Annotated in this window: 48 protein-coding genes, 1 tRNA gene and 1 pseudogene (1 of these 50 only partly in view); 14 read left to right on the top strand and 36 right to left on the bottom strand. The window is 72.0% G+C overall.

Going from position 1 to position 57129, the window contains the following annotated elements; genetic code table 11:
• Both BU197_RS27740 and BU197_RS27735 read left to right on the top strand, forming a co-directional pair.
• Nucleotides 1-247: the 3' portion of a serine/threonine-protein kinase gene (locus BU197_RS27740; RefSeq protein ID WP_188271061.1), read on the top strand. It extends 1874 nt beyond the left edge of the window; only the last 247 of its 2121 coding nucleotides appear in the window; the start codon falls outside the window, past its left edge; it ends in the stop codon at nucleotides 245-247.
• A gap of 231 nt (nucleotides 248-478) precedes the next feature.
• Nucleotides 479-1525 carry a hypothetical protein gene (locus tag BU197_RS27735; protein ID WP_188271060.1) on the top strand — a complete coding sequence of 349 codons (1047 nt, stop codon included), beginning with the start codon at nucleotides 479-481 and terminating at the stop codon, nucleotides 1523-1525.
• A 74-nt stretch (nucleotides 1526-1599) separates the two neighbouring features.
• Here the strand turns inward: BU197_RS27735 and BU197_RS27730 are convergent, their stop codons facing one another.
• Nucleotides 1600-2454, bottom strand: coding sequence for an NAD-dependent epimerase/dehydratase family protein (locus tag BU197_RS27730; RefSeq protein ID WP_188271059.1), 855 nt, complete (start codon nucleotides 2452-2454; stop codon nucleotides 1600-1602).
• A 224-nt stretch (nucleotides 2455-2678) separates the two neighbouring features.
• Here BU197_RS27730 and BU197_RS27725 point away from each other — a divergent pair, with 224 nt between their 5' ends.
• Complete coding sequence (locus tag BU197_RS27725) at nucleotides 2679-4118, top strand: PLP-dependent aminotransferase family protein (RefSeq protein WP_223183908.1); 1440 nt, start codon at nucleotides 2679-2681, stop codon at nucleotides 4116-4118.
• Between the two features lie 323 nt (nucleotides 4119-4441).
• Nucleotides 4442-5218 (top strand): carbon-nitrogen hydrolase family protein, encoded by a 777-nt coding sequence (locus BU197_RS27720; protein ID WP_188271058.1) that lies wholly within the window; start codon nucleotides 4442-4444, stop codon nucleotides 5216-5218.
• On the opposite strand, the gene BU197_RS27715 is transcribed toward BU197_RS27720, so the two are convergent.
• The 4 genes from BU197_RS27715 to BU197_RS27700 form a co-directional block, all read right to left on the bottom strand.
• Nucleotides 5142-6827 (bottom strand): carbamoyltransferase, encoded by a 1686-nt coding sequence (locus tag BU197_RS27715; protein WP_188271057.1) that lies wholly within the window; start codon nucleotides 6825-6827, stop codon nucleotides 5142-5144. The genes BU197_RS27720 and BU197_RS27715 overlap by 77 nt on opposite strands.
• 157 nt (nucleotides 6828-6984) lie before the next feature.
• Nucleotides 6985-7461 carry a hypothetical protein gene (locus tag BU197_RS27710; protein ID WP_188271056.1) on the bottom strand — a complete coding sequence of 159 codons (477 nt, stop codon included), beginning with the start codon at nucleotides 7459-7461 and terminating at the stop codon, nucleotides 6985-6987.
• Nucleotides 7462-7661: 200 nt separating this feature from the next.
• Entirely contained in the window at nucleotides 7662-7961 is a 300-nt protein-coding gene (locus BU197_RS27705; RefSeq protein WP_188271055.1) for a DUF6342 family protein, read from the bottom strand.
• Between the two features lie 270 nt (nucleotides 7962-8231).
• Complete coding sequence (locus BU197_RS27700) at nucleotides 8232-9515, bottom strand: adenylosuccinate synthase (protein WP_188271054.1); 1284 nt, start codon at nucleotides 9513-9515, stop codon at nucleotides 8232-8234.
• A 143-nt stretch (nucleotides 9516-9658) separates the two neighbouring features.
• Here BU197_RS27700 and BU197_RS27695 point away from each other — a divergent pair, with 143 nt between their 5' ends.
• Nucleotides 9659-10462, top strand: a complete 804-nt coding sequence (locus BU197_RS27695; protein WP_317452321.1) for a diacylglycerol kinase — start codon at nucleotides 9659-9661, stop codon at nucleotides 10460-10462.
• A gap of 76 nt (nucleotides 10463-10538) precedes the next feature.
• On the opposite strand, the gene BU197_RS27690 is transcribed toward BU197_RS27695, so the two are convergent.
• Nucleotides 10539-10967: a GbsR/MarR family transcriptional regulator gene (locus tag BU197_RS27690; RefSeq protein WP_223183924.1), complete on the bottom strand. Its 429-nt coding sequence runs from the start codon at nucleotides 10965-10967 to the stop codon at nucleotides 10539-10541.
• 339 nt (nucleotides 10968-11306) lie between these two features.
• On the opposite strand from BU197_RS27690, the gene BU197_RS27685 reads away from it, so the two are divergent.
• Both BU197_RS27685 and BU197_RS27680 read left to right on the top strand, forming a co-directional pair.
• Complete coding sequence (locus BU197_RS27685) at nucleotides 11307-12206, top strand: ABC transporter ATP-binding protein (RefSeq protein WP_188271052.1); 900 nt, start codon at nucleotides 11307-11309, stop codon at nucleotides 12204-12206.
• Nucleotides 12203-13825, top strand: coding sequence for an ABC transporter permease (locus BU197_RS27680; RefSeq protein ID WP_188271051.1), 1623 nt, complete (start codon nucleotides 12203-12205; stop codon nucleotides 13823-13825). The genes BU197_RS27685 and BU197_RS27680 overlap by 4 nt, the downstream gene beginning before the upstream one ends.
• Before the next feature lie 631 nt (nucleotides 13826-14456).
• Here the strand turns inward: BU197_RS27680 and BU197_RS27675 are convergent.
• From BU197_RS27675 to BU197_RS27590, 18 genes are all read right to left on the bottom strand, one after another.
• Nucleotides 14457-19295 (bottom strand): caspase, EACC1-associated type, encoded by a 4839-nt coding sequence (locus BU197_RS27675; RefSeq protein ID WP_188271050.1) that lies wholly within the window; start codon nucleotides 19293-19295, stop codon nucleotides 14457-14459.
• A 3-nt stretch (nucleotides 19296-19298) separates the two neighbouring features.
• The gene (locus BU197_RS27670) at nucleotides 19299-19670 is read right to left on the bottom strand and encodes an effector-associated constant component EACC1 (RefSeq protein WP_188271049.1); all 372 of its coding nucleotides are present in this window, start codon (nucleotides 19668-19670) and stop codon (nucleotides 19299-19301) included.
• A gap of 120 nt (nucleotides 19671-19790) precedes the next feature.
• Nucleotides 19791-21011: a cytochrome P450 gene (locus BU197_RS27665; protein ID WP_188271048.1), complete on the bottom strand. Its 1221-nt coding sequence runs from the start codon at nucleotides 21009-21011 to the stop codon at nucleotides 19791-19793.
• A 142-nt stretch (nucleotides 21012-21153) separates the two neighbouring features.
• Complete coding sequence (locus tag BU197_RS27660; RefSeq protein WP_188271047.1) at nucleotides 21154-21813, bottom strand: response regulator; 660 nt, start codon at nucleotides 21811-21813, stop codon at nucleotides 21154-21156.
• Complete coding sequence (locus BU197_RS27655) at nucleotides 21810-23132, bottom strand: sensor histidine kinase (protein WP_188271046.1); 1323 nt, start codon at nucleotides 23130-23132, stop codon at nucleotides 21810-21812. Before BU197_RS27655 ends, BU197_RS27660 begins: the two co-directional genes overlap by 4 nt.
• Nucleotides 23133-23274: 142 nt before the next feature.
• On the bottom strand, nucleotides 23275-24144 hold the full coding sequence (locus tag BU197_RS27650; protein WP_188271045.1) for an alpha/beta hydrolase: 870 nt from the start codon (nucleotides 24142-24144) through the stop codon (nucleotides 23275-23277).
• Between the two features lie 101 nt (nucleotides 24145-24245).
• The gene (gene kynU / locus BU197_RS27645) at nucleotides 24246-25520 is read right to left on the bottom strand and encodes a kynureninase (RefSeq protein ID WP_188271044.1); all 1275 of its coding nucleotides are present in this window, start codon (nucleotides 25518-25520) and stop codon (nucleotides 24246-24248) included.
• The gene (locus BU197_RS27640) at nucleotides 25513-26361 is read right to left on the bottom strand and encodes a tryptophan 2,3-dioxygenase family protein (RefSeq protein WP_188271122.1); all 849 of its coding nucleotides are present in this window, start codon (nucleotides 26359-26361) and stop codon (nucleotides 25513-25515) included. The genes kynU and BU197_RS27640 overlap by 8 nt, the downstream gene beginning before the upstream one ends.
• Before the next feature lie 215 nt (nucleotides 26362-26576).
• Entirely contained in the window at nucleotides 26577-27461 is an 885-nt protein-coding gene (locus tag BU197_RS27635; protein ID WP_317452322.1) for a DUF3152 domain-containing protein, read from the bottom strand.
• 192 nt (nucleotides 27462-27653) lie between these two features.
• Nucleotides 27654-28067 carry a DUF3151 domain-containing protein gene (locus BU197_RS27630; protein WP_188271043.1) on the bottom strand — a complete coding sequence of 138 codons (414 nt, stop codon included), beginning with the start codon at nucleotides 28065-28067 and terminating at the stop codon, nucleotides 27654-27656.
• A gap of 189 nt (nucleotides 28068-28256) precedes the next feature.
• Nucleotides 28257-29720, bottom strand: coding sequence for an MFS transporter (locus BU197_RS27625; RefSeq protein WP_188271042.1), 1464 nt, complete (start codon nucleotides 29718-29720; stop codon nucleotides 28257-28259).
• Nucleotides 29721-30193: 473 nt separating this feature from the next.
• Entirely contained in the window at nucleotides 30194-31354 is a 1161-nt protein-coding gene (locus BU197_RS27620; RefSeq protein WP_188271041.1) for a MalY/PatB family protein, read from the bottom strand.
• Nucleotides 31355-31458: 104 nt separating this feature from the next.
• Nucleotides 31459-32481 (bottom strand): class II fructose-bisphosphate aldolase, encoded by a 1023-nt coding sequence (gene fbaA, locus BU197_RS27615; protein ID WP_188271040.1) that lies wholly within the window; start codon nucleotides 32479-32481, stop codon nucleotides 31459-31461.
• A 254-nt stretch (nucleotides 32482-32735) separates the two neighbouring features.
• On the bottom strand, nucleotides 32736-33275 hold the full coding sequence (gene pyrE / locus BU197_RS27610) for an orotate phosphoribosyltransferase (protein WP_188271039.1): 540 nt from the start codon (nucleotides 33273-33275) through the stop codon (nucleotides 32736-32738).
• A gap of 23 nt (nucleotides 33276-33298) precedes the next feature.
• Complete coding sequence (locus BU197_RS27605; RefSeq protein WP_188271120.1) at nucleotides 33299-34084, bottom strand: aldose 1-epimerase; 786 nt, start codon at nucleotides 34082-34084, stop codon at nucleotides 33299-33301.
• Between the two features lie 136 nt (nucleotides 34085-34220).
• Nucleotides 34221-35369 carry an SRPBCC domain-containing protein gene (locus BU197_RS27600; RefSeq protein ID WP_188271038.1) on the bottom strand — a complete coding sequence of 383 codons (1149 nt, stop codon included), beginning with the start codon at nucleotides 35367-35369 and terminating at the stop codon, nucleotides 34221-34223.
• Between the two features lie 103 nt (nucleotides 35370-35472).
• On the bottom strand, nucleotides 35473-37272 hold the full coding sequence (locus tag BU197_RS27595) for a spermidine synthase (protein ID WP_223184140.1): 1800 nt from the start codon (nucleotides 37270-37272) through the stop codon (nucleotides 35473-35475).
• A 74-nt stretch (nucleotides 37273-37346) separates the two neighbouring features.
• Nucleotides 37347-37865 carry a DUF2617 family protein gene (locus BU197_RS27590; protein WP_188271037.1) on the bottom strand — a complete coding sequence of 173 codons (519 nt, stop codon included), beginning with the start codon at nucleotides 37863-37865 and terminating at the stop codon, nucleotides 37347-37349.
• A gap of 667 nt (nucleotides 37866-38532) precedes the next feature.
• On the opposite strand from BU197_RS27590, the gene BU197_RS27585 reads away from it, so the two are divergent.
• A complete protein-coding gene (locus BU197_RS27585) occupies nucleotides 38533-39714 on the top strand; it encodes a pyridoxal phosphate-dependent aminotransferase (RefSeq protein WP_411158542.1) in 1182 nt (393 codons plus the stop codon).
• A 208-nt stretch (nucleotides 39715-39922) separates the two neighbouring features.
• On the opposite strand, the gene BU197_RS27580 is transcribed toward BU197_RS27585, so the two are convergent.
• From BU197_RS27580 to clpB, 3 genes are all read right to left on the bottom strand, one after another.
• Entirely contained in the window at nucleotides 39923-40276 is a 354-nt protein-coding gene (locus BU197_RS27580; RefSeq protein WP_188271035.1) for a prevent-host-death family protein, read from the bottom strand.
• A 160-nt stretch (nucleotides 40277-40436) separates the two neighbouring features.
• Nucleotides 40437-40973: a YbjN domain-containing protein gene (locus BU197_RS27575; protein ID WP_188271034.1), complete on the bottom strand. Its 537-nt coding sequence runs from the start codon at nucleotides 40971-40973 to the stop codon at nucleotides 40437-40439.
• 175 nt (nucleotides 40974-41148) lie between these two features.
• Nucleotides 41149-43755, bottom strand: coding sequence for an ATP-dependent chaperone ClpB (gene clpB, locus BU197_RS27570; protein ID WP_188271033.1), 2607 nt, complete (start codon nucleotides 43753-43755; stop codon nucleotides 41149-41151).
• A 152-nt stretch (nucleotides 43756-43907) separates the two neighbouring features.
• Between clpB and BU197_RS27565 the strand changes: the two genes are divergently transcribed.
• Entirely contained in the window at nucleotides 43908-44312 is a 405-nt protein-coding gene (locus BU197_RS27565) for a pyridoxamine 5'-phosphate oxidase family protein (protein ID WP_188271032.1), read from the top strand.
• Between the two features lie 248 nt (nucleotides 44313-44560).
• Here the strand turns inward: BU197_RS27565 and BU197_RS27560 are convergent, their stop codons facing one another.
• Complete coding sequence (locus tag BU197_RS27560; RefSeq protein WP_188271031.1) at nucleotides 44561-44881, bottom strand: (2Fe-2S)-binding protein; 321 nt, start codon at nucleotides 44879-44881, stop codon at nucleotides 44561-44563.
• Nucleotides 44878-45141 carry a hypothetical protein gene (locus BU197_RS27555; protein ID WP_188271030.1) on the bottom strand — a complete coding sequence of 88 codons (264 nt, stop codon included), beginning with the start codon at nucleotides 45139-45141 and terminating at the stop codon, nucleotides 44878-44880. Before BU197_RS27555 ends, BU197_RS27560 begins: the two co-directional genes overlap by 4 nt.
• A 107-nt stretch (nucleotides 45142-45248) precedes the next feature.
• Here BU197_RS27555 and BU197_RS27550 point away from each other — a divergent pair, with 107 nt between their 5' ends.
• Nucleotides 45249-46256 (top strand): helix-turn-helix transcriptional regulator, encoded by a 1008-nt coding sequence (locus BU197_RS27550; protein WP_188271029.1) that lies wholly within the window; start codon nucleotides 45249-45251, stop codon nucleotides 46254-46256.
• Nucleotides 46257-46348: 92 nt separating this feature from the next.
• Here the strand turns inward: BU197_RS27550 and BU197_RS27545 are convergent, their stop codons facing one another.
• From BU197_RS27545 to dnaK, 4 genes are all read right to left on the bottom strand, one after another.
• Nucleotides 46349-46792, bottom strand: a complete 444-nt coding sequence (locus BU197_RS27545) for a heat shock protein transcriptional repressor HspR (RefSeq protein WP_188271028.1) — start codon at nucleotides 46790-46792, stop codon at nucleotides 46349-46351.
• Between the two features lie 4 nt (nucleotides 46793-46796).
• A complete protein-coding gene (gene dnaJ, locus BU197_RS27540; protein WP_188271027.1) occupies nucleotides 46797-47969 on the bottom strand; it encodes a molecular chaperone DnaJ in 1173 nt (390 codons plus the stop codon).
• 90 nt (nucleotides 47970-48059) lie between these two features.
• Nucleotides 48060-48704: a nucleotide exchange factor GrpE gene (gene grpE, locus BU197_RS27535; protein ID WP_188271026.1), complete on the bottom strand. Its 645-nt coding sequence runs from the start codon at nucleotides 48702-48704 to the stop codon at nucleotides 48060-48062.
• Nucleotides 48704-50545 (bottom strand): molecular chaperone DnaK, encoded by a 1842-nt coding sequence (gene dnaK / locus BU197_RS27530; protein WP_188271025.1) that lies wholly within the window; start codon nucleotides 50543-50545, stop codon nucleotides 48704-48706. The genes grpE and dnaK overlap by 1 nt, the downstream gene beginning before the upstream one ends.
• Before the next feature lie 394 nt (nucleotides 50546-50939).
• On the opposite strand from dnaK, the gene BU197_RS27525 reads away from it, so the two are divergent.
• The 3 genes from BU197_RS27525 (at nucleotide 50940) to BU197_RS27515 (ending at nucleotide 55108) form a co-directional block, all read left to right on the top strand.
• The gene (locus BU197_RS27525) at nucleotides 50940-51428 is read left to right on the top strand and encodes a sugar transferase (RefSeq protein WP_188271024.1); all 489 of its coding nucleotides are present in this window, start codon (nucleotides 50940-50942) and stop codon (nucleotides 51426-51428) included.
• Nucleotides 51429-51535: 107 nt separating this feature from the next.
• A complete protein-coding gene (locus BU197_RS27520) occupies nucleotides 51536-53797 on the top strand; it encodes a (Fe-S)-binding protein (protein ID WP_188271023.1) in 2262 nt (753 codons plus the stop codon).
• Nucleotides 53798-54004: 207 nt separating this feature from the next.
• Nucleotides 54005-55108, top strand: coding sequence for a YIP1 family protein (locus BU197_RS27515; protein ID WP_188271022.1), 1104 nt, complete (start codon nucleotides 54005-54007; stop codon nucleotides 55106-55108).
• A gap of 109 nt (nucleotides 55109-55217) precedes the next feature.
• On the opposite strand, the gene BU197_RS27510 is transcribed toward BU197_RS27515, so the two are convergent.
• Together BU197_RS27510 and dcd are read right to left on the bottom strand one after the other, a co-directional pair.
• Nucleotides 55218-55715 carry a phosphoribosyltransferase gene (locus tag BU197_RS27510; RefSeq protein ID WP_188271021.1) on the bottom strand — a complete coding sequence of 166 codons (498 nt, stop codon included), beginning with the start codon at nucleotides 55713-55715 and terminating at the stop codon, nucleotides 55218-55220.
• Between the two features lie 13 nt (nucleotides 55716-55728).
• A complete protein-coding gene (gene dcd, locus BU197_RS27505; RefSeq protein ID WP_188271020.1) occupies nucleotides 55729-56304 on the bottom strand; it encodes a dCTP deaminase in 576 nt (191 codons plus the stop codon).
• Nucleotides 56305-56710: 406 nt separating this feature from the next.
• Between dcd and BU197_RS27500 the strand changes: the two genes are divergently transcribed.
• A tRNA-Gly gene (locus tag BU197_RS27500) sits at nucleotides 56711-56781 on the top strand.
• 206 nt (nucleotides 56782-56987) lie between these two features.
• Here the strand turns inward: BU197_RS27500 and BU197_RS27495 are convergent.
• Nucleotides 56988-57129 (bottom strand): annotated as a pseudogene (locus tag BU197_RS27495) (IS5/IS1182 family transposase); the annotation flags it as partial.

The following is a 57129-nucleotide window of genomic DNA, read 5'->3' as shown; positions in this document are numbered from 1 at the left end:
CCCGCGCACCGACAGCCAGGGCGACTACCTGACGGAGGACGTCGACTGCGCCTCCACCGCCGTCGTCGCGGGCGCGGGCACCCTGATCGTCATCGGCCCGGAAACCCGAGACCCGGCCCACTGGGACCCCGACTGCGCCGAGAACGGCTCCAGCAACCTCCGCCTGGTCCGCTGGAAGGGCGAGGAACGACTCCAGATCTACGGGATGACCGCGGACGGGGAGCCTTCGGAGTTCGTACGGGACTAGGCCGCCCTTTTCCGACAACTCGCCCCTGTGGAAGCTTCGTTGGGGCTCCCGCCCGACCGCCCGGACGGGAGCGAAGGACCGTGCGCGACGGCATGGGGCCGGGCTGCTCGACCCGTCACCCGAAAGGGTGGTTCGGGTCAACTGCCGTGCTTTGGCGGAAAATTCGAGAGCAGCATTCGTCGGGAGTTTCCGACGTTCGCAGTGGCTTTCGGGTCACACGGAAGGATTCATATGCCGGGTAGGACCCGTCTCGTCCTCGCAGGACTGCTCGCGGCAGGTGCCATGGTGCCGGGGATGCCATCGGCGGCGGCGGAGAGCACCCCGGCGGTGAAAGTCGTCGTCTCCGACTGGTCGCAGGGCGGATGGATCGCGAAGGCGACCTGCCCGAGCGGCTACGGCCTGGTCGGCGGCGGCCAGGACGCCCGCCTCGACACCAACGCCTTCGGCGCGCTCAGCGACGGCATCGAGGCCAACGCCCCCGACCCCAACAGCACGAACACCTGGATGACCCAGGCCAAGAGCGGATCCGTGCGCTCCTTCGCCCTGTGCGCCAAGGACGCGCCCGTACCCGTGGTCGTCGCCTCCGACTGGCCCCAGGACCACTGGATCGCCACGGCGACCTGTCCTGCGGGCACGCACCTGATCGGTGGTGGCGAGGACGCCCGCCTGGAGACCATGGTCTCCGGAGACGTCGACGACGACATCGAGCTGAACGCCCCCGATGCGAACACTCCCGACACCTGGTCCGCCCAGGCCAAGAAGGGCCAGGCGCGCGCCCTGGCCCTGTGCGCGACCGGAGCCCCCGCACTGAAGGTCGTCGTCTCCGACTGGTCGCAGAGGGGGTGGATCGCGAAGGCGACCTGCCCGAGCGGCTACGGCCTGGTCGGCGGCGGCCAGGACGCCCGCCTCGACACCAACGCCTTCGGCGCGCTCAGCGACGGCATCGAGGCGAACGCCCCCGACCCCAACAGCACGAACACCTGGATGACCCAGGCCCACAGCGGAGCGGTGCGCTCCTTCGCCCTGTGCGCCCCGAGCGCGCCCGTACCCGTGGTCGTCGCCTCCGACTGGTCCACGGACGGCCGGCAAGTCCGCGCGAGCTGCCCCCAGGGCACACAGCTCGCCGGTGGCGGCCAGGACGCCCGCCTGCGTACCGACAGCTTCGGCAGCGTCGACGACGACGTCGAACTCAACACCCCCGACCCCCAGAACCCGAACACCTGGACGGTCCGCGCGCACAGCGGCCAGAGCCGCGCCCTGGTCATGTGCACCCCCTGACCCTCTCGTGACCTTCGGCCCCGCCCCCGGCACGGTCCCGGAGGTGGGGCCGTGCCGTAGGCCCGTCCCTGGTCTCAGGCACCCCTCGCGCCGAAGCAGTCGCGCCAGGTTCCCTCGGTGGGCCGCCAGTCGTACGTCGTACGGGCGAGCGTGTCGTCCGCGCCGCGCGCCCAGCCGGGGCGCCCGCGTGTGGGCCGGGGGGCGGGGGTGTCGGACTTCGCCGCCAGGAGCGGGATCCACGCGTGTGCCGGGGCGGGCTCGCCGTCCACGATGTTGACGGTGCCGGTCGGCCAGTCGAGGGCGGCGAGCGCGGCCCGTGCCGCGTCCGCGACGTGCAGGAAGGACGTCACCGTGTCGTCCGCCGGAAGCGCCAGGTCCATGAGTTGCCGCGCGACCGGGCCGTTCGGCTCGTACCAGGTGCCGGGCCCGTGCAGGGTGCCGTAGCGGAGGATCACATGCTCCGGCAGTTCGGCCACCGCCTGCTCCAGGGCGTGGACACCGGCGATGGTGGTGGCCCTCGGTTCGCCCGCGCCGAGGTCCAAGGGGGTCGACTCGGCTGCCGGGGTGTCGCCGGGCTCGTACGCCCAGCTGATCGACTGGGCGACGATCCGGCGGACGCCCGCACGGTGCGCGGCGTCCACGAGGTTCCGGGTGCCTTCGCGCCGGATCCGCGCGTTGTCTGCGATGCTCCCGCCCGCGAGCGCGGTCAGCTGGTGGACGATCGCCTCCGGCGCCGCCGCGCCGACGGCGTCCGCGAGGGCGTCCCGGTCGAAGACGTCCACCTGGACCGCCTCGGCACCCTGGTCACGCAGCCAGGCAGCACCCCGGGGGTCACGGGACGCGCCGGTCACCTGATGTCCGGCCTCCTGGAGCAGGGGCAGCAGCAGACGTCCGATGGCACCGGTGGCACCGGCCAGGAAGATACGCATGGGGTCCTTCGTCCTTCGGGTTGTTCTCGGGTGGGTGCGGGAGTAGGTGGATGGGGTGGGTGAGGCGGACGGGGTGGGCACACCAGCCCCCGCGCCGGCCTTCGCACCAGCTTCCGCGTCGGCCCCCGCACCGGCCCCCGCACCCACCCCCACCCCCCTCGTCGATCACTCATCCACTCACGCTACGAGGCCAATGGCCCACGCCCGTGGGCCAAACTGGGGCCATGGGACTGGACCAATCCATGCGTGCGGCGCACGGGCTCGATCTCCTCGTCGACATCGGCCCGCCCGGTCGGCGCGGCTCGCGGCGGCAGGCCGTCGAGGACGCGCTGCGCGCCGCCGTCCAGCAGGGCCGTCTGCCGCCCGGCACCCGTCTGCCCGCCAGCCGGGAACTCGCCGCCGATCTCGGTCTCGCCCGCGGCACGGTCAGCCAGGCCTACGAGCAGCTGATCGCCGAAGGCTGGCTCACCGCCCGTACCCGGGCCGGGACCAGGGTCGCGGGCGCCGCCGCGCCGACCGGGCCTTCCGGGGACCCGTACGGGCAGGCCGCCGTCCGGCCCCCGGCGGCCCGGCACGACCTCGGTCCCGGCCGCCCCGACCTGTCCGCCTTTCCCCGCCAGGAGTGGGCCCGCGCCCTGCGCCGCGCCGTTCTGGAGGCCCCCGTCGAGGCCCTCGGCTACGGCGATCCGCGCGGACGCCCCGAGCTGCGCTCCGCCCTCGCCGGATACCTCGGCCGGGTCCGGGGCGTCCGGGTCGACCCCGCCCACCTGGTGATCTGCTCGGGCTTCACCCAGGCCTTCCATCTGCTGACCCGCGTACTCGCCGGGACCGGAGCCGCGAGGATCGGCATGGAGAACCCCGCCATGCCGGAACACGTCGAGATCGCCCGTACCGCCGGTCTCACCGTCCTCGACCTGCCGGTGGACCAGGACGGGCCGCTCGTGGCACCGGCCGAGACCGGCGGCGCCCACGTCGTGCTCTGCACTCCCGCCCATCAGTTCCCGCTCGGCGTCAGCATGTCCCCGGAGCGCCGCGCCCGGCTCCTCGCCTGGGCCGACGCCCAGGACGGGTGGATCGTCGAGGACGACTACGACGGCGAGTTCCGCTACGACCGCAGGCCGGTCGCCGCGCTCCAGGCCCGCCGTCCCGACCGCGTCGCCTACGTCGGCAGCACCAGCAAGTCGCTCGGCCCCTCCGTCCGGCTCGGCTGGATCGCCTGCCCGCCCCGGCTGCTCGAACCGCTGGTCGAGGCGAAGCGCCTCGCCGACCGGCAGACCCCGACACTCGAACAGCTCGCCCTGGCCGACCTGCTGACCACCGGCGCCTTCGACCGGTATCTGCGCGCCCGCCGCCGCTCGTACCGCCAACGCCGGGACACGCTCGTCGCCGCCGTCGCCGAGCGCCTCCCCGAGGCCCGTGTCACCGGCATCGCGGCCGGACTCCACGTCCTCCTCGAACCGCCGCCGCACCGCACCGACCAGCGGAAGACCGCCGCCGCGCTACGGCGGCACGGCATCGCGCTCACCACGCTCGACCGCTATCTGCGCGGCGAGGAGCGCCCCGACCCCGCCCCCCTCGTCGTCGGCTACGCGACCCCCGCCGCCCACGCCTACCCGGCGGCCGTCGACGCGCTGCTGACCGCCCTGACCGAGGCGGTGCGGTGACCGACCGGACGGCACCCCGCCCGTCGAGCCACCGGACGACACCGCGCCCGTCGAGCCACCGGGCGATGCCGCGTCCGTCGAGCCACCGGACGGTGACACGTCCATCGGGCCACCGGCCAGTGACACGTCCGTCGGGCCCCGGACGGCGACCGCGACCGCGCGGAGTGAGTCCACACCCCCGTCCGTACGGCGACCGCACCCGCACCCGCACCCCCGGGCAGCGCCCGCACCCTGTCCGAAACCCGCTGTCGTCGATCACCGCGCCTCGGGGCCGGACCTGTACGCTTGACTGAATTGTCCGCCGATCACCCGAGACCTTCTGAATGCTCCTTTCTGTCGGATTGCTCCAGTACGCACCCCAGGACCGCTCCGCCCCCGAGAACATCCGGTTCATCCGGTCCGCCGTCGGGGGCGTCACCGATGCGATCATCACGCTGCCGGAGTTCTTCCTCGGCAGCTACCGGGATCTTCCCCTCGTCTTCCCCGCTCCGGACGACCTCCGGCGCCTCCTCGGGCCCCTGGCCGAGGTCTCCGCCACGCAGCGGCTCCGGTTCGTCGGCAGCCTCCCCGTCGACCTCGGAGGGCGGAAGGTCAACCGCGCCCTGGTGATCACCGACGGCGAGATACTCGCCGCACACGACAAGGTCCGGCTCTTCGGTCCCGAGCGGGACCTCTTCCAGCCGGGTCGGCGCCCGCACCGGGTGGTCGACATCGGCGGACTTTCGAGCACCGTGCAGATCTGCATGGACATCGCCGACCCGCTGCCGGTCCGCGAAGCCGCCCGCGCGGGGGTGAACCTGGTGCTGAGCCCGTCGACCGTCTCCGTCGACTACCTCCGGGTCATCCACCGGGCCAGGGCCCTGGAGAACCAGGTGGTCAGCGTCTTCTGCAACCGGCACGGAGTCGATCAGGACGGCACGGTCTACCTGGGGCGCAGCGGGATCTTCTTCCCCGACGGCACGGACCTGTCCGTCGGCACCGACACCGACGAGCTGGTCCTGAGCACGGTCACGAGGGAGCAGCTCACGGCGTGGTCCCTGCTCCAGCGGGACCTGGTGCGGGACCACGTCGACACGAGGGAGCTGGCCCGGGTCGTCTGACCAGCAGATGATCGCCCAGGACGAGCGCGTCGAGCCGCATGGCGAGGAAGGCGCGGCAGGCGTCGGCAGGGGTCTCGACCAGGGGTTCCTCCCGCCGGTTGAACGAGGTGTTCAGGAGGACGGGGACGCCCGCCCGCTCGTCGAACCGGCGCAGCAGCCGCTCGCACCGCTCGTCCTGGTCCGCGCGGACGGTCTGCACCCGGGCGCTGCCGTCGACATGGGTCACGGCGGGAATCAGCCATCGTTTCTCCGGCCGTACGGTGACCGCGAGGGCCATGAAGGGACTGGGTCCGGCCGGTTCGAAGAACTCCCCGGCGCGCTCCTCGATCACCATCGGCGCCAGTGGCCGGAACCACTCGCGGTCCTTCACCCGGGTGTTGACGTACGCGCGCATGGCGGGGCGGCGGGGGTCGGCCAGGATGCTGCGGTGGCCGAGCGCCCGGGGGCCCAGCTCCGAGCGGCCCTGCCACCAGCCGATCACCTGCCCTTCGGCGAGCCGTCCCGCCGTCTCCGGCAGCAGCTCCGCCTCGTCCATCCGGGTGTGCTCGACGGACTCCCCGAGGCTCCGGATGGCCGCCTCGACCGCGCTTTCCGGGTACGGAGGGCCGTAGTAGGCGGTGCGCATCACGGCGTCCGCAGGCAGTCCCCGGCGGCGCGCCTCGTGCAGGAGCTTGCCGATGGCCTGTCCGTCGTCGCCGGGCGCGGGCACGATGAACACCTCGGCGAAGGGGCCGTCCCTGACGATCCGCCCGTTGGCGACGCAGTTCAGCGCCACCCCGCCCGCCAGACAGAGCCGGGGGCTGCCGGTGAGCCGGTGGGCGCGCCCGGCGAGACCGAGCAGGATCTCCTCCAGGATGACCTGGCCGGCGTACGCGATGTCCATGTCGTCCCGGTCGAAGCGGCCGACTTCCGGCGGGCGGGCGCGGGCGGCGACGAACTCGTCCCAGAGGACCTGGTCGTGCGGTGGGGGCGGGGGCCAGCCGAAGTCCCGGCGTCCGATGGTGTTGGCGAGGACGACCGAGGTGAACCGGGGGTCGACCCGGTAGCCGCCGTCCTCCTCGGTGCCCGCGTGGCGGCGGAGCAGGTCGAGGAAGCGGGAGGGGCGCCCGTAGGAGGCGAGGGCCATGGTCTTGCCCTCGTCGTGCAGTCCGCCCATTCCGGCGAGGGCGCCGACCGCCGTGTAGAAGTGCCCGACCGATTCGGCGGCGAAGATCCCGGAGGGGGCGGCCCTTTCCTCCACCAGGGTCAGTCCTTCGGGGGTGCCGTGCCAGAGGGAGGTGGTGACGAGCCGGTCGCCCCGGTATCCCTGTCCGTCGACGACGAGCACGGCGGCTTCGCGGAATCCGGAGCCGTAGAAGGTGCCCGCCGCGTGATGCAGATGGTGATCCTCCCGGACCAGCCCTCCGGAGTTGTCCACGCATTGGTCACCCGGGGTGCCGAAATAGGGCCGGTACGCGGGAAAGGAACGCAGGTGGCGGTAGGCGAGCCGGGAATCCCAGCTGTGCTTGCGCCGCTCGCCGACGCGCTCCGAGGCGAGCGCGACGATTCCGCCGCCGGGCAGGAGCAGGGCGACCCCGCCGTCGTGCCAGGAGGTGCCGTGGCTGTGCACCAGGGCGGTCGGGCCTTCCGGCGGGCTTTTCTTCGGGCCTTCCGTCGGGCCTTCCGTCGGGCTTTCCGTCGGGCTTTCCGTCGGGGGGCTCGCCGGGCTTTTCAGCGGGAGGGGCGGGGGCTGGTTCACCGGGCGGCTCCGATGTCTTCGGGCGGGTTCAGGCGTGGAATCCCAGGGAGGCGACGAAGACGTAGTTCGGTGATCTGTTGAGCAGTTTCCGGACGACGAAGTCGTCGTAGAGCCCCGGCGGTACCTCGGTGTCCACATGGACGCGGACGCTCACCCGTGCGGGCAGGAGCTGACCGGCCAGATTCACCGCGAGGTCCACCCGGTCGTGGTCGGCGCTCGTCATCCGCGTACTGGCCAGGACCACCTCCTGGAAGTGGTACGGCTGTCCGGGCAGCGGCGCGTAGAGCACGACCGTGATCAGATGCCCGGGATATCCGGCGTAGGTCTCGACGCCCTTGGTCCGCAGCCGGAGCGTGGTGGTGTCGGGTCCGGCGGGGTCGGTCTTCTCCAGGGTCAGCGGGAGATCCACGGTGAGACCGGAGTAACTCGCGTCGCCGTACACACCGGGCTCGTCGCCGAGCTGGACGCGACCTTGCCAGATCAATTCGGGCTTGTTGCTGAGCATGTACTGGCCTCCCGACGATAGGGGGCCCAACCGGCTTTGATTATATAGCGCCCGCGCATATCACGACCGGTATCGACACGGGTCACGACCGGTACCGGCACGGGCGCACGGAGAAGGCGGCCCGGATGTCCGGACCGCTTTCGTACCGCTCACTCCCGCAGGAGTACCGCTCCCGGAGGAATACCGCTCCAGGAGGAGTACTAGAGCGACAGGTCCTTCTGGTCGGTGATGACCTTTCCGGCGATGTACAGGTTGCCGTCCGAGTCGAGAATGCCGACGACCTTCTTGGTGCTGCCGTGGTGGGTCGTGAAGTAGACCTTGTCCATCTCCTGCGACGAGGAGAAGTTCGAGTTCATGCGGATCTCGACGCTGTTCGGGGAGATGACCGCGACGTTCTGCTCACCGGACCCGGGCCGGACGTCGTTGGAGACCAACTTGACCTTGCCGTGGTACTCGCCCTCGTCCCAGTTCGAAGCCTGTCCAAGATCCAGCTCGGCCATGGTTCCCCTCCGGTTCCACGGGACTGTTTCCGGAACAGCCCCGACCGATTGGGGAGCCTAGGTGGCGGAGTTCCGGAGAAGGAGTCATTCCGGAAAGGCTGGCCGTAATTGATCTCTGCGGCCGGAATCGGCCAGGCGCGGGCGACCCGCCGCACACCCCCGGAGACGGCGCGAAGGGCCCGCGCCCCCGGAGAACCGGGAGGCGCGAGCCCTTCGTACGCGCGGTCGCGCCGGCGCTTCGTCCGGCCGGACGAAGCGCGAGCACGCTCCTTACAGGAAGGAGTTGATCTCGATGGTCTCGGTGCGGCCGGGGCCGACGCCGATCGCGGAGATCGGGGCACCCGACATCTCCTCCAGGGCCTTCACGTACGCCTGCGCGTTCTTCGGCAGGTCGGCGAAGGTCTTGGCCTTGGTGATGTCCTCGGACCAGCCCGGCAGCATCTCGTAGATCGGCTTCGCGTGGTGGAAGTCGGTCTGCGAGTAGGGCAGCTCCTCGACGCGCTTGCCGTCGATCTCGTACGCGACGCAGACCGGGATCTGCTCCCAGCCGGTGAGCACGTCGAGCTTGGTGAGGAAGAAGTCCGTCAGGCCGTTGACCCGGGTCGCGTAGCGCGCGATGACCGCGTCGAACCAGCCACAGCGACGGTCACGGCCGGTGGTGACACCGCGCTCGCCACCGATCCGGCGCAGCGCCTCGCCGTCCGCGTCGAGCAGCTCCGTCGGGAACGGACCGGCGCCGACACGGGTCGTGTACGCCTTGAGGATGCCGATGACCCGGCTGATCTTCGTCGGGCCCACGCCCGCGCCCGTGCAGGCGCCGCCCGCCGTCGGGTTCGAGGAGGTGACGAAGGGGTACGTGCCGTGGTCGACGTCGAGCAGGGTGCCCTGGCCGCCCTCGAAGAGCACGACCTTGTCCTCGTCGAGCGCGTTGTTGAGGATCAGCGTCGTGTCGGCCACGAACGGCTTGATCTGCTCCGCGTACTGGAGCATCTCCTCGACGATCTGCGCGGCGTCGATCGAACGCCGGTTGTAGAGCTTGGCGAGCAGCTGGTTCTTGCCCTCCAGCGCCGCCTCGACCTTCTGCGAGAGGATCGACTCGTCGTAGAGGTCCTGAACCCGGATGCCGACGCGGTTGATCTTGTCGGCGTAGGTCGGGCCGATACCCCGGCCCGTCGTGCCGATCTTGCGCTTTCCGAGGAACCGTTCCGTCACCTTGTCGAGCGTGACGTTGTACGGAGTGATCAGGTGAGCGTTACCGCTGATCAGAAGCTTGGAGGTGTCGACTCCACGCTCGTTCAGCCCGCTCAGCTCGGAGAGCAGGACCGCTGGGTCCACGACGACGCCGTTTCCGATCACCGGGGTGCACCCCGGGGAGAGGATTCCGGAAGGGAGCAGGTGCAGCGCGTACTTCTGGTCGCCGACGACGACGGTGTGGCCGGCGTTGTTGCCGCCCTGGTAGCGCACTACATAGTCAACGGATCCACCGAGCAGGTCGGTGGCCTTTCCCTTGCCCTCGTCACCCCACTGAGCACCGAGCAGCACAAGTGCGGGCACAGGCGTACACCCCTTCCGGGTGGGGCATGTCCAAGGTCAGGGGCCGAGGCCCGCCTCACCGGTGTGCCCCGGAATAGACGAAGCCCCTGGCGCAATAGCGCAAGGGGCTCTTGCACAAAGATGCTACCCGAGGAAGGACCGAGGTGTCGGATCACGACCAGCTGCTGGTCATCGTCGACCCGGTCGCCCGGCGATCGGACGGCGAGTCCGTGCGGATCGCGAAGGATGTGCTGTGCGCCGGCGCCGAGGCGAAGATCTGCCTGCCGGACGGCCCGGAGGAGTTCTCCCGGGCCCTGGCCAGGCGCGGTTCCCGGCGTCCCGTGGTGCTCGGCGACGACCGGTCGCTGCTGCGCGCGGTGACGCTGCTGCACCGCGAGCGGGAGCCCGCGGGAGCGGCTCTCTCGCTCATTCCCATCGGCGCTCCCGACGGGCTCGCGGTCGCCCACGCGCTCGGCGTGCCCCGGGCCACGCCCGCCGCCGCGCGGGCGGTCCTTGACGGCTCCGTACGGCGGCTCGACCTGCTCGCGGACGACGCCGGCGGGATCGTCCTCGGCGAGCTGCTCGTCCCCGCCGCGCCCGTGGCCGCCCCGGGCGCGCCCTCGGTCTGGGACACCTGCCGGACCCTGGTCCGCACCCTGGTCAGACCCGCCCCGACGGCCCTCGCGGTCCGCACCCACCGGCTGCGGGTGGAGGCGGACGGGGTACGGCTCGCCGACACCGGCACCCCGATGGAAGGGCTCACGGTCCGCACGACGGGCGGCGCCGCCGAGGTGACCCTGCACCCGATGGCCGCCCCGCCCTCGCAGGTGACCGCCCAGGTCCTCACGGTCACCGGGCCGGACTTCCGCTACCGCGCCGACGGCCGGGTGAAGGGCCCGGTCCGCCGCCGCACCTGGACGGTGGGGGCGGGGGCGTGGGGGCTGACCTTGCCGGGGGCGGCGCCGTAGGCCGTTTCTCGTAGGTCACTTCCCGTAGGTCGTTTCCTTGCGGAGTGGCTTACGGGAAACGGCCTACGGGTGGGGCCTACGGGGTGGGCGCGTTCCTCGTCTTCTTGTGGGCCGCCCAGCGGTCCATGACCGACAGCATCTCGTGCTGGAGGAAGGCGAAGAACTCGGCCGTCTCGGCGGTCCGCGCCCCCGCCGCCGTCCCGGGGCCCAGGGTCGCCGCGCCCTCGCGCAGGACCTTCTCCCAGCGGGTCAGGACCTGGTCGCGGCGGGTGAAGGTCTCGTACCAGAGTTCGTTGTGGAGGACGTACCGGTCGCGCCGGGTGCCGGGGTCGCGCTCGCGGCTGACCATGCTCACCTGGCTGAGATAGCGGATCGCGCCGGAGACGGCAGCGGGGCTGATCCGCAGCCGCTCGGCCAGCTCCGCCGAGGTCATCGACGCCGTCTCGGAGGCGAGGAGCGCGGCGAAGACCCGTGCGGCCATGCGCTGCATGCCCGCCTCGGTCAGCTCGGCGGCGAAACGCTCGACGAAACGGGAGACGGCCTCGTCGTCGACGGCACCCGCACCGCCGCCCGCACCCGGCTCCGCACCGCCGCCCGCGCCTGCGCCCGCACCCGAGTCCGGCTCCGTACCCACGTCCACGCCCGAGCCCGGCTCCGTACCCACGTCCACGCCCACGCCCGCGTCCGTACCGGCTCCGGCGGCGCTCGGCCCCGTGTCCCCGGCCGTCTCCTCGGCTTCCCTGGTGCTCATGCCGGTCATCGTCTCCCTCGTCCGGTCCTCGACACAGACTTTATACGCTTCCTTAACTTCACAACTTTGTGAAAGTAGCGTACGTTCCGAAACATGACGAAGGCAATCAGCGTCGCCGGACTGCACAAGTCCTTCGGGCGCACCCACGCGCTCGACGGCCTCGACCTCACCGTCCCCACCGGCGAGGTCCACGGCTTCCTCGGCCCCAACGGCGCCGGGAAGTCCACCGCCATCCGCGTCCTCCTCGGACTCCTGCGCCCCGACTCCGGCACCGCCCGGCTCCTCGGCGCGGACCCCTGGCGGGACGCCGTGGCCCTGCACCGCCGGATCGCGTACGTCCCCGGCGACGTCACCCTCTGGCGCAACCTCTCCGGCGGCGAGGTCATCGACCTCTTCGGACGGCTCAGAGGCGGGCTCGACCCGGCCCGCCGCGCCGCCCTCGTCGCCCGCTTCGAACTCGACCCCACCAAGAAGGGCCGCGCCTACTCCAAGGGCAACCGGCAGAAGGTCGCCCTCGTCGCCGCCTTCGCCTCCGACGCCGAACTCCTCGTCCTCGACGAACCCACCAGCGGCCTCGACCCGCTGATGGAGGAGGTCTTCCGCGACTGCGTCAGGGAAGCCCGCGACCAGGGCCGGACCGTCCTCCTCTCCAGCCATCTGCTCAGCGAGGTCGAAGCCCTCTGCGACCGGGTCAGCATCGTCCGCAAGGGCCGCACCGTGGAATCCGGCTCGCTCGCCGAACTCCGCCACCTCACCCGCACCACCGTCACCGCCGAACTCGACGGCCCGCCGCAGGGCCTCGACAGCCTCCCCGGCGTCCACGACCTGCGCGTCACCGGCCACCGGGTCCACCTCCAGACCGACACCCACCGGCTCGACGCCGTCCTGCGCGCCCTCACCGCCTCCGGCGTCCGGAGCCTCACCAGCGCCCCGCCGACCCTGGAGGAACTGTTCCTCCGCCACTACGCGCCCGAAGGCGAGGCCGAGCGATGAGCACCGTCCTCCCCCGAAGCTCCCGGCCCCCCGGCCGCACCCCCAGCCGCACCGGAGCCCTCACCGGCACCGGCACCCTCACCTGGCTCGCCCTGCGCCGAGGGCGGCTCGGCCTCCCCCTGTGGGTCTTCGTCACCGGCGGGCTCGTCGCCGTCGGACCCGGCGCCCTCGCCGACGTCTACCCCACCGCCGCCGACCGCGCCTCGGCCGCCGCCGCCATGAACGCCAACGGTTCGCTGCGCGCCTTCTACGGGCCCGTCCTCGACGACTCCCTCGGCGGGCTCGTCGCCTGGCGGTTCGGCGTCTTCGCCGCCGTCCTCGCCGCCCTCGCGAGCCTCCTCACCGTCATCCGGCACACCCGCGAGGAGGAGGAGACCGGACGTCAGGAGATGCTCTCCGCCGGGGCCGTCGGCCGCCGCGCCCCGCTCACCGCAGCCCTCCTCACCGCCCTCGCCGTCAACGGCGCCATCGCGCTCCTCATCACCGCGAGCCTCGCCCGGCAGGGCCTCGCCGGAGCCCTCGCCCTCGGCCTCGCGACCGGCGCCACCGGCATGGTCCTCGCCACCACCGCCGCCCTCGCCGCCCAGCTCACCGAGAGCGCCCGGCTCGCCAAGGGCCTCACCGGCGCCGCCCTCGGCCTCGCCTTCGCCCTGCGCGCGGCGGGCGACGCCCGTACCCCCGACGGCTCCTCCGTCCTCACCTGGCTCTCCCCCCTCGGCTGGGCCGGACACGTCCGCCCCTACGCCGGGGAACGCTGGTGGGTGCTGCTCCTGCCGCTCGCCGCCGTCCTCCTCCAGACCTGCGCCGCGTACGCGCTGACCGCCCGGCGCGACCTCGGCGCGAGCTTCCTCCCCACCCGGCCGGGCCCCGCCGACGGGCGGCTCGGCTCGGCCGGCGCGCTCGCGCTGCGGCTCCAGCGCGGCTCGCTCCTCGGCTGGTCCCTCGGCTTCCTGCTCGCCGGGCTCGTCTTCGGCGGCATGGCCGAAGGCGCGGCGGAGCTGGTCGGCGGCAACGCCCGCACCCGCGAGATCTTCGCCCGCATGGGCGGCCAGACCGCCCTGACCAGCGCCTTCCTCGCCACCCTCGTCTCCCTCCTCGGGATGGTCGCGGCCCTCTTCGCGGTCGGCTCGGTGCTGCGCGCGCACGGCGAGGAGACCTCGGGACGGGCCGAACCCCTCCTCGCCCATCCCCTCGGACGGCTCCGCTGGGCCGCCGGACACCTCGTCATCGCCTTCGGCGGCTCCGCCCTGATCCTCGCCCTCGGCGGCCTCGGCCTCACCCTGTCGTACGGGCACGACCCCGGCCCCCTGCTCGGCGCCGCGCTCGTCCAGCTGCCCGCCGTGTGGACCCTCGCGGGGCTCGCCGTCCTCCTCTGGGGCGCCTCCCCGCGCACCGCCCGAGCCGCCTGGGGCGCCGCCGGAATCTGCCTGGCCCTGGGCTGGGTCGGCCCCGCCCTCGGCCTCCCGCAGACCGTCCTCGACCTCTCCCCGTACGGCCATCTCCCGAAGCTCCCCGGCCAGGACATGAACTGGCCCCCGGTCCTCACCCTCACCGCCCTCGCCGCCGCACTGACAGCAGCAGGCCTGACGGGCCTCCGCCACCGGGACCTGACCGGCTGAGGGGTGGGGGGTGGGGTGGGGTGGGGGCCGACGGTCTGGGGGGGGCGGGCCGGGGGTCTGCGGGGGCCTGGGGTCTGCGGGGGCCTGGGGTCTGCGGGCCGAAGGCCCATCGGGGCCGGGGCCCTGCCGGACCGTAGGTCCGCCGGGGCCTGGGGTCTGCGGGCCGGGGGTCTGCCGGGGCCTGAGGCCCATCGGGGCCGGGGCCTGCCGGGCCGCAGGCCCACCGGGGCCGGAGACCCACCGGGGCCAGGGCACTGCCGGACCGCAGGCCCATCAGGGCCGGATGTCCAGCCGGGGCCGGGGCCGCCAAGGCCCAGGGGCCAAAGCCCGTGGCCCGAGGCGAGGCCTGAAGCCCGAAGCCCTGGGCGAAGCCGGGGGCCGGGGCGGGGCCGAGGCCCAGGGCCCAAAGCCCGAGGCCCTGGGCCCGGGGCGAAGCCCAAAGCCCGGGGGCCGAGGCCGGGAGCCGGGCCCGGGGGCCGAGGCCAGGAGCCGGGGCCGGGAGCCAGGCCCGGGGGCCGAGGCCAGGGCCAGGGCCCGGGGCCGGGCCGAGGCCCAGGGGCCAAAGCCCAAAGCCCGGGGCCCGAGGCCCCAGGCGGCGTCGGCGTCCGGACCCGTCTCGGAGCCTCCCCGGCTACCGCCCCCGCAGTTCCGCCCGTGCGTCCCTCAGGCGGCGTTCCCATGCGCAGATCACCTCGTGGAAGCCGCCCGCGCTGCGGTCCCGGGCCGACTGGAGGCAGCGCTCCGCCTCGTGGAGCCAGCCCCGGTGCGGCCTCGGCTTCCCCGCGAACGGCTCCGCCGACGCCAGTTCCGCCGCCCACGTGATGGTCTGCCCCCGCAGAAACGACGTGTCGACCTTCTCCGTACCGGCCGACTCCTCCATCACCCGGCTCCCGTCGAAGCAGCGGTACGCCCGCCACGCGCTGTCCAGCGCGTCCGCCCGGTCCCGCTCCGCGCCCAGCACCGACCTGCGCAGATACAGGCTCCCCACCGACTTCAGGACATCGGCGTCGGCGAAGTGGTTCTCCATCAGGTCGTCGAGGGCGAACGCCTGCCCGGGGTCCATCGCCTTCTCCCACTCCCGGGCCTCGTCCTCACCCCCCGCGCCCTGCTCCGGAGCGGGCCGGTCCCCCCGCTCGTCGAGATAGGGACCCGCGCTGCGGACGAAGTCGTCACCGATCATGTCGGCGTACTTGGCGTCCGCCAGGCTCCAGTCCACCGGACGGCCCAGCTCCAGGGCGACCCGCGCGGTCAGCAGCGCCACCCGGTCGGTCTGCGAGTGCAGCCCCGCGACCTCCTCCAGCCGCTCCGAGGCCTCGACGAGCGCCTCGCCGCGCTCCCCCTCCGTCAGCCCCTCGGCGTACAGCGCATGGCTGAGCAGGCATTCCGCCGCGTCCACCAGACCCTGCCGGAACCGGTCCCCGTCCGTCTCCTGCCGCGCCGTCTCGGCATGCAGCCGCGCGGCCTTCTCGTACTCCCAGATGTACCGGTGGTAGAAGGCACGGGCCCGCATCACGCCCAGGTTCCCGGGGAACTGCTCCGCCGCCCCGTCCAGCAGCTCCCACACCGGACGGTGGTCGACCTCCTTCGGACGCTTCGCGTAGATCGCGCTCCAGCGCTGGTACTCCCGCTTGATCCCGAACCGCGCCTCGTACAGCGCCCACGTCGGGCCGTAGAGCCGTTCGTGCCACTGGAGCGCCGCCCACCGGTCCCGGTGGACCTTGTCCGCCCGCACCTGGTTCGGGTTCCGGCCGGTGTCCCAGCCGCCGCGCACGGCCTGCGTCTTCACCGCGACCGGCAGGCTGCCCTCCTTCTGCCAGTCGCTGTCCAGACACCACAGGTCGAGCTGCGCCATCGTCCGGTTGCCGTACCGGACCTCCTGCCCGCTCGCCAGCCAGCCCCGGATCTCCTCGACCGCCTTCGCGTGCTCCGAGAGCAGCGCCTGCCCACGCCCGGCACCGAACCAGGCCTGTGTGGTGCGCAGCAGCCGCAGCCACGTCCGGTACGCGTACGCCGAAGGCAGCCCGTGCGCCGCCCGCTGCGCGATCTGGACGCCGTGCCGCAGGCTCTGCCGGGCCGCCGGCTGCTCGTTCCGCTCCCGCTGCACGTACGCCAGGAAGCCGTACGCCGCCGCGAGTTCCGTCAGATGGTCCGCGCTCATCGCGGTCAGCGTCTCCGGACCGCCCCCGGCCGGCTGCTCCTCGGCCCGCAGCAGCGCCAGGACCTCCCTGGCCCCCTCGTACTGAAGCTCCGAGTCGGCGTGCCGGGCGTGCACCCGGCGCAGGAACCCGGCGACCTCCGTGAGCAGCAGCACCTCCCACTCCGACCGGGGGCCCCAGACCTCCTCAAGGACCGTCAGGGCGTCCCGGGCCAGCTCAAGCCGCTCCCGGTCCTCCCCGGTCTCCTGCGCGTACCCGTACATGCCGACCAGAAGGTGGCGCGTCCACTGCTGGAGACGTTCCGGCGTGCCGACGGCGAGCAGGGTGTTCTCCCGCGCCAGCCCGTACGCCCGCGACAGCGCCGCGCGCCGCGCCTCCGCCGTCGGCGCGCAGAGGTGCCGCACCCGCGCGAGGCGGTAGTCGAGCCAGTTCCTGGTCTGCCGGGCCCGGTCGTCGGGCGCGGGCGGCAGCGCCTCGATCAGCTGCTCGGCCAGCCGGAGCGTGGCACCCGCGCCCGTCCGGTCCTGGGCGGCGAGCTGGGCGGCGACCGTGTTCAGGGACCAGGAGACCGACCAGATCAGATGATTGAGCCGGACACCGTCCACCGGCCCGCCGTAGTGCGCCGCGAGCCGCTCCACGAGCCGCACCCTGGCCCGGACGACACCGGGCAGGACCCGCAGCCGCCGCGCGCCCCGGAAGGCGCACTGGTCGACCGCGCGCAGCACCTGCCAGGGCGCCTCTCCCACGGAACCCTCAAGAAGGGAGACGGCGTGCTCGAAGACGGCGAGGAACACCGTGCCCGCGTTCGGCTCCCGCGCGGGGACCCGGGAGGCGACGTTGAGCCGCCCGGCCGCCGTGTACAACTCACCGGTCCAGGCCCAGGTGTGGACGGGGGTGTCCTCGTGGGATGCCGGGGTGACGGGGGCCTCAGGGGCCCCTGCGGCCTCCGGTGCGTCCGGGGTTTCCGGGCCGTCCGAGGTCTCCGAGGTCTCCGAGGTCTCCGGTGCGTCCGGTGCCTCCGGGGTTTCCCGGGTGGTGGCGGGGCCCCGGTCGGCCTCCCGGGGCGGCGGGAGTTCGGCGAGGGCGGCGGTGTCGATCGTCTGCGCCACCGAGAGCATGAGCGCTTCCGTGCGCTGGCTGTTGGCGTACAGACCGAGCTGACGGCGCAGGCCCACCAGCGCGTCGGGCACGTACAGGTCCAGCCAGCCCGTCGCCCTGAGCAGCACCTCGACGGCGGGCGGCACCCCGTCCGACGCGCCCGCCGACAGGGCCTCCGGCGCCCCGTCCGTCCCGCCGTCCCCGCGCCCGTCCCCCCGGCCGTCCGGGAGCACGGCGGAGCCGAGGAGTCTGGCCGCGTCGGTCAGCCCCCGGTCGAGGTCCCGCAGGGCCGCGTCGCCCGCCGTCCGCACGACGCGCAGCAGCTCCGCCCGAAGCGCCTCCCGGCTCACCGGGCTGACCTGGAGATACTTCCTCCGGTCCGCAGGGCCCGCGTCGGCCGGCGGACTCGCGGGGACGAGGATGTTCTCCTCGAAGAGCGCCTTGAGGACCGGCATCGGCAGCCCGAGGTCCTGGAGGACGGTGACGGGCACGGGGAGTTCGTCGACGATGCCCCAGACCGCGAGCAGCGCCTCCCCCCGGCTCTGTTCCGCCGTCCCCACCGTCGACCAGGTCCGTTCGAGCGCGAGGTGGATGACCGGCGACGCGGCCTCCACCAGGGCGTCGTCGACCGCCTTGGCGGTCACTTCCCGCGCCGCATCGGAGCCGGTGTCGATGTCCGCGAGAAAGTTCTCGAAGCTGCTCCACTGCTGCTGCCGCGCGACGAGCCGGACGGCGAGGTCGATGATCCCGGGCCGGTGCGCCGCGTCGACATAGCCCACCATCTCCAGTGCTTCCAGGTCGGCGAAGAGCTTGTGCTCGGCGAGCCTGGCGCGGAGGAGGTCCCGGGCGCCGGACTCGTCCAGCGGATCCACGCCGAGCCACTTCCCGGGGCGTCTGTCGCCCGTGAAGGGGTCGGTGGTCTCCACGATGATCGCGGCCCGCCTGAAGACGTCCTGGGCGAGCAGTTCGTCCAGTTCCGCCGCGAGTTCGGGCCGCTCGAAGTCGACCCGGGACCCCTTGATGACGAGGACCAGGCTGCGGCCCTTGACCTGCCGGGGCAGGACGAGGCCGAGCAGGCTGTCCGTGCGGGGGGTGAGGGTCGCGGAGAGTTCGCTGTCGTCGAGGGTCTGGTGCAGGGCCCGCGCGATGGCTTCGAGCAGCGGGCTCTCGGCCGCCGAGTTGGGCTCGATCTCCAGCACCACGGGTGCCAGCGGAAGCCGCCCGGACAGTTCCTTCTCCGTCACCAGGGCGGCGATCAGCGTGGACTTCCCCACCTGCTCGCGCCCGGTCACCGAAAGGACCTCGCCGATCCCGACCATCCTGCGCGCCTTGACGAGGAGCCCGTCCCTGCCGACGAAGGGGTCGGGCAGCGGCACCGGGTCGGGGCCCAGATGGCGGATGCCGGTGGGCACCGGGGCGGACCGCCCGCCGCTCTCCCCCGACGCGGGTCCGGGCAGAGCGGCGGGTGCGAAGACGGGCCGGTGGGCCAGGTTCTTCAGCCAGGGGCGGTCGCCGACCCGGGCGGCGTTGGAGACCGGCGCGAAGTGGCCCTCTCCGGTCATCCGGGCCGCGATCTCCTCGAAGAGCCGCTGCGGACTCCAGAACTCCTGGTCAGGGGGGCCGCCCCGGCGGAGGGCGCCGATCAGTGCCTTGCCGAAGGCGGTGAACTCCTCGCCCACGGGTGCCTTGGCGGCGCGGTTGGCCTCGCAGGCGGCGATGACGTAGCAGCCCTCGGGCGCCCCGTCCGCGACATGCTGCTCGAACGGCAGCTCGCCCAGGGCGAGTCCCGCGTGGCAGCAGTCGACCAGGACGATCTTCATCTTGGCGGGGCCCTTGCCGACCTCCCGCAACAGCTCGCCGAACTCCAGCATGGAACCCGCTATGCCGGGGGTGGAGCCGTGCAGCGGGAGCAGCAGCTTCCCGGTCTTCTTGTCCTTGACGCCATGGCCCGCGAAGTAGAGGACGAAGCAGTCGACGGCGTCCCGCGACTCCCTCGCGACGTAGTTGAGGAGGCTCGCCGAGGTCCAGCCGTGGGCCTCGATGACCCGGGAGTTGCCCTGGTCGATGCCCCATACGGCGGGCTCGGTCAGCCGCTTCTCCACCTCGGCCGCCGTACGGGCGACCGAGTCGAGATCGGCGAACCCCTGGTCGGCGAAGAGACCGGAGGCGATGAGGACGGCCCGCGATCTGCCCGGGGAGGGCGGCTTCTCCTCCATCGGCTACTCGAAGGTGCGCGGGAGTTCACGGAGGACGGCCTCGGCGGCGTCCAGGTCTCGGGCTTCGACGACGACCGTCCGGGTGCCGTCGGGGGCGTCGGTGCGCTCGATGCGGAGCGCGGGCTTCTCGTCCTCGTCGCGGTTCGCGCCCCGCGAGCGCCAGTAGTCGACGAGGGACTGGGCGAGGACGCCGATCAGACCCGCGTCGACGACGAACTGGAGACAGTCCGCGAGCACGCCCATCTCGCCGGGGGCGGTGGGCTCGTACTCACGGCTGATCTGCACGTGCCGCAGCTCGCGCTCCGAGCGGAGCCATTCCTCCAGCTCCTCCAGCTCGTCCACGTCCGTGTCCACCAGACGAAGCGTGATCTGCACGTGCCCTCCCGAGATGACAATCCGTCAAGCGCCGCAGAATATCAGCCGAGTCGGGCGGAAGTACCGGTTCGGGAGGGGCCGGACGGGGCCGCCCGGGCGGGGCCCCCGCCCGGGTGGGGCTCAGACCTCCACCAGCAGTTCCTCGAATCCCCTGATGACATAGCCGGGGCGGCGGACCGGCTCCGCGACGAGGCGCAGCCCGGGGGCCTGCCGCAGCAGCTCGGCGAAGACCACGGTGAGTTCCAGACGGGCGAGCGGGGCGCCGAGGCAGTAGTGGATGCCCGCGCCGAAGGAGATGTGCGGATTGTCGGACCGTGTCAGGTCGAGCCGGTCGGCGGTGGGGCCGAACCGGGCCGGGTCCCGGTTGGCGGAGCCGAAGAGCAGGGCGACCTCGGAGCCGCGGGGGATCACGGTGCCGCCGAGGTCGATGTCGTCGAGGACCCACCGCTCGAACATCTGAAGCGGGGTGTCGTAGCGCAGAAGTTCATCCACAGCTGTGGACAACTTCTGGGGATCGGGCCGTACGTCCTCCCGGAAGAGCGTCCACCAGCCGTTGACGGTGGCGTTGACGGTGGCCTCGTGGCCCGCGTTCAGGAGGAGGACGCAGGTGGAGACCACTTCCTGCTCGGTCAGGTCCTCCACCGCGATCAGGGACGACAGCAGGTCGTCGCCCGGTTCCCGGCGCCGCCGGGCGATCAGGTCCCGCAGGTAGAAGGAGAACTCCACCGCCGCCTGCACCGCCTGCCGGGCCGTGCTCTCCGAGGGGTTCAGCTCGTACATCCCGCAGATCGCCGCCGACCAGGGGCGCAGCCGCCCGCGCTCCTCGTCGTCCTCGGGGACGCCGAGCATCTCGGCGATCACGGCCACCGGCAGCGGCTCCGCCACCATGCCCTGAAGGTCGCCGCCGCCCTCCGCGACCAGCCGCCCGACCAGCCCGGCGGCGAGCCGCCGGATCGTCGGGGCCAGGTTCTCCACGGTCCTCGGCGTGAACGCCTTCGACACCAGCCGCCGGATCCGCTCGTGGTCCGCCCCCTCCAGATCGAGCAGCCCGTGGTCGTTGAGCGTGTGGAACGGCTCGTACGCGGCGGGCGGCGGCGTCCGCCCGAACTCCTCGTGCCCGAACCGATGCGTATACGTCCGCCCGAGCCGCCGGTCCCTGAGCAGCGCCGACACATCCGCGTGCCCCGGCACCAGCCACTGCCGACTCGCCCCGAACCAGTGCACCCGCCCTGCCGCCCGCAACTCGGCGTAGGAGGGATAGGGATCGGCCACGAACCCACTCGACCAGGGGTCGTACACCCGGGAGACATCACCCGTACCGGCTTCTTCACGCGCGTCCATGAGCGGACGCTACTGGGAGGGGAGGCTCGGGGGCGGGGGCTTGACGGGGTGTCGGACGGATCCGGTCGTCCGGCCGTCGGGCCATCCGGCCGTCGGGCCGTCGGGCCGTCCGGTCTTCCGGCCCACCTACCCCCCTACCCCCCTACCCCCCGGCCCGCACCAACCCCGCCTCATACGCGAAGACCGCTGCCTGGGTGCGGTCGCGGAGGGCCAGTTTGACCAGGATGCGGCTGACGTGGGTCTTGATGGTGGACTCGGCCACGACGAGGTGGTCGGCGATCTCCGCGTTCGACAGGCCCTGGGCGATCAGGACCAGGACCTCCGTCTCCCGTTCGGTCAGTTCGCCGATCCGGGCCTGGGCCGGGGCGCGGTGGCCTGTCGGGGTCTTCGCGAACTCGGTGATCAGGCGTTTCGTCACGGTCGGGGCCAGGAGGGCCTCGCCTGCCGCGACCACCCGGACGCCGTCGGCGAGCTGGCGGGCCGAGGCGTCCTTGAGGAGGAAGCCCGAGGCGCCCGCGCGCAGGGCCTGGTAGACGTATTCGTCCAGGTCGAAGGTGGTCAGGACCAGCACCTTCGCGTCCGCGTCGGCGGCGACGATCTCCCGGGTGGCGTCGATGCCGTTCAGTTCGGGCATCCGGATGTCCATCAGGACCACGTCGGGGCGGAGCACGGCGACCTGCTCGATGGCCTCGCGGCCGTTGACCGCCTCTCCGACGACCGAGATGTCCGGCATGGCGCCGAGCAGCACGGAGAAGCCCTCACGGATCATCACCTGGTCGTCGACGATCAGTACCCGGATCAACGGTCGGCCTCCTCACGGCTCACGGGCACGAAGGCCGTCACCTCGTAGCCGCCGTCCCCGGTGGCCTCGGCCGTCATCTCCCCGCCCAGCATCGTGACACGTTCCCGCATGCCGGTGATGCCGTGCCCCGCGCCCGGCGAGGGCTTCACCAGGCCCCTGGCCGGGCCGTTGGCCACCCGCAGGCCGAGGCCGCCGAGGACATAGCTCACCTCGACCTTCGCCGCCGCGCCCGGCGCGTGCCGCAGCACGTTCGACAGGGCCTCCTGGACGATCCGGTACGCGGACAGTTCCACGCCCTGCGGCAGCTCCCGTATGGCGCCGGTGACCGTCTTGTCGACGACGAGCCCGGCCTCGCGCACATTGGCCACGAGCGCCTCCAGATCGGTGAGGGTCGGCTGTGGGGCCTCGGGGGCCTCGTAGTCCTCGGCACGGACGACGCCGAGGATGCGGCGCAGTTCGGTGAGCGCGGCGACGGCGTTCTCCCGGATCGTGCGGAAGGCCTGCTCCAGCTCCGGCGGCGGGTTGTCGACCCGGTAGGGCGCGGCCTCCGCCTGGATCGCGACCACCGACATGTGGTGGGCGACGACGTCGTGCAGCTCGCGGGCGATGGTGGTGCGCTCCTCCAGGAGGGTCCGCTTGGAGCGCTCCTCGGCGGTCACGGTCCGCTCCGCGATGACCTCCCGGTCGGCCTGCCTGCGCACCTGGAAGACGGTGACGGTGAGCAGGACGAGCGCCGAGCCGAAGATCACGGGGACGGTGTCGGAGGTGCTGCCCATGCCGAGGAACAGCTCGAAGAAGACCCCGTGGCAGGCCGTCAGGATCCACATCCAGACGGCGGTACGCGGCCGGGTGCGGGCGGCGACCACCCCGAGGATGACCAGATGGGCGGCGAAGGTGTTCGGCGACCAGGGCCAGCCGGAGACGAAGCCGCCGAGGTAGCCGACGAAGACGGACGAGCCCAGCGAGGCCCAGAAGGCGAGGACCGGGCGGACCAGGGTGAGCAGCACGAGCGCCGCCGGGACGCCGACCACCACGAACGACGGCAGGCCGAAGGAGTAGTAGATCCGCTCGTAGCCGACCGCGAAGACGAACACCGCGCAGAGCACGACGAACGCGTGCGGGACCAGCCCGGCGTACTCCCGTATCCGCTTCGGGAGGAACCGCGCGGGTCCGGTGCCGGTGTCCATGCGCGGCAGCGGCCGGTAGGCGAGGACGTCGTGGAAGAGTTCCTGGCGCAGCCCGCCGAGGGCCGCCTGCACGAGGCGGATCTCGGGGCTGCGGCTGGTCTCGGGGCTCCGTGTCTGGGTCACGCGAACCACCGTACGGGGGCGCCGGAAGCCGGGTCGTCCCGCTGGATACGGATCCTCAAGGGTCCCCCCTGAGTACTACGGGCCCCCTCCCCTAGGGGCCCGGCACAGTCCTGACCTGCCGAAACAGTCCCCGCCCCGTAATCCGCCGTCCTCACCAGGCCAGTTGGGCGATCTCCTCCGCCACCACCGCGCACGCGTCGGCCGCCGGGTCGATCAGGGGGAAGTGGCCGACGTCTTCCAGGAGGGTCAGGCCGACCGTCTCGCCCGCTCGTTCCGCCGCCTCCGCGAACGCCTCGGCGACCGCGAGGGGCACGTCGACGTCGTCCCTGCCCTGGACGACCGTGGTCGCGATCCCCGTCGGCAGCAGGACCGAGGGGTCGGTGGCCGCCGCCCGTCCGGCGGGGGCGTCGGGGCCGCCGAGCAGTTCGGTGACCGCGTCGCCGCACACGCCGAGTTCGACGGCCCGGCCGAAGTGGGCGATGGGGGCGAGGGCCACCACCCCGCGCAGCGGCGCCGGTCCGGGCAGCCGCCACGGGGAACCGGCCGGCAGGACGTGCCGGGCGGCGGCCCACAGGGCGAGCTGCCCGCCTGCCGAGTGCCCGGTGAGCACCATCCGGTCCGGGTCCGCCTGCGGCAGATGCGCGGCGGCCAGTTCCGGCAGGGCGTCGAGCGCGGCGGCCACGTCGTCGAAGGTCTCCGGCCAGCGCCCGGCGGCCGGAGCCGTACCGCCCTGCCGGGGGATGCCGCCGCCGCGCCGGTACTCGACGCTGGCCACCGCGAAGCCCCGGCGGGCCAGGAAGTCCACGAACGGCGTCAGATGCCCTCGGTCGAACCGCGCCCGCCAGGCACCGCCGTGCAGGGCGACGACGAGCGGCGCCGAGGTCCGCCCGTCCCGGGGGGCGTAGAAGTCGATCACCTGGTCCGGGTGGTCGCCGTAGGGCGCGGAGGCGTCCGGGGCGACGGCCGGGTGCGACAGGACGGACGCCTCTTCGGCGGCACCGCGGGCGGCGGGGTCCGGCATGCTGTTCCAACCTCTCCGGTACGGGGCCGACTTGGCCTGACCTGCGGGGACGGTACCAGTACCCCGCCCCCGCAGATCGAAGGACCGGCGGACCGTACGGCTCAGTGGCCGAGGTCCGCCACGACCTCCCCGGACTCCACGCCCGCCGCGGAGTCCCGGCCGGCCACGGTCTCCCCGGCCCCCGCACCCGCCACGACCTCCGCGAGCACCCGCGCCGCCCGCTCCGCGTCCGCGAAGCCGACGTACAGCGGAGTGAAGCCGAACCGCAGCACGTCCGGGCGGCGCAGATCGCCCACCACCCCGCGCCGGATCAGCTCCGCCATCACTGCGGGCGCGTCCGCGCAGGCCAGCGCGGTCTGGCTGCCCCGCTCCCCGTGCGCCTCCGGCGTCACCGGGACGACCCGGCCCTCCGGCACGTACGCCCGGACGCACTCCAGGAAGAAGTCGGTCAGGGCGAGGGACTTGGCCCGTACGTCCTCGATCGCCACCCCGTCCCAGACGTCGAGCGCCGATTCGAGGGCGAGCAGGGAGAGGATGTCGGGCGTCCCCACCCGGCCCCGTACCGCGCCCGCCGCCGCCTCGTACCCGGGAGTCATGGCGAACGGGTCGGCATGCGAGTTCCAGCCGGGCAGCGGCGAGTCGAAGGCGGCCTGGTGCCGCTCGGCGACGTACAGGAAGGCGGGCGCGCCCGGCCCGCCGTTCAGGTACTTGTACGTGCAGCCGACCGCCAGGTCCACCTCGTGGGCGTCGAGCCCGACGGGCAGGGCGCCCGCGCTGTGGCAGAGGTCCCAGACGGCGAGCGCGCCCGCCCCGTGCAGGGCGGCGGTGATCCCCGGCAGGTCGTGGAGCCTGCCGGAGCGGTAGTCGACGTGGTTGACGAGCGCGGCGGCGGTCCGGGGACCGGCCGCCTCGGGCATCCGGCCCGGTTCGACCGGCACGATCCGGTGTCCGGTCAGCCGGGCGGCCGACCGGGCGATGTACCCGTCCGTGGGAAAGGTCGTCGCGTCGACGAGGATCTCGTCCCGTCCCTCCCCGGCGAGCCGGGCGGCGGCGACGACCGCCTTGAAGACGTTCACGCTGGTCGAGTCGCCCACCACGAGCTGCCCGGCGGCGGCGCCCACGATCGGTGCGATCCGGTCGCCGACCCGCTCCGGCGCGGTCCACCAGCCGGACTCGCCCCAGGAGCGGATGCGCAGCTCGCCCCACTCGCGGGTGAGGACGTCGGCCATCCGCGCCGGTACGTGCGCGGGCAGCGCGCCCAGCGAGTTGCCGTCCAGGTAGACGGTGTCCTCGTCGAGGACGAAACGCTCGCGGTGCTTGGCGAGGACGTCGGCGGCGTCGAGTTCGAGGGCTCGGTCCCTCAGCGGGTCAGACATGGCTGCGCGCCGTCCACAGCTCGGGGAACACGTTCTTCTGGGCCCGCTTCTCCAGCCAGGCCACCCCCGCCGAACCGCCGGTGCCGGTCTTCGCGCCCATCGCGCGCCGGGTCGCCACCAGATGGTCGTTGCGCCATCGCCAGACCAGTTCGGCGACGTCGCTCAGGGCCTCGCCGAGCCGGATCAGCTCCTCGTTGCCCTCGGGGTCCGCGTATATCGCCGCCCAGACCTCCTCGACCCCGGCGGACGGCTCGTATCGCCGCGCGAGGTCACGGGCGAGGACCTCGGCCGGTACGGGCAGACCGCGCCGGGCGAGGAGGCCGAGGACCTCGTCGTACAGGCTGGGCTGGTGCAGTGCCTTCTCCAGCTCGGCGTGGACGCGGGGCGCGCCCCGGTGCGGGACGAGCATGGACGAGGACTTCTCGCCCAGGAGGAACTCCATCCGCCGGTACATCGCGGACTGGAAGCCGGAGCCCTCGCCGAGCGCGCCACGGTAGGCGTTGAACTGGCCGGGGGTGAGCTGGGAGAGCGGGCGCCAGGAGTGGTTCAGGGCCTCCAGCTCGCGCACCGAGCGCTTGAGGGCGTCCTGCGCGACGGACACGCGGTCCTCGCGCAGGGCGCGGCCCGCGGTCTCCCATTCGTGCACGATGACCGTGAACCACAGCTCCATGACCTGGGTGGTGACCAGGAAGACCATCTCGCCGGGGTCGTCCGAGCGGAGGTGCTGGAGGTGGGTGAGGACATCGGCCTGGACGTAGTCCTCGTACGGCGTGGTGCCGGCGAAGTCGAGGTTCGGGTCGTCTGCGACCGAACCGGCTCCGGCATCGGGGAAGGTGGACATCTCTGTCTCCTCGATACATACGACCGGGTAGCGGTCCGCTCCACCGTGCCCGCGTCGACTGTGCCGGTTCGCGTCGTTCTCGCCGCTCGCGTGGTCCACGCCGTTCGCGTGAGGCACGCTGTTCGCGTCGTTCGCGCTCTTCGCCTTCGTCGCCGCGGCACGGGAGCCCCGGTCCCCTCGGAACGTGTGCTCCATCGCACACCGTCCCAAGCGCATCATGACACGATCGGCCCTGAGATGTAGCTCCCGTCCTCCGCGTACGGGAAGGCGTTGGAGCGGCAGCCGTCCAGTCCCTTGATCTGCTGCATCATCGCGGGCGCGGGTCTGCCCGGACCCGGGCAGCCCAGGTGGCGACGGATGCCTATCTCGTGCCCGACCTCGTGGTTGACGATCAGATGCCGGTACTCGGCGGCCGTGCCCGCGAAGGTGGGCGAGCCGAGCATCCAGCGCTTCAGGTTCACCACCACCCCGTCGGTGGTCTCGCAGTTCAGCTCGCCCTGGGTGTCGAGTCCCTGCTCCCCGCAGAGCTTGTCCGCCGTGTCCGGGGTGGCTATCCGTACGACGAAGTCGGCGTCCTCCGAGACCAGTTGGAACCGGCCCTTGCCGTGCGCGGCCCAGCTGCGCGGATGGTCCAGGATGCGCTGGATCTCGGCCGCCGTCTCCCGTGCGTCGAGATCGACGCCCTCCTCCACCTGCACCTCGTAGCGGCGCAGCGACCCGCTGTGGCCGACGGGCGCGCCGGACGCGCGCGCGGTGGTGAACGTCCCGGAGCCGGACCGGGGCACGACGGGCGGGGTGGTCGGCGGCTTCGTGGTCGCCTTCGCCGTCGGGTTCGCCGTCCGCTCCGGCTTCGGTGCCGGCTTCGTCGTGGTGGTCGCGGGCTCCGGGGGAACCGGCCCCTGCGGCGGGGCGTGCGCGGCCTTGGCGTCCTCCGCCGGGCCCGCGCAGTGGGAGACGGCGGTTCCCACGCTCAGGACCACGGTGGTCAGGGCCAGCGTGGTCGCCAGGAGACGACCGCGGCGCGTGGGGCTCCAGCGTCTGCCGCCGCCACGACCGCCGGCCGTTCGGCCTCGTCCTGCGGGTACGGCGCGCTTGGCCACGGCAACTTCTCCCCTGCGTCGGCCGGCGTGGGGGGGAAGAGGAAGAGTGCCTCGGTACCGGCGTGTTCGGTCCTGCGGTCCCGGGGATCGTACCGGCCGTGTCGAACAGCCTCGAAAGGCGCGGAGAGTCTGTCCGGTTCCCCCCGTCCCTCGAAACAGGGGGAACCGGTGCACGTCAGGGGCGGTGCGGAGTCAGCCGAGGGTCTCGGCTGCGGTCTCCGAGGAGTCCCGCAGGAAGGTCGAGCAGCGCTCGTGCTCCTCCTTCTCGCCGATCTCCCCCGCGGCGCGGGCGAGCGCGTGCAGGGCGCGCAGGAAGCCCCGGTTCGGCTCGTGCTCCCACGGCACCGGGCCGTGGCCCTTCCAGCCGTTGCGGCGCAGCGCGTCGAGGCCGCGGTGGTAGCCCGTACGGGCGTAGGCGTACGACTCGACGACCGCGCCGCGCTCGTACGCGTCGTCCGCGAGCCGGGCCCAGGCGAGCGAGGAGGTCGGGTACTTCGCTGCGACGTCCGCCGGAGCGGCGCCGCTCGCGAGCAGCTCGCGCGGACCCGGATCGTCGGGCAGGTGGGTGGGGGCCGGTCCCCCCAGCAGGTTCTCGTGGATGGCCATGGGGCCAGTCTGCCTCAGTGGCCGAGGGGGGTGGGGCGCGGTGGCCGGGAAGGCTGGGACTGTACGCGCGGGGAGGCGGGGACGTACGCGCGGGGAGGCGGGGACTGTGCGCGCCGGAGCACCGGGCCCGTACGCACCGGAGCGCGGGCCCCTCGGAAGCGGGCGCGCCCACCGTGAGGCCCCGCCCCCTCATGTCGTCGCGTCCCGCTCCCCCGGGTCCAGGGGCGGGGACGTCACCCCGCAGTGCACCTTGCAGTCCGGGTGGCAGTCGGCCCGGGGCGGGGTCCGCATCGTCGTCCAGGCCAGGACCGCGCCGAGGACGAGGATCCCCGCGCACATCGGCATCGCCCGCCGGAAGGTCGCCCCGAACTCCGCCGCCGAGCGGTACGCCTCCGGGCCCATCCCGGCCAGCAGCGGCAGCGCGGCCACCGCGATCAGGCCCGCCGCCCGTGCCGCCGCGTTGTTGATGCCGCTCGCGAGCCCCGCCCGGGAGACGTCCACCGAGGCCAGGACCGTCGCGGTCAGCGGCGCCACCAGGGTCGTCATGCCGAGCCCCAGCACCAGGAGCGCGGGCAGCACGTCCGTGAGGTACGCGGCGTGCTCGCCGACCCGCAGCATCAGGAGCATCCCCGCCGCGCAGAGCAGCGGCCCCACCGTGAGCGGGATGCGGGGCCCGATCCGCTCCCCCAGCTCCCCCGAGCGGGCCGAGAGGAGCAGCATGAGGACGGTCGTCGGGAGCAGGGCGGTGCCCGCCGCGAGCGCCGAGTAGCCCGAGACCACCTGGAGCTGGAGCGCCGCGAGGAAGAAGAACCCGCCGAACGCCGCGTACACACAGAGCGTGACCAGGTTGACCGCCGTGAACATGCGCGAGGCGAAGATCGACGGCGGAGCCATCGCCGCCTCGCCGCGCCGCCGCTCCACCGCGACGAACCCGGCGCCGACCAGCACTCCGGCGGCCCCCGCCCACCAGGCGGCGCCGATCAGGGCGTAGGTCACCAGGGCGAGGGCCGCCGCGCCGAGGACCGCGCCGAGCACGTCGAACCGGCCCTCCGCGCCGGTCCCGCGCCCGCCCCGCGATTCCGGTACGTGCCGCAGGGCGACCGGGACGCAGAGGGCGGCGAGCGGCACGTTGAGGAGGAAAACCCAGCGCCAGCCGGGTCCGTCGACCAGCCAGCCGCCGACGAAGGGCCCGATGGCCGCCCCCACGCCCCCGAAGCCGGACCACAGGCCGACCGCCCTGGCCCGGTCGTCCTCGTGGAAGCTCGCCTGGATCAGCGCGAGCGAGCCGGGGGTGAGCAGCGCCCCGCCGACTCCTTGGAGGGCGCGGGCGGCGATCAGGACCCCGGCGTTCGGGGCGAGCCCGCACAGCAGCGAGGCCAGCGCGAACCACACCACGCCGATCACGAAGACCCGGCGCCGTCCGTAGCGGTCGCCGAGGGAGCCGCCGAGGAGGATGAGCCCGGCCAGGGTCAGCATGTAGGCGTTGACGGTCCACTGGAGGACGGCGAGGTCGGCGCCCAGATCGGCGCCGATGTGCGGCAGGGCCACGTTGACGACGGTGGAGTCGAGCAGGGCCATCCCCGAGCCGAGGACGGTGGTGAAGACGATCCACCGCCCGGCCTTCGACGCCATCCGTACGTCCCGATCGCCCATGACGGCATGGTCCCGCGAACGGCACCGCCCCGCCCGCCGAATCGGCGAACGGGGCGGTGCCGGTGCCGGTGTCGGTGCGGGCCCCGCGAGGGGGCAGCGCCCACGTGCGTGGCGTCGCCCGCGTAGGCGACCTTGTACGCGACGTTGCCCGCTGCGGTCGGGGAGTCGGGGTGTCGGGGAATTCGCACTGTCGTACGACCTTGGTCTCGCCCGGCCGGTAGACGAACCCGTCCGGTTCCTAGAGGGCGTGGGAACCCGCCACCACGGTGCCGTCGGGCGCGATGGCCACGGAGGTCCCGAGCGCCCCTCCGACGGCCCCCGGCCTCCCCTGCACCCCAGGCCCGCAGCCTCACCCGCGCCCCAAGCCCTCAACCGGCCCGCAGCCTGCTCTCGCCCCAGGCCCTCAGCCGGTCTCCGGCCTCCCCGTGTCCCAAGCCCTCACCCGGCCCCCGGCCTCCCCTCACCCCAAGCCCTCAACCGGTCCTCAGTCTGTTCGCCGCCCTGATCAGGGCGTCCGCGCCACGTTCCGCCTTCTCTCGGGGGCAGCCCACGTTCAGGCGGACGAAGCCGGGGGTGCCGTAGACCCCGCCCGGCATGATCGCGACCTTCTCCACGGCCACCAGTTCCTCCTGGAGCCTGGCTTCGTCGATGCCGAGGGGCCGGAGGTCGATCCAGGCCAGGTATCCGGCCTGCGGCGGCTCCCAGACGACCCCGGGCAGTCCCTCGGCCAGCCGCTCCCCGAGCGATTCCATCGTCCCTGCGACATAGCCGCGCAGGGCGTCGAGCCAGGGGGCGCCCTGCCGGTACGCGGCGATGTGCGCGGTCAGCGAGAGGACGGCGGGCGAGGCGAGGCCCTCCCCGGTCTCCATCCGCCGGACGAAGGCGGTGCGCTCGTCGGGGTCGCCGAGGAGCCCGTACGAGCCGGAGAGCGCGGGGAAGTTGAAGGCCTTGGTGCCCGAGGTGATCAGGGCCCAGCGGCGGCCCCGACCGGGCTCGGCGATCCTGGCCCAGGGGATGTGCCGGTGGCCCTCGGCGGTCAGGTCGGCGTGTATCTCGTCGCTGACGACGGCCACCCCGTGCCGCTCGGCCAGCCGGGCGAACGCGGTCAGTTCCTCCTCGGTCCACACCCGGCCGGTCGGGTTGTGCGGGGAGCAGAGCAGCAGCATCCGGCTGTCCGGCCGGGCCAGCTCCCGTTCCAGGGCCGCCATGTCACCGACCGGGACGCCCCGCAGCTCGCGCCCGAGCCCGGTGACCGCCTTGCGGAAGCCGTCGTACGTGGGGGTGTGCACGACCACGCCGTCGCCGGGCCCGGTCCACATCCGGAGCAGCTGGGAGAGCTGGTTGAGCACGGAGGGCGCGTAGACCAGGGCGTCGACGTCGATTGCGGTGTCGTGGCGGCTCGCGTACCAGTGGCGTATCGCCTCCCGGAACGCGCCGAGCCGCCAGTCCGTGTAGCCGAAGACCCCGTGGTCGATCCGCTCGCGCAGGGCCGCGAGGACCTCCGGCGGCGAGGCGAAGTCCATGTCGGAGATGGTGAAGGGGAGCAGGTCGGAGACGCCGAAGCGGTCCTCGATCCCGTCCCATTGGACCGACCAGGTCCCGTGCCGGTCCACTTTCCGGTCGAAGTCGTACATGCCGTCCCTCCCTGTCGACGCGCCTGTCGGCACACGAAGGGCCCGGCGCCTCTCGGTGCCGGGCCCTTCGCTCAGACGCTCACCGCGCCCTGTCTGCTTGGTGATTACTTCAGCTTGGTGCCGGTCGAGCGCAGCGCGGCGCACGCCTCGGTCACACGGGCGGCCATGCCGGCCTCGGCCAGCTTGCCCCAGGTGCGCGGGTCGTAGGTCGACTTGGTGCCGACCTCGCCGTCGACCTTCAGGACGCCGTCGTAGTTGCGGAACACGTGGTCCACGACCGGACGGGTGAAGGCGTACTGGGTGTCGGTGTCGAGGTTCATCTTCACGACGCCGTTCTCAAGGGCGGTGGCGATCTCCTCGGCCGTGGAGCCCGAGCCGCCGTGGAAGACGAAGTCGAACGGGTCGGCCTTGCCGTACTTGGCCCCGACGCCCGCCTGGAGGTCCTTGAGCAGCTCGGGGCGGAGCACGACGTTGCCCGGCTTGTAGACGCCGTGGACGTTGCCGAAGGACGCGGCCAGCAGGTAGCGGCCCTTCTCGCCCAGGCCGAGGGCCTCGGCGGTGCGGATGGCGTCGTCGACGGTGGTGTACAGCTCGTCGTTGATCTCGTGGCTGACGCCGTCCTCCTCGCCGCCGGTCGGGGTGATCTCGACCTCAAGGATGATCTTGGCGGCGGCGGCCTTCGCGAGCAGCTCCTGGCCGATGGCCAGGTTGTCCGCGAGGGTCTCGGCGGAGCCGTCCCACATGTGCGACTGGAACAGCGGGTTCTCGCCACGGGCCACGCGCTCGGCGGAGACGTCGAGCAGCGGACGCACGTAGCCGTCCAGCTTGTCCTTCGGGCAGTGGTCGGTGTGCAGCGCGACCGTGATGTCGTACTTCGCGGCGACGATGTGCGCGAACTCGGCCAGGGCGACGGCGCCCGTGACCATGTCCTTGTTGTACTGGCCGCCCAGGAACTCGGCTCCACCGGTCGAGATCTGGATGATGCCGTCGCTCTCGGCCTCCGCGAAGCCACGGAGGGCGGCGTGCAGGGTCTGGGACGAGGTCACGTTGATGGCCGGGTAGGCGAACTTGCCTGCCTTCGCCCGGTCGAGCATCTCGTTGTAGACCTCGGGGGTTGCGATGGGCATTCGTCCGCTCCTTGTGATGTGCGGGGTGTGTGCTACTGCTGTCCCTGACCTGGGGGCGACGTCATCGTCACCCCCATCCTTCCAGACTCTTGTACGGGCTCCCACGGGCCCGTACGCCAAAGGGCGGGGTGTTTCACGTGAAACACCCCGCCCTTGGACAAAACCGCAGGTCAGGATCACCCTCGGGAGGGTCCGGGACCTAAGTCACCACTTCTCCGCCGTTAGCCCAGGCCATCGGCCCGGGTCCTCGGCCGTCAGCCCAGGCCGAGATCGCCCAGCCGGTAGCCGGTGAGGTACGTCAGGCCCGCGCCCGCGATCGCGTCGGCGGCGCCCCGGTCCACGATCGTCGCCACGGCCACGACCTCGCCCCCGGCCTCACGGACCGCCTCGACGGCGGTCAGCGGCGAACCGCCCGTGGTCGAGGTGTCCTCGACGACCAGGCAGCGACGGCCCTTGACGTCGGTGCCCTCGATCCGGCGCTGCATGCCGTGCGCCTTCTGCGCCTTGCGGACGACGAAGGCGTCGAGGCGCTGTCCGCGCGCGGCGGAGGCGTGCAGCATCGAGGTGGCCACCGGGTCGGCGCCCAGGGTCAGCCCGCCGACGCAGTCGAAGTCCAGGTCGGCCGTGAGGTCGAGCATGACCTGACCCACCATCGGCGCGGCCTCGCCGTCCAGCGTGATCCGGCGCAGGTCGATGTAGTAGTCGGCTTCCAGACCCGAGGAGAGGGTCACCTTGCCGTGCACCACGGCCTTGTCCTTGATCTGCTGGAGCAGCTCAGCGCGTACGTCAGTCATGCCCCGAGCTTAGAGGGCGCTGCTCAGAGCCGACGCCAGCGCCAGGTGCTCGCGACCTCCAGCGGGTCGATCGGGGTGACCAGACGCGGGTGGGTGTTGAGGCCGTTCGGGGGACCGGACTGCGGCTCCACGCAGACGGCCTCCCGCTGTTCGTCGTAGACCACGACCCAGGGGGTGCGGCTGGTGACCCGCAGCTCCAGCTCCTCCGGCCAGGTGAGGGTGACGTCGACTCCGTCGGGCATCCCGAAGCAGTCGTCCCAGGGGCCGGGGAGCGGGTCGATACGGCGCCTGGTGGGCAGGTGGTTCTCGCCGCGCTCCTCCTGCCAGGCGGGGTCGAAGCCGAGGGACACGTCCTGGCCGCCCTGCCCGAGGTTGCGCAGGAACCAGGGGTGCCAGCCCGCCTGGGCCGGGAAGGAGTCCTCGTACGTCTCCACCCCGAACGTCAGGGTGAGGGAGTCCTCGGCCAGCTCGAAAATCTGGGTGACCCGGCCCCGGTACGGCCAGGGGTCGTCCAGCTCGCAGGTGAGGACGGTCTCGGTCGCGGAGCTCCGCGCCGTCTTCCAGGCCAGGTCGCGGACGGTGCCGTGGATGGCGTGCGGGGGCGCGTTGACCGGCAGCTGATGGACGGTCGCGCCGTCGCGGAAGCGCCCGTTCTCGGTCCGCCCGCACCAGGGCACCATCGGGAAGCTTCCGAACCGTTCGCCCTGGCGCAGCACCTCGGTGCCGCCGATCCGCAGGCTCTCGATCCGGCCGCCGTGCTCGGGGTTGATGGTCAACTCGGCGTCGCCCGCCGTCAAACGCGTCTGCATGCTCACCCCCCGACCCTAATCGTGCGGGGGCCCGGAGGGGGAAGCCCCGCTCCGGGGGCCCCGGCGTCGCCCGCGCCGTGCCGTCCGGCGTATCCAGGTCCGGAGCCGCGCCGCCCCCGGCGTATCCCGGTCCGGGTCAGCGGCGGCGGCGCAGGGCCCGGCCGATGACGACGGCGGAGGCCAGGGCGAGGACGGCGGCGGGCGCGATCCAGCGCAGGGCGGCCCCGGCGCTGCCCGTCTCCGGCGCGGGCACGGGGGCGTACCGGCCGCGCGGCGGGGCGTGGTCGACCTCCTCGGCGCTCCGGCCGATCATCGTCCGGCGCGCGTGGGCCGCCTCGGCGGCGGGCGGCGGAGAGGGGAACTCCAGGGAGGCCCCGCCGAAGTCCTCACCGAGGAGCGGATCGAGGGAGGAGGGCGGGACGGGGGCGTCGAAGACGGAGCCGGGAGTGGAGTCGGGGTCGGGGGCAGGGGCAGGGTCGGAGGCGGGGGTGTCTGCGCGGTCGGTGTCGTCCGAGCCCTCGCCGACATGGTCGGCTCCGGCGGCTCTGTCGGCTCCGTCGGCTCCGTCGGCTCCGTCAGTTTCGTCAGTTTCGTCAGCGGCACCATCAGCACCATCAGCACCGTTCGCGACGCCAACAGCACCGTCGTCAACGCCGTCAGAGCCGACATCGACGCCGTCAGCCCCGGCATCGACAGCGTCAGAGCCGTCAGCGCCGACATCGCGCGCATCGGACCCTGCGAAGGAGTCGCCGTCAGGGCGCCCACCGGAACCGGCCACTCCCTCATCGGCCGCTCCCCCACCGGACACTCCCCCGGCAGCCACTCCCGCCCCTTCCGACCCTCCCGGCTTCGCCGCACCCTCCGACATCGCCGTCGCCGCCTCCACGAAACGGTTCAGCAGGCGGGCGGCCGTCGTGGAGCGGGCGTCCGGGGTGGCTTCGGCGAGGCGGCCCTCGGCGGTCAGGGTGCCGGTGACGCGCAGTCGGGTGCCGCCGTCCGCCGGGGCGAGGGCGAGGGTGAGGGTCCCGGCGGCGGTGCCCTTGCCCCGGGCCTCGGTGCCCTGGCCCTCGTAGACGACCGCGCCGTCCCGCTCGGCGATCGTCAGGGTGCCCCGGTAGGTGATGGTGTTGCCGCCGATCCGCACCCTGAGCCGGCCCGTGAGGGGGCCCGCCTGCGCGTCGGCGTCCCGCTGGAGGCCGGGGACGCAGCGCACCACCCGGTCGGGGTCGGTGAGCGTCACGCGCAGGACCTCGGCCGGGACCGGAACGAACACCTCATGCTCCATGGAAGCCGAGCCTACTCAGCGCGGGGCCTGACGTCGCCTGTTTGTCCGCCCCGGGCGGTACGGGGCCCGTCCGGAGCCCCGTACCGGCCCGGGAGAGCCCCCCTCACCCGCCGTACCGGGGGTGCACCAGGGTCGACGGCGGCAGCGGCGTGCCTCTGGCCCGTTCGGCGCGGCGGGCGGCGGCGGTGAGGCCGCCGGGGCCGAGGGAGCGGAGCCGGGGCGCGTCGACGGCGAGTCCGAGCGGGGGCGGCGGGTCGCCGGGCCGGGCGGGGACGGCCAGGAGGAAGCCCCAGTCGCCGGGGCTCCGGCCGGACCCGGCGGCGCGCTCGGCTCGGTCGGGGCGGTCGGGGCCCGCCGCGAAGCCGGGGGTGCGTCCGGCGGCGCTGTACGGGCTGACGGCGAAGCCCGCCGCGCGCAGGGTGGCCTCGACGGTCCAGTAGGTGCGGGGCCGGTCGGCGACGGATCCGGCGTGCACGACGAGCCGTCCGGAGGGGGTGAGCAGTTGGGCCGCGAGGCCGTAGAACTCCTCCGAGTACAGCTTGGTGCTGGGGGTGATGCCGGGGTCGGGCAGATCGGAGATCACCACGTCGTACCGTTCCTGCACACGCGCGGCGGAGCCTCGGAGCCAGCCGAAGGCATCGGCGTGGACGACGCGGACGCGGGGGTCGCGGAAGGCGTGCGCGTTGAGCCGGACGAGTGCCGGATCGGTGGCGGCGAGCCGGACGACGCCCGGGTCGAGTTCGACGAGGGTGACCGCGCGCACGTCCGGGTAGCGCAGGACTTCGCGGGCGGCCATGCCGTCGCCGCCGCCGACGATCAGGACGCGGGCGTGGGGGCCGTTCATCGCGGGGTGGACGAGGGCTTCGTGGTAGCGGTACTCGTCCTGGCCCGCGACCCGCAGCCGTCCGTCGAGGAAGAGATCGGGCGGTTCGTCGGCGCCACCGGTGACCACCACTTCCTGGAGGCCGGTGTGGAGGGCGACCCGGACCCGGTCGCCGTAGACCGCGCGGCGGGCGGCCTGTTCGAAGTCGGCGACGAGGACGGTGGCGGTGGCGAGGACGGCGAGGACCCCCACGCTCACGGCGACGAGCAGGGCCCGGGAGCGGGTGGTGAGGTCCCGGCGGAAGACCCAGAGGACGAGCCCGCCGCCCGCGACCGTGTTGACGGCCCCGGTGACGAGGGCGGCGGTGAGCTGCCCGAGCCAGGGCAGCAGCAGGAAGGGGAAGGCGAGACCGCCGACCAGCGCGCCGACGTAGTCGGCGGCGAAGAGGTCGGCGACGGTGCCCGCCGCGTCCTGCTCCGCCGAGGACGCCTTCCGCCCGGCCCGGCCACCGCGCCCGGCCCCGCCCGGCCGCCCCGCCCCCGCCGTTCGCCCCGCCCCGCCCAGGCGCCCGGCCCGGCCGGGGCGCCAGGTGCGGCCCGCGCGGCCCTGCCGTCCCTCCGGGCTTCCGGCCCGCTGGATGAGGGACATGAGCAGCGGGATCTCGGCCCCGATGAGCACCCCGATGGCGAGCGAGAACGCCACGAGGACGTACCGCGCTTCGCCGAGCCAGGCGAAGGCCGCGTAGAGCACCATCGCCGAGCAGCCGCCGACGAGCGCGAGCGCCGCCTCCACCAGGCCGAAGCCGACGGCGGCGCGGCAGCGCAGCCGCTTGGCGAGGAGCGAGCCCACCCCCATGGCGAAGACCATCACGGAGAGTACGACGGAGGCCTGGGTGACCGAGTCGCCGATCAAGTAGGAGGCGAGCGCGACGAGTTCGAGTTCGTAGACCAGGCCGCAGGCGGCGCAGACGAAGACGACCGCGAGGACCGGGAACCGCACCGCGCCGCGCGGGGGCTCGGGCCGCCGCACGGGCGCCCGCCGCACCCTCGTGGAGGGCGTGGTCACGGTCGGCTCGATCATGACCGTAACGCTACGTCACTATCCTGGCACCCTTCGTCACCCACACGAGTGCATCTGGGGCTTTCGGGGGCGCATCAGAGTGTCGCGGGCATACGGGCGCCGATCCGGGTCCTGGTCACCACCAACTGCCCTTCCTGCGGGTAGGCGTGCCAGGTCCGCCAGCGCACCTGCCCTTCGTGACGCTGCGCCAGCATCGCGGTGAAGGCGTGGGGGGAGCCGGGGAAGGTTCCCGCGAGCCCATGGGGATGGTCGGCGACGAGCGCGAGTAACTCCTGCGCCCGGCCCGCGAAGGAGCCGGGCGAGAGGGTCTCCACGCGGGCGGCGAACTCGTATTCCCACGCGCCGACGCGCTTGGAGACGCCGAGCGGCAGCGGGGTACTGCTGCCGGGCATGCAGGCGACGGTCTCCGAACAGGTGCGGCCCTCCTCTTCGAGGAGGACCTGATGTGAGGCGCCGAGCAGCCTCAACTGGAGGGTTACACCCGCCAGTTCGAGATCGAGCACGGCCAGGGCGGGCAGCGGTTCACGTCCGAGCGCCCAGGCCAGATCGGCCGCGCGGGTGTCGGTGTAGGAGGTCTTCAGGGTGGTGAGCATGGGTCGGCTCCGCAAACACGGTTTGACGGGTGGGCCGGGGGCGCCCCGGAGAAGGAATTTCTCCGGGAGTGGGGAATCGCCGGCTCGGGTCCACACACGGTCCGAGGGCTGTTTCTGTCAGGAGCGAGAGAACCACGGACGCCGTTCAACTCGCAGCGGTTTTGCCCAACTTGCCGTGTTTTCCAACTCCTTAGGGGTCCCCACAGTTCAACTGTTCAACCCTGGGCGGCCGATGAGCCGCCCCCGCAGTCGCCCCCGCACCCCGCTCAACTCCCGCCGCAGCCACCCCCGCAGCCGCCGGAACCGCAGGAGCTTCCGCCGCCGCAGGAGTGCCCGCCCCCGCAGGAATGCCCGCCCCCGCTGTCGCCGCCGAGCCAGCCGCCGCCCCCGTCGGAGCTTCCGCCGCGCCGCTTCGTCGACCGGCGCCCGCTCCCGCGCCCGCTCCCGCCCCGCTGCACCGGCCGCCCGCCGTACCCGCGCAGCTTCCGGACGCGCCGGGCGTAAGCCCGCCGCTCCCTGGCGGCGGCGACGAAACCGACGAGGACCACACCCCCCATGACGGCAATGAAGATTCCCACGACTAATCCCCCGTTCTTCTGTGCGAGGGAGATGCCCGGCGGGCTCCCCGCCGAAGCGCACTTGAGCAAGTCCAGAGCTTGGCTCCAGGATGAACCGTATGAAACGACCGTTGCTGAACCGACGTCTGGCCCCCTTCGGCACCACCATCTTCGCCGAGATGTCCGCGCTCGCCACCCGGACCGGGGCCATCAACCTCGGCCAGGGCTTCCCCGACACCGACGGGCCCGAGGAGGTTCGGGAGGCGGCCGTCCGCGCGCTGCGGGACGGCCGGGGCAACCAGTACCCGCCCGGTCCCGGCGTCCCCGAGCTGCGCACCGCGATCGCCGACCACCAGCACGAGCGGTACGGCCTCGCGTACGACCCCGACACCGAGGTCCTGGTCACGACGGGCGCCACCGAGGCCATCGCGGCGTCGCTGCTCGCCCTCGTCGAGCCGGGGGACGAGGTGATCGCCCTGGAGCCGTACTACGACTCGTACGCCGCCTGCATCGCGCTCGCGGGCGGGACCAGGGTCCCCGTCACGCTCCGCCCCCGCGAGGGCGCCTACGTCCTCGACCTCGACGAACTGCGTGCCGCCGTCACCGACCGGACCCGGCTGATCCTCCTCAACACGCCGCACAACCCCACCGGCACCGTCCTCACCCGGGCCGAGCTGACCGCGATCGCCGAGCTGGCCGTCGAGCGGGACCTGCTCGTCGTCACCGACGAGGTCTACGAGCACCTGGTCTACGACGACACCGTCCACATCCCGATCGCGAGCCTGCCCGGGATGCGGGAGCGGACCGTCACCATCGGGTCGGCCGGCAAGACGTTCTCGTTCACCGGCTGGAAGGTCGGCTGGACCACCGCGAGCCCCGCGCTCACCACCGCCGTCCGCTCCGCCAAGCAGTTCCTGACCTATGTCTCCGGCGGGCCGTTCCAGTACGCCGTCGCCGAGGCGCTGCGGCTTCCCGCCGCCTACTTCGACGGGCTGCGCGCCGACCTCGCCGCCAAGCGGGACCTGCTGAGCGAGGGCCTCGCCGCCGCCGGGTTCGAGGTCTACCGCCCGGCGGGAACCTACTTCGTCACCACCGACATCCGCCCGCTCGGCACCGACGACGGCTTCGCCTTCTGCCGCTCCCTGCCCGAGCGCGCCGGGGTCGTCGCCATCCCCAACGCCGTCTTCTACGACGACCAGGAGGCCGGAGGCCCCTTCGTCCGCTTCGCCTTCTGCAAGCGGAAGGACGTATTGCAGGAGGCGGTCGAGCGCCTCGGCCGGCTGGCCCGCTGAGAGCGAGCCGGATGGACATACGGGCGTGGGGTCCGGCCTTTCGGCCGGCCCCGTGCCGCACGGGAGGGACGAGCTGTTCAGTGTCCTTCCGGTGCCGAGTGGACGCGTGGACCAGAACGACGGTCGATGTCTCAGGGCTGACCGGACAGCGCACGCGGCCACCGCTTGTGACCTGGTGGCACGCTGACGCGATCGCCCTTCTTCGGGCTCACCCGCTCACCTCGACCGCACCCAGGTAATCCCCGTCGAGAGGCCGCAGCGCTTCCCTGGGCCGATCCGGATCGGAGTTGATGCGAGCCGTCGCCCGCCAGGAGACGAGCGTGCGGTGCACGGCTTCCCCGGCACCCGGTTCCGCGGCATCGGAAAGCCCTTCCGGAAGCTCCACGGTGAACGCGCGCATCTCTTCGTCGTCGAGATGCCTCACCCAGGGGAAGACCTCCGGAAGCGCCGACAGGAGCGACCGGGCTCCGTCGTCGTGCTTCATCAGCGCGAGGAAGAGCCGGGACGCCGTCGTGAGGCTCTCCTCGGTGCGCTCCGCGTGCAGGGCCGTCGTCAGCACCATGTCGGGTGCGTCCCGATGCGTGACGGGGAGCGCACGGCGAAAGCCCGGCCGCGGGCCGCGATCCTGCTGATCACGGCCCTGGCCGGGCTTCGGGTGCCGGTGAAGGCGGGCACCCCACGGATCGCGCGTACGGCGATCCGAGGGCGCGGGTGCGGGAGGCTCAGGCCTCGTCTTCGCCCGCGGTCTTCTCCTCCGGGCTCTCCAGACCGAACTGCTCGACGATCCACTTGTCGAACTCGATGGAGGCGCGGACCCAGCTGACCGTGGAGGACACGAAGTGCTCCAGGGAGACGCCGGTGCCGATCAGCATCTGCGCCTCGCCGATGAGGCGGAGGGTGGCGGAGCCGTCCTCCTCCTCGTGCAGGTGGGTGTAGACCTTGGGCCACAGGGTGCGGCGGTTCCAGTCGTCGATCGCGTCGAGGATCCGCGCGCGGTCGTCGGCCGAGTGCGGACGGTCGTAGAACGTCCGCACCGAGAAGACCTGCTGCTCGTCCTCGCCGCGGAACATGAAGTACGTGCGGAATTCCTCCCACGGCGCCGCGAGGTCGCCCTCGTCGTCGACGACGTACTTCAGCTCCATCTGCTCAAGGAGCTGCTTGACGAGGTCCTGGTCGGGGACGACGGGGCCCGCCGGTCCTGCGGCCTGAGGCTGGGGCTGGCCCCCGAAATTCGGAATCGAGGACGGGTCGATGCTCACCGTGAATTTCCCTTCGTACGGATGCTCGCCATCCTCCCCCATGCCGGGCGGTCCATGGCAAGCCCCGCCGCCGCGATCCGCTGCGGGCTGACAAGATCCGGGTGCCCGGACGCGGAGGGTCACCGCGTCCGAGCACCCGGTCAGGAACCGGCCGGCCGGAGCCGTCCCCGGCAGGTCACCGCACCGGGCCGACCGTCAGGCCGTCCTCCGCGCGGTCCACCCGGATCGTGTCGCCGTCCGTGATCCCGCCCGCCAGGATCTCCCGGGCCAGCCGGTCGCCGATCGCCGTCTGGACGAGGCGGCGCAGCGGCCGGGCGCCGTACGCGGGGTCGTTGCCCTCGTCGGCCAGCCACTCCAGGGCCTCCGGGGTGACCTCCAGGGTGAGGCGCCGGTCGGCGAGCCGCCGGGCGAGCCGGTCGGTCTGGAGCCGGGCGATCCGGCCCAGCTCGGCCCGGTCGAGGGCGGCGAAGACCACCAGATCGTCGAGCCGGTTGAGGAACTCGGGCTTGAAGCTCGCCCGGACGACCTCCAGGACCTGCTGCTTCTTCACGTCCTCCGGAGTGGCCGGGTCCACCAGGAACTGGCTGCCCAGGTTGGAGGTGAGGATCAGGATGGTGTTGCGGAAGTCGACCGTACGGCCCTGGCCGTCGGTGAGCCGGCCGTCGTCGAGGACCTGGAGCAGGACGTCGAAGACCTCCGGGTGCGCCTTCTCCACCTCGTCGAGCAGCACCACGCTGTACGGGCGGCGGCGGACGGCCTCGGTGAGCTGGCCGCCCTCCTCGTAGCCGACGTAGCCGGGCGGCGCGCCGACCAGCCGGGCGACGCTGTGCTTCTCGCCGTACTCCGACATGTCGATGCGGATCATGGCCCGCTCGTCGTCGAAGAGGAAGTCCGCGAGCGCCTTCGCCAGCTCGGTCTTGCCGACGCCGGTGGGGCCGAGGAAGAGGAACGAGCCGGTCGGCCGGTCGGGGTCGGCGATGCCCGCGCGGGTACGGCGCACGGCGTCGGAGACGGCCCGTACGGCCTCGGACTGGCCGATCAGACGGCGGCCCAGCTCCTCCTCCATCCGGAGCAGCTTCTGCGTCTCGCCCTCCAGGAGGCGGCCGGCGGGGATGCCGGTCCAGGCGCCGACCACGTCCGCGATGTCGTCGGGGCCCACCTCCTCCTTGACCATGGCGCTCTTGGCGTCGGCAGCCTTCGAGGACTCCTGCTGCGCCTCGGCCTCGCTGGCCTCCGCCAGCTCCCGTTCGAGGGCCGGGATCTCGCCGTAGAGCAGCTTGGAGGCGGTGTCGAAGTCGCCGTCCCGCTGGGCACGCTCGGCGCGGCCCCTGACCTCGTCGAGGCGCTCCTTCAGCTCGCCGACGCGGTTGAGGGACTGCTTCTCCTTCTCCCAGCGGGCGGTGAGCCCGCGCAGCTCCTCCTCGCGGTCGGCGAGGTCGCGCCGCAGCTTCTCCAGGCGCTGCTTGCTCGCCGCGTCCGTCTCGTTCTTCAGGGCCAGCTCCTCCATGCGGAGCCGGTCCACGGAGCGCTGGAGCTCGTCGATCTCGACCGGGGAGGAGTCGATCTCCATCCGGAGCCGGGAGGCGGCCTCGTCGACGAGGTCGATGGCCTTGTCGGGGAGGAAACGGGAGGTGATGTACCGGTCGGACAGGGTCGCGGCGGCCACCAGGGCGGAGTCGTTGATCTGCACCTTGTGGTGGGCCTCGTAACGCCCCTTGAGTCCGCGCAGGATGGCGACGGTGTCCTCGACGGTCGGCTCGGCGACCAGGACCTGCTGGAAGCGGCGCTCCAGGGCCGGGTCCTTCTCGATCCGCTCGCGGTACTCGTCGAGGGTGGTCGCGCCGACCATCCGCAGCTCGCCGCGGGCCAGCATGGGCTTGAGCATGTTGCCCGCGTCCATGGCGGAGTCGCCGCCCGCGCCCGCGCCGACGACCGTGTGCAGTTCGTCGATGAAGGTGATGATCTGGCCGTCGCTCTCCTTGATCTCGGAGAGGACGGTCTTCAGGCGCTCCTCGAACTCGCCCCGGTACTTCGCGCCCGCGACCATCGCGCCGAGGTCGAGCGAGACGAGCCGCTTGTTCTTCAGCGACTCCGGGACGTCGCCCTTCACGATCCGCTGAGCGAGCCCCTCGACGACGGCGGTCTTGCCGACGCCGGGCTCACCGATGAGGACCGGGTTGTTCTTGGTGCGGCGGGAGAGCACCTGGACGACCCGCCGGATCTCGTGGTCGCGGCCGATGACCGGGTCCAGCTTGCCCTCGCGCGCGGCGGCGGTGAAGTCCGTGCCGAACTTCTCCAGCGCCTTGTACTGCCCTTCCGGGTCGGGTGTGGTCACCCGGCGTCCTCCCCTGCTCTTCTCGAACGCGTCGAGCAGCTTCGATGCGCTCGCGCCCTGCTCGTCGAGGATCTCACCGGCCCGTCCGCCCTTGGCGGCGACGGCGATCAGAAGGTGCTCGGTGGACAGGTACTCGTCGCCCAGCTCCCTGGCCCGCCGGTCGGCCTCGGCGACGACCGCGAGGAACTCGCGGCTGGGCTGCGGGGGCGCGACCGTGGAGCCCGTGACGCTGGGCAGGGCGGCGAGCAGCCGCTCCGCACCGGCGCGCACGACCGCCTGGTCGGCCTCGACCGCCGCGAGCAGGTCGACGACGTTCTCGTTGTCCTGACCGGTCAGCAGCGCGAGCAGCAGATGGGCGGGGGTGAGATCGGCGTGCCCCGCCGACACGGCGCGGCTGCTCGCCGCGTTGATCGCGTCCCGGCTCCGGTTGGTCAGTTCGGCGTCCACGTGCGTGCTCCTCCTGGGTTCCGGTGGTCCTCTCCTCTTATGACCCTTCCAGGGTACACAAAGTTGAGTGGAGTCTGCTCAAGTTATCTGCCCGGCAGCCGGAGGGTGTCGTACGCGGGAATCGGCCACCGGACTTCCGGTAGTTTCCGGGCATGGCCACAGACCCGAGGAACCCCTCCGACTCGTACCTCAGCTTCTGGCGCGAGTACCACATCTGCACCCTGACGACCCCGCGCCCGGACGGCACCCCGCACGTCGTGGCCGTCGGCGTCACCTACGACCCGGAGAACGGGTTCGCCCGGGTCATCACCAACAGGAAGAGCCGCAAGGCCGCCCATGTACGGGCCGCGGGCGAAGCCGGGGCGCGGGTCGCGGTCTGCCAGGTCGACAAGGGGCGCTGGGCCACCCTGGAGGGCGTCGCCCGGCTGCGCACCGAGCCGGAGGCGGTCGCGGACGCCGTCGCGCGCTACGCCGAACGCTACGGGCGCACGCCGGAGCCCAACCCCGACCGGGTGGTCATCGAGATCACCCTCACCCGGGCGATGGGCCGCGCCTGAACGCCGGGGGCCGGTCCCCGCTCCGGACGGGGTCCCCGCTCCGGACGGGCCCCGCTCCGGACGGGCCCCGCTCCGGACGGGCCCCGCACGCCGGGAGACCCGCGGCCCCGGCCGTACGGGCACGCCGAAGCGCCCGTACCGCCGGAGCCGTACGGGCGCAGCACAGCGGCGCCATCGCGTTTCAGGTCCGCGATGGCGCCGCTGTGTGGGGGAAGTACCTGAGCGATCTACAACGACGGGGGAATCGCTCAGGCACTGCGGGGGGTGGCGGTGATGGTCTCGGGCTCGATCAGCTGGTGGTCCCGCTGGTCGAGATTGACGAAGATCATGCCGTACCGGATGGCACAGCGGATGGGCTGCGGGGCTCCTCGGGGGCGACGCAGACAGCGGTACGCGCGGACGTCCTCGTCCTGCTCCCGCGCCACGATGACGGGCTCCCCGAAGAGGGTGACCTTCAACGCGTCGCCACGGTGGGGGATGGCCGTGGCGAGGTCGACGAAGTGCCAACCGGACCGGTAGGCCGTGGCCATCTCCCGGCGGAACCTGGGGTCGTCCTGTGGAAGAGTCACGCTCCCGCGCCCCTGGGGGCGATCTCCCAGGACGGCTCGGGACGAACGGCGAGCACGACGACGTCCCGGGGAGCGGACTCCCACGAGGGTTCGCCCGGTCCGGCCCACGTGTCGTGCGCCGGAGTGCTCTCCCACGAGGGCTCGCCCGGTCCGGCCACGTAGTGCGCCGGGCGCTCCCACGAGGGCTCCCCGACGGCGAGTGCGCCGAGAGCAACCGCCGCAACGGCTATGGCGCCAAGTGCACGAACCATCCTGGTCATGGCCGATCTCCACCTCTTTTGATCACTACCTCCCCCCCGCGAGTAAGACGATGGCTTACTCCCGACCCTTTTCACCAGCCAACCCGGGCATCATGTTCCTGTAATTCATGACCCTGAGGGGGGTGCAAATGAGGCAAGAAGACGACGAGTCCGGCCATAACCACAGTCACGGTGAACTATGCGACGTGGGGCGGGAGCTCTACGCGAGCGCCCTCCGCACCGGCCGCATCACCCGCGCCGACGCCCAGGCGGCCCCCTGCCTGAGGGAACTGTCCCTCCTGCACCCCCACCCGGACGACACCGAATGGCTCTACCCGGTTCCGCCCTCGATCGCGCTCAACCAGCTCGTCCACCCCATCGAACAGGAGATACAGGTCCGGCGGCAGCACGCCCTCGACCTGGCCGACGCGTTCGAGCCGTTCATGGCCATCCACTCCCAGGACCCCTCCTCCACCCAGGCCATCACCGTCCTTGAGGGCCTCAGCGTCATCAACGCCACCCTCGACCGCGTCATCAACGAGTGCACCACCGAGCTGCTCACCATCCAGCCGGGCAGTGGCCGCCGCCCCGAGACCCTGGAAGCCGCCCTGCGCCGGCTCGAACCCCTGCTCGACCGGGGCGTCCGGATGCGCACGCTCTACCAGCACACCGCCCGCCACCATCCGGCCACCCTCGCCTACGTCGAACGGGTCGCCCCCTACGGGCTCGAACTGCGCACCCTGGAAGAGATCGTCGACCGGCTGATCATCGTCGACCGCAAGGTCGCCTTCGTGCCCGCCCGCAGCGACCGCCAAGTCGCCCTGGAACTGCGCCACGAGGGCCTGGTGCGCTATCTCGTCGGCGTCTTCGACCAGTTCTGGCTGCATGGCGTCCCCTGGGAGGAGGAGATCCCCTACAGCCCCTCCGTGGACGGCATCGGCGGCGTCCAGCGCTCCATCGCCAAACTCCTCGTCGCGGGGCACGTGGACGAGGCCATCGCCCGCCGTCTCGGCATGAACGTCCGCACCTGCCGCGCCCACATCGCCAAGCTCGCCGCCACCCTCGGCAGCGGCAGCCGGGCCCAACTCGGCTATCTCATCGCCCAGTCGGGCATCCTCGACCAGCAGGACGGCTGACCGCACCGGGCCCCGGGCGCCTTCCTGGAACGGCCCCGGGAACGGCACGAGGCCCCTCCCCCGAAGGGAAGGGGCCTCGGCCCTCACACCTGCTACTCGCCCCGCTTGGGACGCCAGACCACCAGCGCGCTCGTGTGCTGCACATCCTGGTACGGCACCAGATCGCGCCGGTACGAGGCGTGCACCTGGGCCTCCCGCTGGCGCATCGCCGCCGCCGCGCCGTCGACCGCGGCCGACAGCTCCGCGATCCGGCTCTGGAGCGCCGCGACCTGGTTCTCCAGCTCGATGATCCGCTTGATCCCGGCCAGGTTGATGCCCTCGTCCTGCGACAGCTGCTGCACCTGACGGAGCAGCTCGATGTCACGGGCCGAGTAGCGCCTGCCCCGGCCGGCCGTGCGGTCCGGCGAGACCAGACCGAGCCGGTCGTACTGACGCAGGGTCTGCGGATGCAGACCGGAGAGCTGGGCCGCCACCGAGATGACGTACACCGGCGACTCGTCGGTCAGTTCGTACGGATTGCGTCGGCGTCCGTCCATCGGGTCACGCTCCCTTCGCCGCCTGGAACAGCTCCGCCCGGGGGTCCTCCGAGGCGGTCGCCTCGCGGTAGGTCTCCAGGGCCTCGCGTGCCTTGTCGTCCAGCTCCCTCGGCACCGCGACCTCGACGGTCACGAGGAGGTCGCCCCGGGTGCCGTCCTTGCGGACCGCGCCCTTGCCCCGGGCCCGCATGGTCCGCCCGTTCGGCGTGCCCGCGGGCAGCTTGAGGGTGACCGGGGGGCCGCCGAGCGTCGGCACCTTCACCTCGCCGCCGAGCGCCGCCTCCGCGAAGGAGACCGGCACGGTGACGGTGAGGTTGTCGTCCTTGCGGCCGAAGACCGGGTGGGTGTCGACGTGCACCACGACGTACAGATCGCCGTTGGGCCCGCCGCGCTCGCCGGGTGTTCCCTTGCCGCGCAGTCTGATCTTCTGGTTGTCGCTGACGCCCGCCGGGATGCGGACCTGCATGGTCCGCGAGGACTTGGCGCGCCCGCTGCCCTTGCAGACCTCGCACGGGTTCTCCGCGATCAGCCCGCGGCCCTTGCAGTCCACGCAGGGATCGGTGAGCGAGAAACCGCCGCCGCTGCCGCGCGAGACCTGCCCGGTGCCGACACAGGTCGGGCACACCCGGGGCGTGCCGTTCTTGTCGCCGGTGCCCGAACAGGCCGTGCACGGCTGCTGGCTGGACATCCGCAGCGGCACGGTGGCGCCCTCGATGGCCTCGGTGAAGCTGAGCGTCACCTCGGACTCGATGTCCTGGCCGCGCCGGGGCTGGGTGCGGGGACCCGCGCCGCCGCCCCGGTTGAACAGACCGCCGAAGACGTCCCCGATGCCGCCACCGCCGAACCCGCCGGCGCCGCCCTGGGCTCCCCCGAAGAGGTCGCCCAGGTCGAAGTTGAACGAGCCTCCGGCCCCGGGCGCGCCGGCCCGGAAGCCGCCGTTCCCGAAGAGGGCGCGGGCCTCGTCGTACTCCTTGCGCTTCTTGGGGTCGCCGAGGACGTCGTTCGCCTCGGAGATCTCCTTGAAGCGCTCCTCGGCCTTGGCGTCGCCCTTGTTGGCGTCCGGGTGGTTCTCGCGGGCGAGCTTCCGGTACGCCTTCTTGATCTCGGCATCGGTGGCGTCCTTGGGGACGCCGAGGACCTTGTAGTAGTCCTTCTCGACGAAGTCCTTCGTGCTCATCGACGTCCCTCCTTCCGGACTTCTCCGGTGTTCGTCCTTGCGGAGGTGGTCACCGGGGTCCCGGTGACCACCTCCGTCGGGAGCGGTGCGTCACCCCTCGTCGGGGGCACCGCTCTCCTCGTCGGCGGACGACTTCGCGTCGTCCTTGGCCGGTGCCGCGCCCGGCTGGGGCTCGGCGACGGCCACGCGGGCGGGCCGGATGGTCCGCTCGCCGATCCGGTACCCCGGCTGAAGGATCGCCACGCACGTCGTCTCCGTGACGTCCGGCGCGTACGAGTGCATCAGGGCCTCGTGGATCGTCGGGTCGAAGGGCTCGCCCTCCTTGCCGAACTGCTGGAGACCCATCTTGGCGACGACGGTCTCCATCGATTCGGCCACCGACTTGAACCCGCCCACCAGCTCGCCGTGTTCACGGGCCCGGCCGACGTCGTCGAGCACCGGAAGGAGCTCGGACAGCAGGTTCGCGACGGCGGTCTCCTTGACGGCGACCCGGTCGCGCTCCACGCGGCGGCGGTAGTTCTGGTACTCGGCCTGGAGCCGCTGGAGGTCCGCGGTGCGCTCGTCGAGCGCCGTACGGGCCTGGTCCAGCTGCGCCAGCAGTGCTACGTCCGTAGCGTCCCCGGCCGGGGCCGCCCCGTCCGCCTTGTCGGCGGCAGCGGCGGTCTCGGTCTCCTCGGGCGTGCCGTCGGCGGGGACGTCGGGCTTCTCGTCGAAGCCCGGGGTCTCCTCCGACATCAGACAGCGCCACCCTTCGGCTTGTCCTCGTCGACGATCTCGGCGTCGACGACGTCGTCGTCCGCCTTGGCCTGACCGGCGGCGTCGCCACCGGCGGCCTGGGCGCCCTGGGCGTCGGCGTACAGCGCCTGGCCGAGCTTCTGGGAGACGGCCGCGACCTTCTCGGTGGCGGTCCGGATCTCGGCGGCGTCCTCGCCCTTGAGCTTCTCCTTCAGCTCGGCGACGGCCGCCTCGACCTCGGTCTTGACGTCACTGGGGACCTTGTCCTCGTTGTCCTTGAGGAACTTCTCCGTCTGGTAGACGAGCTGCTCGCCCTGGTTGCGGGACTCGGCGGCCTCGCGGCGACGGTGGTCCTCGTCCGCGTACTGCTCGGCCTCCTGGCGCATCCGGTCGACCTCGTCCTTCGGCAGCGAGGAGCCGCCGGTGACGGTCATCTTCTGCTCCTTGCCCGTGCCCAGGTCCTTCGCGGTCACGTGCATGATGCCGTTGGCGTCGATGTCGAAGGCGACCTCGATCTGCGGGACGCCGCGCGGGGCCGGCGGAAGGCCGGTCAGCTCGAACATGCCGAGCTTCTTGTTGTACGCCGCGATCTCGCGCTCGCCCTGGTAGACCTGGATCTGCACGGACGGCTGGTTGTCCTCGGCCGTGGTGAAGATCTCGGACCGCTTGGTCGGGATCGTGGTGTTGCGCTCGATGAGCTTGGTCATGATGCCGCCCTTGGTCTCGATGCCGAGGGACAGCGGGGTCACGTCGAGGAGCAGGACGTCCTTGACCTCACCCTTGAGGACACCGGCCTGGAGCGCGGCGCCGATGGCGACGACCTCGTCCGGGTTGACGCCCTTGTTGGCCTCGCGGCCACCGGTCAGCTCCTTGACCAGCTCGGCGACGGCCGGCATACGGGTCGAGCCGCCGACGAGGACGACGTGGTCGATCTCGGAGAGGGCGATGCCCGCGTCCTTGACGACGTTGTGGAACGGCACCTTGCAGCGGTCCAGCAGGTCCGAGGTCAGCTGCTGGAACTGGGCGCGCGTGAGCTTCTCGTCCAGGTGCAGCGGGCCCTCGGCGGAGGCCGTGATGTAGGGCAGGTTGATCGTGGTCTCGGTCGAGGACGAAAGCTCGATCTTCGCCTTCTCCGCGGCTTCGCGGAGACGCTGGAGAGCCATCTTGTCCTTGGCCAGGTCCACGCCGTGGCCGTTCTGGAACTGCGTCACCAGGTAGTCGACGACGCGCTGGTCCCAGTCGTCGCCACCGAGGTGGTTGTCACCGTTGGTGGCCTTCACCTCGACGACGCCGTCGCCGATCTCCAGGAGGGACACGTCGAAGGTGCCGCCACCGAGGTCGAAGACGAGGATCGTCTGGTCGTCCTTGTCGAGGCCGTACGCCAGGGCGGCGGCGGTCGGCTCGTTGACGATGCGCAGGACGTTGAGGCCCGCGATCTCGCCGGCCTCCTTGGTGGCCTGACGCTCGGAGTCGTTGAAGTACGCCGGGACGGTGATGACCGCGTCGACGACCTTCTCGCCCAGGTAGGCCTCGGCGTCGCGCTTGAGCTTCTGCAGGATGAAGGCGCTCATCTGCTGCGGGTTGAAGCTCTTGCTGTCGATGTCGATCTTCCAGTCGGTGCCCATGTGGCGCTTGACCGACCGGATGGTCCTGTCGACGTTGGTGACGGCCTGACGCTTGGCCACCTCGCCGACGAGCACCTCGCCGTTCTTCGCGAAGGCGACGACGGACGGCGTGGTCCTGGCGCCCTCGGCGTTGGTGATGACGGTGGGCTCGCCGCCTTCGAGAACGCTGACGACGGAGTTAGTCGTGCCCAGGTCGATGCCGACCGCACGTGCCATTTCGATTCCTCCAGCTGACTGACTTGAGTGGAACTGACTCAAGGATGCACCAGACCCCTGCCGGAGTCAACAGACCTGAGCGTGGTCGACTCAACTCTTCGCCCGCTCGGCCACTCAGAGCGGCCCGAAACCGCCCGGGATCGGCCCGCCGCCGCCCGGGGCCGGTCCGCCACCACCCGGGAGCGGCCGGGCGACACCCCGGAGCGCGTCGCTCCGGCCTCCGGCGGGCGCCCCGTGAGAGAGTCCATTGCCCCACATGGGGCAAAGCAGCCATATCCCACGAAAATCCCATGATTCCAGGCCCGGGGCCCCGGCGCCCGGGTCCCACGACCCCGGTTCCGGTCCGAGGGGCCCGGGTCCCGACCTCATTCGACGCTCCGAAGGGTGTGGGGGAATGACGGCCAAGCGCACGTTCGACGTCCTGGGCGGGCTCGCCCTCCTGACCGTGCTGTCACCGGTCATGGCGGGCATCACCCTCTCGCTCGCGCTCGGCTCGCCGACCCCCGGCGCGGGCGTCCTGCGCCGTCGCACGGTGGCCGGTCTCGGCGGGCGGCCCTTCACCCTGCTGACCTTCCGCACCCGGGGCCCGCTGGCCTCGCTGCCGCTGCTGCTGCACGTGGTCACGGGACGGATGTCCCTGGTCGGGCCGTGTCCGCTCGCGCCGACCCACCGCGAGTGCGCGGGCGAGGGGCGCCGCAGGCTCTCCGTACGCCCGGGGCTCACCGGTCCGTGGCAGATCAGCGGCCGGTCGGAGCTGCCGTGGGAGGAGCGCGCGCTGCTCGATCTGGACTATGTGGACCACCACTGGCTGGGGATGGACCTGACCATCCTGGCGCGTACGCTTCCAGCAGTCCGCAGGCGGCGCGCGGCAAGGTTTGCCTGAGCGATACAGATCACCGCGAATGCCGCTACAGCACGGGGCCCCGAACGGGTAATCTCTGCACGGACTCCATAAGTTACCGCTTAGTAGGCCCGCCCGAGGAGCCCTTCATGCAACTCGCCGCGATCATTGTGTCGCTGACCCTGACCGTGGTCGGCGTTGCCCTGCTCGCTCGCGCCATCGGCCAGTTCGTCCGGTACTTCAAGCTGGGACAGCCCGTCCCGGCGGGCACCAGGACCGACAATCCCTACCAGCGGAGCGTGACGCTCGTCCGGGAGTTCCTCGGCCACACGCGCATGAACCGCTGGGGCATCGTCGGTTTCGCCCACTGGTTCGTCGCCGTCGGCTTCCTGACCCTGCCGCCCACCCTGGCCCAGGCCTTCGGCCAGCTCTTCCAGGCCGACTGGACCCTGCCGGTCATCGGCGGCTTCCTGCCGTTCGAGCTGTACATCGAGTTCATCGGCGTGATGACGATCCTCGGCATCGCCGTGCTCATCGCCATCCGCCTCCTGAGCCTCCCGGGCCGGGCCGGCCGCAAGTCGCGCTTCGCCGGTTCCAAGGCGGGCCAGGCGTACTTCGTCGAGTACGTCATCCTCACCATCGGCCTCGCGATCTACGTGCTGCGCGGCCTCGAAGGCGCGATCCACCACGTCGAGGGCTACGAAGCCGCGTACTTCGCCTCGTACCCGCTGGTCCTCGCCTTCAAGGGACTGGGCCTCGGCACCCTCCAGACGCTGATCTACTTCACCGCCATGGTGAAGATCAGCACCTCGTTCATCTGGATGATCGTCGTCTCGCTCAACACCAACATGGGCGTCGCCTGGCACCGTTTCCTCGGCTTCCCCAACATCTGGTTCAAGCGCGAGGCCGACGGCTCCACCGCGCTCGGCGCGCTCCAGCCGATGACCACGGGCGGCCAGGAGATCGACTGGGAGGACCCGGCGGAGGACGCCGTCTTCGGCGTCTCCCAGGTCGAGCAGTTCTCCTGGAAGGGCCTCCTCGACTTCTCCACCTGCACCGAGTGCGGCCGCTGCCAGTCGCAGTGCCCCGCCTGGAACACCGGCAAGCCCCTCTCCCCCAAGCTCCTGATCATGTCGCTGCGCGACCACGCGCACGCCAAGGCGCCGTATCTGCTCGCGGGCGGCGGCAAGGACATGGAGGGCAACGAGAAGGCCACGGAGGAGCAGCTCAAGGACGTCCCGGCGGCCGCCCTCGCCGAGGCCGAGCGCCCCCTCGTCGGCACGGCGGAAGAGAACGGCGTCATCGACCCGGACGTCCTGTGGTCCTGCACCACCTGCGGCGCCTGCGTCGAGCAGTGCCCGGTCGACATCGAGCACATCGACCACATCGTCGACATGCGCCGCTACCAGGTGATGATCGAGTCCGCGTTCCCGTCCGAGGCGGGCACGATGCTCAAGAACCTGGAGAAGAAGGGCAACCCCTGGGGTCTGGCCAAGAAGCAGCGCGTCGAGTGGACCAAGGAGGTCGACTTCGAGGTCCCGATCGTCGGCAAGGACATCGAGGACCTCACCGAGGTCGACTACCTCTACTGGGTCGGCTGCGCGGGCGCCCTCGAAGACCGCGCCAAGAAGACCACCAAGGCCTTCGCCGAGCTGCTGCACATCGCGGGCGTCAAGTTCGCGATCATGGGCGGCGAGGAGAAGTGCACCGGCGACTCCCCCCGCCGTCTGGGCAACGAGCCGCTGTTCCAGCAGCTCGGCCAGGAGAACGTGGCCATCCTGAACATGGCGTTCGGCGAGGATGACGAGGACGAGTCGACGAGGAAGCCGAAGTCGGCCAAGAAGATCGTCTCGACCTGCCCGCACTGCTTCAACACCATCGCCAACGAGTACCCGCAGCTCGGCGGCGAGTACGAGGTCATCCACCACACCCAGCTGCTCCAGCACCTCATCGACGAGGGCAAGCTGATCCCGGTGACCCCGGTGGACGGCCTCATCACCTACCACGACCCCTGCTACCTGGGCCGGCACAACAAGGTCTACACGCCGCCGCGCGAGATCATGTCCGCCGTCCCCGGTCTTCGCCAGCAGGAGATGCACCGCCACAAGGAGCGCGGCTTCTGCTGCGGCGCCGGTGGTGCCCGGATGTGGATGGAGGAGCGGATCGGCAAGCGCATCAACAACGAGCGCGTCGACGAGGCCCTCTCCCTCAACCCGGACATCGTCTCCACCGCCTGCCCGTTCTGCCTGGTCATGCTCACGGACTCGGTGAACGGCAAGAAGAACGAGGGCAAGGCGAAGGAGTCCGTCACCGTCGTGGACGTCGCCCAGCTGCTCCTGGAGTCGGTGAAGACGCCGCTCGACCCGGAGCCGTCGGAGCAGAACGAGCCGGAGCCCGAACCGGCCGCCTGAGCCTTCGGACTCTTCGGACCTTCCGGCTTCCGGACCCGAGGAGGGCCGTCCCGCGAACGCGCGGGGCGGCCCTTCGCGCGTTCCTCCGGGGTCCCGTATCCCGTATGTCCGGGAAGCCCCTGAGAACCCCCTTAGGGGATGTCACAGCTCCGTGGCAACCCGAGGCCGGAGCGCACAGGAGCGGAAGGAGCGGGTACGTTCGAGGACGTGGCTGGATTCAGGAACGGACGCGGCCGGGACAACCGCGACCCGCGACAACCGCGGCAGGCGCCCCAGGGATACGAGGCGCCCCCGCCGCCGTACCCGCAGCAACAGTGGCCCCCACAGGACCAGAACCGGGGCCCGTCCCCGAGACAGGGCCAGGGGCAGAGGCAGCAGGGCCAGGGGCAGGGCTACGGAAACCAGGGGCAGGGGCAGCAGGGCCAGGGTTACGGAAACCAGGGCCGCCCCCCGCAGCCCTACGGGAACCCCGGAAACCAGGGGGCCCAAGGGAACCAGGGGAACCAGGGGAACTACGGCAACCCCGGCCACCCCGGCCACTACGGGAACCCCGGCGACCCCGGCCACTACCCGCAGCAGGGCCACTACGGGAATCAGGGTCGGCAACGCCCCCCGCAGTCCTACGACGAGCCCGAGTACTTCGGGGACCCCTACGGGCAGCCCCAGCACCCCCATGCCGCCACGGCGAACAATCCCGGCCACACCCAGATGTTCAGCGTCGACGACCCCTACGGGCAGGCGGCGCCGCACCCCGAACCCGTCCCCATCGGCCCCCGGCTCCCCTGGCAGGGCCTGCTGAGCGGCATCGTGCTGCGCCCGGCGGACACGTTCCTCCGGATGAGGGACCACGCCGTCTGGGGTCCGGCGCTCGTCGTCACCTTCCTCTACGGGCTCCTCGCGATCTTCGGCTTCGACAAGGCGCGCGAGGAAGCGATCAACGCGACGCTGTCGACGGCGGTCCCGTACGTCCTGATGACCGCCATCGGCTTCGTCATCGGCGGGCTCATCCTGGGCGCGGTCACCCACACGCTGGCCCGCCAGCTTGGCGGCGACGGCGCCTGGCAGCCGACGGTGGGCCTCTCCATGCTGATCATGTCGATCACGGACGCCCCGCGCCTGCTCTTCGCGCTCTTCCTGGGCGGCGAGAACGGCCTGGTGCAGGTCATCGGCTGGGCGACCTGGCTGGCGGCGGGGGCGCTCTTCACCCTGATGGTCGGCCGCTCGCACGACCTGCCGTGGCCGAAGGCGCTGGGCGCGTCGGCGATCCAGCTGGTGGCGCTGCTGAGCCTGATCAAGCTGGGCACGCTGTAGGCCCACGCGGACACACGAAAAGGCCCCCGCCTTCATGGGCGGGGGCCTTTTCGCACACGCACACGCACACGCACACGCACACGCACACGGCGCAGACGTACGGTACGGCTCAGGCGTCGAGGACCTGGCCGGCGCGCTTGACGACGGGCGGCTCGACCGACCAGGGGAAGTTGATCCAGTCGTCGGTCTTCTTCCACACGTACTCGCACTTCACGAGGGAGTGGGACTTCTCGTAGACGACGGCGGAGCGGACCTCGGCGACATGGTCGACGCAGAAGTCGTGGACCAGCTTGAGGGTCTTGCCGGTGTCGGCGACGTCGTCGGCGATCAGGACCTTCTTGTCGGAGAAGTCGATCGCGTTGGGCACCGGCGCCAGCATGACCGGCATCTCCAGGGTGGTGCCCACACCGGTGTAGAACTCGACGTTCACCAGGTGGATGTTCTTGCAGTCCAGGGCGTAGGCCAGACCACCGGCGACGAAGACGCCGCCGCGGGCGATGGAGAGCACGATGTCGGGCTCGTAGCCGTCGTCGGCGATGGCCTGCGCCAGCTCGCGGACCGCGTGACCGAACCCCTCGTACGTCAGGTTCTCGCGTACCTCACTCATGCCTGCGTCCGCCTCATACCTGGGTCCGATGGAAATTCAAGAAGGAACGGGAGGCCGTCGGCCCCCGCTGGCCCTGGTACCGGGAGCCGTAGCGCTCGCTCCCGTAGGGGAACTCGGCCGGCGAGCTGAGCCGGAACAGACACAGCTGCCCGATCTTCATACCGGGCCAGAGCTTGATCGGCAGGGTGGCCAGATTCGACAGCTCCAGGGTCACGTGCCCGGAGAAACCCGGGTCGATGAACCCGGCGGTCGAGTGGGTGACCAGCCCGAGGCGCCCGAGGGAGCTCTTGCCCTCCAGCCGCGACGCGATGTCGTCGGGGAGGGAGATGACCTCGTAGGTGGAGGCGAGCACGAACTCGCCGGGGTGCAGGATGAACGCCTCGTCCCCCTCCGGCTCCACCTCACGGGTGAGGTCGAGCTGCTCGACGGCGGGGTCGATGTGGGGGTAGCGGTGGTTCTCGAACACCCGGAAGAAGCGGTCAAGCCTCACGTCGATGCTCGAGGGCTGCACCATGGATTCGTCGTACGGGTCGATGCGCACCCGTCCGGCATCGATCTCGGCCCGGATGTCCTTGTCTGAGAGAAGCACGCCCCCACGATACGCAGAGGGCGCGGACCTGCCCCAATCGGCAGGCGTCCGCGCCCCGACACCCCCGTCAGCGCCGCGCGGCCTCCACCGGCACGGCATGCCGCAGCCGCGCACACCGAGGACACCGGATCAACCGCCCCGGCCCGATCCGCCCGGCCCCGAGCTGCTGAAGCGGAAACGAAGCGGTACTGAAAACGTGCCCTTCGGCACAACGGACGACGGTGCGCTCCATCGAACCCATCAAGTCCCTTCCCCTACACATGCGGTGGACGAGAAGACACATTAGGGGATCAACAGGACACCCTCCAGAAGGCACTCCGCACCCGAAAAACCACGAGCTTCGCCTCAAGTGGCGCATGGGGTACAGTGTGCAACGATGCGGCACGGATCACCCGGCAGCCGCTGCGCGGATGTAGTTTAATGGTAGAACATGAGCTTCCCAAGCTTATAGCGCGGGTTCGATTCCCGTCATCCGCTCTTCTGTAAAGCCCCAGGTCAGGGACCTGGGGCTTTGTTGTTGTCTAGAGCTTTCCCCGCGCCTTGCGCCACCTCCGCACCACAACCTGGTCGCCACCCTTGATAACCTCGTCGGTCACTCGTACAGAAGACCGACAACCGCAGGGGGACGCGTGTCGTTCGATGACGAATGGGCCCGGGCGAAAGCCGATGTGTCCTTAGAGGAGCTAACACAATGCCTGGACTCGTCTGTAGGTGATCACGCAGCAGGCGAGTTTCAGGAAGGCTTCGTGGATGTCGTCGCGGATGTCCCAGCGGATCCGTAGGCGCCGGAAGCCGTGGATCCAGGCGTTGGTGCGTTCGACGACC

The sequence above is a fragment of the Streptomyces sp. CBMA291 genome (genome assembly GCF_014596525.1).
GTDB lineage: Bacteria > Actinomycetota > Actinomycetes > Streptomycetales > Streptomycetaceae > Streptomyces.
Note: the sequence above shows the minus strand (reverse complement) of the source record. Positions and strands in the feature narration are given on the sequence as shown.

Bases quoted from the DNA above. Each gene is read 5' to 3' on its own strand.
- BU197_RS27735 (WP_188271060.1), top strand. From the start codon at position 479: ATGCCGGGTAGGACCCGTCTCGTCCTCGCAGGACTGCTCGCGGCAGGT.
- BU197_RS27730 (WP_188271059.1), bottom strand. From the start codon at position 2,454: ATGCGTATCTTCCTGGCCGGTGCCACCGGTGCCATCGGACGTCTGCTG.
- BU197_RS27725 (WP_223183908.1), top strand. From the start codon at position 2,679: ATGGGACTGGACCAATCCATGCGTGCGGCGCACGGGCTCGATCTCCTC.
- BU197_RS27720 (WP_188271058.1), top strand. From the start codon at position 4,442: ATGCTCCTTTCTGTCGGATTGCTCCAGTACGCACCCCAGGACCGCTCC.
- BU197_RS27710 (WP_188271056.1), bottom strand. From the start codon at position 7,461: ATGCTCAGCAACAAGCCCGAATTGATCTGGCAAGGTCGCGTCCAGCTC.
- BU197_RS27705 (WP_188271055.1), bottom strand. From the start codon at position 7,961: ATGGCCGAGCTGGATCTTGGACAGGCTTCGAACTGGGACGAGGGCGAG.
- BU197_RS27685 (WP_188271052.1), top strand. From the start codon at position 11,307: ATGACGAAGGCAATCAGCGTCGCCGGACTGCACAAGTCCTTCGGGCGC.
- BU197_RS27680 (WP_188271051.1), top strand. From the start codon at position 12,203: ATGAGCACCGTCCTCCCCCGAAGCTCCCGGCCCCCCGGCCGCACCCCC.
- BU197_RS27675 (WP_188271050.1), bottom strand. From the start codon at position 19,295: ATGGAGGAGAAGCCGCCCTCCCCGGGCAGATCGCGGGCCGTCCTCATC.
- BU197_RS27665 (WP_188271048.1), bottom strand. From the start codon at position 21,011: ATGGACGCGCGTGAAGAAGCCGGTACGGGTGATGTCTCCCGGGTGTAC.
- BU197_RS27650 (WP_188271045.1), bottom strand. From the start codon at position 24,144: ATGCCGGACCCCGCCGCCCGCGGTGCCGCCGAAGAGGCGTCCGTCCTG.
- kynU (WP_188271044.1), bottom strand. From the start codon at position 25,520: ATGTCTGACCCGCTGAGGGACCGAGCCCTCGAACTCGACGCCGCCGAC.
- BU197_RS27640 (WP_188271122.1), bottom strand. From the start codon at position 26,361: ATGTCCACCTTCCCCGATGCCGGAGCCGGTTCGGTCGCAGACGACCCG.
- BU197_RS27630 (WP_188271043.1), bottom strand. From the start codon at position 28,067: ATGGCCATCCACGAGAACCTGCTGGGGGGACCGGCCCCCACCCACCTG.
- BU197_RS27625 (WP_188271042.1), bottom strand. From the start codon at position 29,720: ATGGGCGATCGGGACGTACGGATGGCGTCGAAGGCCGGGCGGTGGATC.
- BU197_RS27620 (WP_188271041.1), bottom strand. From the start codon at position 31,354: ATGTACGACTTCGACCGGAAAGTGGACCGGCACGGGACCTGGTCGGTC.
- fbaA (WP_188271040.1), bottom strand. From the start codon at position 32,481: ATGCCCATCGCAACCCCCGAGGTCTACAACGAGATGCTCGACCGGGCG.
- pyrE (WP_188271039.1), bottom strand. From the start codon at position 33,275: ATGACTGACGTACGCGCTGAGCTGCTCCAGCAGATCAAGGACAAGGCC.
- BU197_RS27605 (WP_188271120.1), bottom strand. From the start codon at position 34,084: ATGCAGACGCGTTTGACGGCGGGCGACGCCGAGTTGACCATCAACCCC.
- BU197_RS27600 (WP_188271038.1), bottom strand. From the start codon at position 35,369: ATGGAGCATGAGGTGTTCGTTCCGGTCCCGGCCGAGGTCCTGCGCGTG.
- BU197_RS27595 (WP_223184140.1), bottom strand. From the start codon at position 37,272: ATGATCGAGCCGACCGTGACCACGCCCTCCACGAGGGTGCGGCGGGCG.
- BU197_RS27590 (WP_188271037.1), bottom strand. From the start codon at position 37,865: ATGCTCACCACCCTGAAGACCTCCTACACCGACACCCGCGCGGCCGAT.
- BU197_RS27585 (WP_411158542.1), top strand. From the start codon at position 38,533: ATGAACCGTATGAAACGACCGTTGCTGAACCGACGTCTGGCCCCCTTC.
- BU197_RS27580 (WP_188271035.1), bottom strand. From the start codon at position 40,276: ATGGTGCTGACGACGGCCCTGCACGCGGAGCGCACCGAGGAGAGCCTC.
- BU197_RS27565 (WP_188271032.1), top strand. From the start codon at position 43,908: ATGGCCACAGACCCGAGGAACCCCTCCGACTCGTACCTCAGCTTCTGG.
- BU197_RS27555 (WP_188271030.1), bottom strand. From the start codon at position 45,141: ATGACCAGGATGGTTCGTGCACTTGGCGCCATAGCCGTTGCGGCGGTT.
- BU197_RS27550 (WP_188271029.1), top strand. From the start codon at position 45,249: ATGACCCTGAGGGGGGTGCAAATGAGGCAAGAAGACGACGAGTCCGGC.
- BU197_RS27545 (WP_188271028.1), bottom strand. From the start codon at position 46,792: ATGGACGGACGCCGACGCAATCCGTACGAACTGACCGACGAGTCGCCG.
- dnaJ (WP_188271027.1), bottom strand. From the start codon at position 47,969: ATGAGCACGAAGGACTTCGTCGAGAAGGACTACTACAAGGTCCTCGGC.
- grpE (WP_188271026.1), bottom strand. From the start codon at position 48,704: ATGTCGGAGGAGACCCCGGGCTTCGACGAGAAGCCCGACGTCCCCGCC.
- dnaK (WP_188271025.1), bottom strand. From the start codon at position 50,545: ATGGCACGTGCGGTCGGCATCGACCTGGGCACGACTAACTCCGTCGTC.
- BU197_RS27525 (WP_188271024.1), top strand. From the start codon at position 50,940: ATGACGGCCAAGCGCACGTTCGACGTCCTGGGCGGGCTCGCCCTCCTG.
- BU197_RS27520 (WP_188271023.1), top strand. From the start codon at position 51,536: ATGCAACTCGCCGCGATCATTGTGTCGCTGACCCTGACCGTGGTCGGC.
- BU197_RS27510 (WP_188271021.1), bottom strand. From the start codon at position 55,715: ATGAGTGAGGTACGCGAGAACCTGACGTACGAGGGGTTCGGTCACGCG.